The following is a 54,821-nucleotide window of genomic DNA, read 5'->3' as shown; positions in this document are numbered from 1 at the left end:
TGTTCCTCGCCGGGATGGTCGCCGTCAGCGCGATGATCCTCCCCGGCATCTCGGGATCGCTGTTGCTCGTGATCCTGGGGCAGTACACCCGGCTGTCCGAGACGCTCTCCGTGTTCGTCGACCGACTGGCCGGGCTCGTCAGTGGGGGGTCGCTGGACTCGCTGGTGAGTCCGGGCACCGTCGTCCTGACCTTCGTCGGCGGTGGGCTGGTCGGTCTGTTCACGATCTCCCGGCTCGTGCGGTACGCGCTGGACCGCAACCGCGAGGTGACGCTTTCCTTCCTCGTCGCGCTGGTCGTGGGCGCGCTCCGCGCGCCGGTCGTCGAGGTCCGCACCGAAGTGGGCTTCTCGACCGACGTGTTGCTGACCTTCGCCGGCGTCGCGGTCGTCGGGGCCGTCGTCGTCCTCGCGCTGGACTGGTACGCCGCCGACTTCGAGATCGAGGAGATCTAGGGCTCCGCCTGGTCGGTCGCGAGTCGATCACTCGCCGCCCGCGGAGCCGTACTGTTCGCGGAGGTACTCGTCGATCCGGTCGCTCTCGTACAGCGTCTTCCGCTTCGTGTGGTCGACCAGGAACGGGATCTGGTCCTCGCCGCCGATGGCCTGGAGCTCGGTGTGGCTCCCCTCGTTCAGTACCTCGGGGTCGTCGCCGATGCGGCGGGGGTTGTGGGCGACGTACGAGAGGCCGAGGTCGGTCAACGTCTCGCGGACGGCAGCCGAGTGGGGGCACTCCTCGGCCTGGTAGAGTTCGAGCACGGGACGGGATTCGGTCGCCTGGCGGGTCAGTGTATCTGCGGCGTGGTGTCCGGTCGCTTCGCCGGGCGCGGTTCGGGCGGGCGACGGCATCACGACCCTTATGGGGCGACCGGCTCCTAATACAGGTATGAACGTCGTACCGGACACCAGCGTCGTCATCGACGGCCGCGTGTCCGAACACGTCGCCGCCGGCGAGTTCGCCGGCGCGACCATCTACGTGCCGGAAGCGGTCGTGGGCGAACTGGAGTCACAGGCCAACGAGGGCCGGGACAGCGGCTGGGACGGCCTCTCGGAACTCCAGGCGCTCGCGGACCTCGCCGACGAGGGCGAGATCGACCTCGAGTACGTCGGGCGCCGGCCCGACGCGGTCGAGAAGCGCGACGCCGGCGAGGGCGAGATCGACGCCCTGATCCGGGACACCGCGGCCGACCGCGACGCGACCCTGTTTACCTCCGACATCGTCCAGAGCGAGGTCGCCACGGCGAAAGGGATCGACGTGGAGTACGTCGAGCCGGTCGTCGAGGAGACCGCCGTCGAGAACCTCTCGATCGAGCGGTTCCTCGACGACACGACCATGAGTCTCCACCTGAAGACGGGCGTGGCGCCGATGGCCAAACGGGGCGAACTCGGCGAGATGCACTACGAGGAGATCCGCGAGGAGGCCTCGACCGAGTCCCAGCTCAAGGAGTGGAGCCAGGAGATCGTCAACAGCGCTCGTGCAAGCCCGGACGGGTTCATCGAACTCGACGAACCCGGGATGACCATCGTCCAGTTCCGGGACATGCGGATCGCCATCGCCAGCCCGCCCTTCGCCGACGGTCACGAGATCACCGTCGTCCGGCCCATCGTCAAGACGGACCTCGACGACTACGAGTTCGCCGACGAACTCCGCGACCGACTCACCGATCACCAGCGCGGCGTGCTGATCTCCGGTGCGCCCGGCGCCGGGAAGTCGACCTTCGCGCAGGCCGTCGCCGAGTTCCTGGCCGACGCCGACTTCGCGGTCAAGACGATGGAGAAACCGCGGGACCTGCAGGTCGGGCCGAACATCACCCAGTACACGGAACTGGGCGGCGAGATGGCCAAGACCGCCGACTCGCTGCTGATGGTCCGCCCGGACTACACCATCTACGACGAGGTCCGGAAGACCGACGACTTCGAGGTGTTCGCGGACATGCGCCTGGCGGGCGTGGGCATGATCGGCGTCGTCCACGCCAACCGGGCGATCGACTCGCTCCAGCGGCTGGTCGGCCGCGTGGAGCTGGGAATGATCCCCCAGGTCGTCGACACCGTCGTGTACATCGAGGAAGGTCGGGTCGAGACGGTCTACGACGTGACGACGGAGGTCAAGGTTCCCGAGGGGCTGATGGAGGAGGACCTCGCCCGGCCGGTCATCGTGATCCGGGACTTCGAGACCGGCGAGGCCGAGTTCGAGATCTACACCTTCAACCGGCAGGTCGTCACGGTCGAACTCGGCGAGGACGGCGACGGCGCGGGCCGCGACTCGGGCGTGGACCGCATCGCCAAACAGGAGGTCGAACGCGAGATCCGGTCGATCGCCCACGGCCACGTCGAGGTCGAGTTGCGCGGGCCCAACACCGCCGTCGTCTGGGTCGAGGACGACGACATCTCGCAGGTCATCGGGAAGGGCGGCGGACGCATCTCCGAGGTCGAGAACCGCCTGGGCATCGACATCGACGTGCGGACCCTCTCGGAGAAACCCGGCGGTGGAAGCGGCGGCGGCGCGGCCGCCGGCGGTGCCAGCGGCGGGCAGGCCGGCCAGATCGTCACGCCGGAAGTCACCTCCCGGCACGTCGTCGTCCCGATGGAGGGCCACGCCGGCGAGACCGTCGAGGTCCAGGCCGACGGGGAGTATCTGTTCACCGCGACGGTCTCGCGGGGCGGGGAGATTCAGGTGTCCCGTGGCAGTGCGATCGCGGAGGAACTCGAGCAGGCGATCGACCGCGGGAAGACGATCACAGTAGTCCCTTCCTGATTCGGTAGCCCAACCCTGATCCGGTAGCCCTCGGGCGATCTCCGGCGTGGAACGATCGCTCGAGGCGACTGTTCGCCGCCCTATCGTTTCAAATCTGATAATCGGCCGCAAGGTATTTTACCCATCCGCGCCAAACCGGTAGTAGGCACCAACACGGTGCCACCCCCACCCCCCACCGATCCCCCACCCCCCTTTCTACTTCGACGCCACACCCCCGAGCGACGGCCGTGTGTCTCGGTCCGATGATCAATTCGACGAGCCGTGGCGCTTCCGGATTCCCGTGCTAGAGAACCACAATCCCTTATATCGGTTAGTTCGCTCTAGGTCACGGAAGGCGATTAAAGAGTTTTAACATTATAGAACATAACATTTTTCTGCTGATGTATCCTCGTGTGGAGTGCGTACGAACAGACACCGCGACTCGCGGGTGGAGTTCCATATGTTCCCGGACACGAACCGTCGCAGCAATAGATCGGCAGTCGGCCTCGGCACGTGGGGTCAGCGGTCGAATCGTTCGACCGCGGGCCCCGGGAGTGGGCACATTCGGTCGCGTCTGCGACGGCACCGGACCGGTCTCGCGACTCACCCGCACGATCACCGGACGGCGCTCGGGTCCCGTCGTCCGCGGATCGATTCGACAGAGATAAACCGATTCTTCCGGAGGACCTACACGCAATAACCATGGCACACGATTCAGACGGGGAGGACCCCGTTGCGAGCAGCGTTCGAAGTACAGAACCGTTCCTCCGCGACGTCGACAACGAGTCGGCCCGCGAACTGCGCGACCAGCTGAACAACCAGGACTACGTCTTCGCGCCCGGTATCTACCACGCGCTCGACGCCCGCCTCGCCGAGATGGCCGGCCTCGACGCCGCGTACATGTCGGGTTACTCGACGGTCCTCGGCCAGTTCGGCTTCCCGGACCTCGAGATGGTCGACATGCGCGAGATGGTCGAGAACGCAAAGCGCATCGTCGAAGCGACGGAGCTGCCCGTCATCGCGGACTGTGACACCGGCTACGGTGGCATCCACAACGTCCGCCGCGCCGTCCGCGAGTACGAGAAGGTCGGCGTCGCCGCGGTCCACATCGAGGACCAGACGACGCCCAAGCGCTGCGGTCACATCGCCGGCAAGAAGATCGTCTCCCGCGAAGACGCCAAGGCCCGCTTCGAGGCCGCCGTCGACGCGAAGCAGGACGAGGACACGATCATCATCGCCCGGACCGACGCCTACGGTTCCTCCAACGGTGACTGGGAGGAGCACCTCGAGCGCGGTCGGATGTACGCCGACGCCGGCGTCGACCTGGTCTGGCCCGAGATGCCCGACCCGTCCCGCGAGGACGCCGTCAACTACGCCGAGACCATCCACGAGACCCACCCCGACCTGAAGCTGGCCTTCAACTACTCCAGCTCCTTCGCGTGGAGCGAGGAAGAAGACCCGCTCACGTTCCAGGAACTGGGCGATCTGGGCTACAAGTACCAGTTCATCACCCTGTACGCCCTGCACTCGGGCGCACACGCGGTCTACGAGGACATGGTCAACATCGCGGAGAACGACGAGGAAGCCCAGTGGGACCTCGAAGGTCGCTACCTGGGCCACGAGACCGAGAGCCACCACCAGCTCTCCTTCGTCCCGCGCTTCCAGAACATCGAGGCGCAGTTCGACCCCGAGGCCGCTCAGCGTCAGGAGGAGTCCGCCGGCTTCACCGACGAAGGCGACGCGGTCCTCTCCAGCGAGAACGACGACGACTGATCGGCCCGTCGAACGACGCGCCTCGCGCGTCTACGGGTGACTACCGACCATTTCTTTCGCCGGCGACGTCTCACAGCGACGGCGCCGTCGCTCGCCGTCGAGTTCGGGTCACCGCGTCGAGAAGCGTTCGCTAGTCGTCGCTGGCGCGCTCCACGACCGTCACCACGACGTCCCAGTCGGGGTGGCCGTCCGCGCCGTCGACGTCCCACCCGCCGGTCACGTCCACGTCGTTCTCGTGTGCCGCGTGCAGCAACTGCCCGAGTACCGTCTCGAACGTCTCGTCGTCGGTTACGTCCAGATCGATGTCTTCCATTGTGGTCTCACGGGTATGCAGTGACTTCCGCAGAACCGGTGCCCCCGGCCGTCCCGCGTGAGGTCCCTGGCAGTGTACTCTCTCCGTGCCCAATCATATGGGGCCCCGACTTAATAACCCACCTATTACCTTGGTATACCAGGTGTTGCACGCCAATCCGGCCGCCGTCTACGCATTCGTATCGGATAAATTAAAAAAAAACCGCAATTGCTTACGTCTGGGGCGTGTAGCCTCGCATACCAAGGCAGCCACATTTGACCCCCGAACAAGAATCACAGGACACTGACCGGTTCATGAGTGTCATCGTGGAGATAGAAGTCGTTGCGAGTGATTTCGAGCTCGGTCGTATCCTCGATCTCGTCCCGGGTACGCGGATCGAGGTGGAAACGATGGTACCGGCAGGTGAACGCGCCGTCCCGCTGTTCTGGGTGTTCAACTCTGACCGCGAGTCGTTCGAGACCAGCATTCAGGAGCACGGCTCGGTCGAGGAGATCACCGAGATCGACGTCTTCGAGGACCGGATCCTCTACGCGATCGACTGGGACGTCGGCACCGACCGCTTTTTCGGCGCCATCACCGACAACGGCGGCCACGTCCTGGCCGCGACGGGCCACACCGACGCCTGGCAGTTCGAGTTGCGCTTTCCCAGCCACGAACAGCTGTCCGCGTTCCAGACGGCACTCGAGGACGCGAGAATCCACCACCAGGTAGCCCGGGTGTACAACCCGACCAAACCCGATGCCGGCCCGTGGTTCGGGCTGACGCCGACCCAGCGCGAGGCGCTGACGCTCGCCGTCGAGACGGGGTACTACGACATCCCGCGCAATTGCACGACCGTCGAACTCGCCGACAAGCTCGGCATCTCCGATCAGGCCGTGACCGAGCGGCTCCGGCGGGCCATCGTGAACCTCGTCGATCACTCCCTCCTCGTGAAAGACGAAGAGTCCTGATCGGGGTCGCGCCGCCACCTGGTTACGCCGACCATGGTATACGAGGCATGAGATACATCTGCAAGACTGTCGTGTATCACTATAGCTCAGCCATGACTCCCTCAGGTTCGGATCGCGACGTCGCCTCGGCCGACGCGCTCGGTGACTCGACGCTCGACGCGTGTTTCGAGCTGTTGGCCCATCGGAATCGACGACTGCTCCTGTCGACCCTGGCCGAGACCGGGGACGACAGGCTCCCGCTGGGCGTGCTGACGGATCAGATCGTGTCTAAGCGAGTGGGCGCGGTCGATCACGAGTCGATCGTCACGGAACTCCACCACGTCCACCTGCCGAAGCTCGAGGCCGAGGGGGTCCTCGAGTACGACGCGGATCGGTCGATGGTCCTGTACCGCGGGGACGAACGGATCGAACGGTTTCTGCACGCAGTCGAGCAGGCCGGGGCGGACTGACGGCCTGCCTGCTTCCACCGCCGAGTAGCCCGAAAACAACTCGCGGCCGCGCGTTCGGAACCGCCCGGGCAGACCCGCTCTCGACTCGATTCGGCCAGCTTTAAGAGTCGCGGAGTAGACTCCACGAGTGACAGAGATGACTGCAATCGACAAGCGTACACACGAGCGGAAGTTCGTGCGGACGTTCTTCACCACGCCGACGGCGGTCGAGGGCGAGGACGACTCCGCGAAGATGCTGAAAAAGTCCATCCAGCTCCGCGGGATGCAGGCCCCCGACGTCTGGGTGCCCGACAACGAGGACGCCACCGCGCCGAACATGCGCGACGAGGGCGCCCAGAACATCATCGACGTGGTCTCGGCGGACGGCGCCGACTTCCCCGGCGAGATCCACCCCCGCGTCGTCTGGCACCGCGACAGCCCCACCACGCGCTACCAGGGCTTCCAGCGCATGCTCGAGATGGCCGACCCCGACAACGGAGCCATCGAGAACATCGACGGCTTCGTCATCCCCGAGGTCGGCGACGTCGACGACTGGAAGAAGGCCGACGAGTTCTTCACCATCATCGAGAACGAGCACGGGCTCGAGGAAGGCAGCCTCAAGATGTCCGTCATCATCGAGAGCGGCGCCGCAGAGCTCGCGATGAGCAAGCTCCGCGACGAGATGGGCAAGCCGACCAACAACCTCCAGCGGATGTTCCTGCTGGTCGACGGCGAGGTCGACTACACCAAGGACATGCGCGCGATCACGCCGACCGGCGGCCTGCCCGCCTGGCCCGAACTGCGCCACAACACCTCCCGCGGCGCCAGCGCCAACGGCCTCATCGCGGTCGACGGCCCCTACGACGACATCCGCGACGTCGAGGGCTACCACGAGCGCATGACCGAAAACCAGGCCAAGGGCCAGCTCGGCATCTGGTCGCTGACCCCCGGCCAGGTCGTCGAGGCCAACAAGAGCCCGCTCCCGCCCGAGGAGGGCTACTGGATCATCGACGCCGACGGCCGGACCGTCGAACTCGAGAGCCAGGACGGCGTCGAGGTCTACAGCGGCGAGCGCATCGAACTCGAGGAAGAGGGCGACGGCTACGAACTCGAGGTCGGCGGTGACGAGTACGAGCTCACCGAGGACGAACTCACCGAGGAACTGCTCGACCTGCTCGACTACGTCCCGAGCCTCAACGACATCGTCGACTCCATGGAGGAGTTCGAGGCCGCCAAGGAAGCCGGCAAGGGCGCCATCGCGATGACCCAGTCGGCCACCGTCAGCATCGACGGCGTCGAGGTCGACGTCGCCAAGGACCGCATGTGGGACGAGGCGACCTACCAGGCCCTCCAGACCCCCATCACGCTGTTCCAGGACGTCTACGAGAACCGTCCGGACCAGCACGACGACCTGGCCGACCTCTACGGCGAGGACGTCGTCGACCGCGCGATGGACGTCGGGAACTGAGGCCGCACGCACACGCTTTTCTTTTCGCCCCGTCCCGCCCAGCCGCGGCACCCGCGACCGACAGTGGGGGTAGCGTTTTTACCCGTGGTGGCATACCACACACCCATGAAGTTCGTCATCGTCGGGTTCGGTCGCGTCGGGATGCGCACCGCACGGAACCTCCAGTCGGAGGGCCACGACGTCGTCATCGTCGAGAACGACCACGACAAGATTGCGCGCGCCGAGAAAGAGGAGTTCGCCGCGGTCGAGGGCGACGGGGCCCAGGAGGACGTGCTGGAGGCGGCCGGGATCGACGAGGCCGACGCCGTCGCCGCCCTGACGGGCGATCTCAATACGAACTTCGCGGCCTGCATGGTCGGGAAACACCACGGCTGTCGAACAGTATTGAGAATCGACGAGGACTACCGCGAGGAGATCTACGAGAAGTACGCCGAGGACGTCGACGAGATAATCTATCCCGAGCGACTCGGCGCCGCCGGCGCGAAGACCGCGCTGCTGGGCGGTGACTTCAACGTCCTCGCCGACATCACCGAACAGTTGTCCGCGGCCACCATCCAGATTCCGTCAGATTCGCCCGCCATCGGCGAGCGCGTCGTGGCGATCGAACTCCCCGCCGACGCGCGCCTCTACGCCCACGGCCGCGCGAACGAACCCATGACGATCCCGCTTCCGCAGACGGAGGTCCAGGCCGGCGACAGCATCTCGATTATCTCTCACCCGGACTCGCTGGCCGCCGTTCGCCAGCAACTGCGCGGAGAGAGTGCCTGAGCCGTCGCTTCTCGAGTTCGGCCCGAAAGGAGTGGGGTGGGGTCAACGGTGTCCGGGCGCGCGATAGGATGGGAGACTGTGACCGCCTCGTCGCGCCCGTATTTTTCACGTCGGGAGGGAAGTACTTAAAATCGCGTCAGACATCCGTCACACTCCAAAGAAATCGACGGAGGGCGAGGCGATCGACGTCCATCGTGGCCGTCGCCGAGTCCCCCCGTCAGCCCGGGCGCTAGCCACCTGCCGTGACGGAGAGGCCCCCAACGAAACCGAGAGGGGTTTCAGGCAACGTTGATACGGTGGCGGGTCGGAAATCACGTGTGGCCGTCTCCAACCTGGAACGCGTCGACGAGCGCCTTCCCTTCGCGGTCGGTGACCTGACGGGTGCGTTAGGGGATTCGGTTACGGTGCTACCCCTCGTGGTCGCCCTGGGCGCGCTGACGCCCGCGTCGCTGGCGCACGTCCTCGTCGGCTTCGGCGGCTTCCAGATCCTGTGGGGCCTTCGCTACGACCTGCCGCTGTCGGTCGAGCCGATGAAGGCCCTCGCGGGGCTGGCCATCGCCGGCGCGCTCTCCTACGCCGAACTCGTCGCCGCCGGCCTGCTCGCCGGCGGCGTCCTGCTGGTCATGGGTGCGACGGGTGCCCTTGGCCGCCTCCAGCGCGTGATCGGCCGGCCGGTCGTCCGCGGCGTCCAGTTCGCCGTCGCCCTGTTGCTCGTCGAGGCGGGCCTCGACCTCGCGCTGGGTGACCCCCAAATCGCCGTCCTCGGCGTCTGCGTCGCCGGTGGCGTCGCCCTCGCCGGCTTCCCGCGGGCCGCCGCCCTGGTCGTCCTCGCGCTGGGGACGCTGTGGACCGCCCTGCTCTCGGGCGTCCCCGCCCCAGCACTGCCCGCCCTCGCGGCGTTCCCGAGCGGCGGTCCTACCCTCTCCGGTGCTGCCCTCGAAGGCACCCTGGCCCAGCTGGCGATGACGGTCGGCAACGCCGCCGTCGCCACCTCGCTGCTCTGCGACGACCTGTTCGACCGAGAGGTTTCGCCCGACCGCCTCGCCCGGAGCATGGGCGGGATGTCCCTCGCCGCGGTCCCGCTGGGCGGCCTGCCGATGTGTCACGGCAGCGGCGGCCTCGCCGGGAAGTACGCCTTCGGGGCGCGGACGGGGACCGCCAACGTCGTGCTCGGCGTCCTGTACCTCGCCGGCGCGCTGGTGGCCGGCCTCTGGCTCGCCTTCCCATTGGCGTTGCTGGGCGTGTTACTCGCCGCCGTGGCGGCCCAGCTCGGCCGCGTCGCGCTGGACACCGACCACCTCCCCCTCGTCGGCGCCATGGGCCTGCTCGCGCTCGTCGCGAACGTCGGCGTCGCCTTCCTCCTCGGCCTCACGTACTGGCTCGTCCGCGAGCGCCGCGCCGACGGCAACTCCCGGACCGCGTGAACGCAGGCTTTTCGACCCTCCCGCACCCACTCGGGCTATGACCTGGGCGGAGCTGTTCGCGCGCGCCGACGAGTACGAGGTCGACCTGTCGACCATCCGCGAGCGCCTGGCACGCAGGCGAGAGGAGCATGACTGACGCGCCCGATCCCGCTCGCTTCGTCGCCGACGCGGACGTCCTGGCCGCCGACCTGCTCGTCGGGGGGCCCGCCCGCGAGGCCCTCGACATCGCCCGCGCGCACGACTGGGTGACGCTGGTCGCCAGCGACGCGCTGCTCGACGACGCCGAGGCCGTGATTACCGACTGCGCCGACGCCGACCTCGCGGCAGACTGGCGCGAGAAGATCGAGGATCTACGCGCCCCCGTCGAACATCCCGCGGGCGACCACCCAGCGCTCGCCTCGGCGTACAACGGCGACGCCCCGCACCTGCTCACCTTCGACGAGGACCTCCAGTCAGCACGGGCCGGGGCCGCCCTCCGAAAACACGTCGACGTGAGCGTCCGCGAGCCCCGCGCGTTCGTCTCGCTGTTCGACCCCGAATCGATGTACGAGGTCGTCGTCGGCGGCGAGTACCACGGACCGGACCGGGACCCGCGGGCGTAGTGTCCGTTCCCGATTCGCTCGGTACAGCGGATGAGTGTCGCAAGGAGTACGTTCGACTCGGCATGGACGAGCGAAACAGGCGATAGGCACGGTATGCCGTATTAGTCTGTTCGCGCTTCACTATCGCCACGAGTGTGGAGCCAGAGTGTTAGCGTCCCGGTTATCACGACCATGCCTGCATTTACGACGAGTAAGAGGAGGCCCCCACTGGCCGCGGCAGGCGCTCGTGACAGTAACGTTATTCCCCCAGCAGCTGCGGCCGGGACGAGAGCGAGGGCAGCGACGACGCCGACGAGCGTGTCCGTCCGTTCTTCGTCGGTCGCTATCCCCGCCGCGATACCCGCCGCGGCAGCAGCAATGACGCTGTACCAGCCGGCCGTAATGCGTTCCTCGAGTAGTGGTTTCTCGATGAGGTTCTCCGCAGCTGGGAGAACTCCCGTCACGTTCAGTATCACCGTCGTTACCATCGCCCCGACAGTCGCAGCCAACAGACCGCCGAACGCGACCATGGCCCCGAATCTGGCTCGATCCAACCGCTTGGCAGCAATTCCAGCGGAAACGAGTTCCAACGGCGTCAATGCCGGGGCAACGACCATCGCGCCGATGAGGATCGGAATCGAGTTTGTGAGGAGAGCCACGCCAGCGAGCACACCGGACATCGACATCAAAACGAGATACGACGTATCGAGGCCGACCTGTTCGTAGAGATTCTCGCACTTGTCGCTGAGGGAGATTCGGGGACACACATCGAACAACTACGGCCGTGTCGGTTGAAACAATTGCGAGGATGCGGGGTATTGGGCTGTCGAAACACCCGGTCGGTGCGTCTTTCGACGTTTGCCTCGCTAGCGCTCGGCAAACTTCCGGGAGAACGGAGTTCTCCCGATGTCCCAGCTACTAACGTTCCTGGTACCACGCCCAGACGGTTCGGGGTGCTCGCTGTCGCTGCGCTCCCGGACTGCGACTGGTCTGCTATACCTCGCTATCGCTCGGTATACCACTCCCCAAACTTCGCCAGCGCCCGCCCGCGGTGGGAGACCGCGTTCTTCTCCGCGGCGCTCATCTCCGCGAACGTCCGGTCGTCGTGCTCGAAGATCGGGTCGTACCCGAACCCGCCGTCGCCCCGCGGCGCGACGATCTCGCCGGGGACGTACCCTTCGAAGATCTTCACCGGGAGGTCGCCCGCCGCGACCTGGTCGTCCGTCGTGGCTGCCCCGCGCTCGTCGGCGGCCTGGTCCTGCCCGCGACGCTCGTCGCCGGTATCGACCGGGTCGGGCGAGGCGTCGAACCCCTCGCCGTCGCAGTAGGCCAGCACCGTCCTGAACGCGGCCGAGCGGTCGTCCTCTTCGCTGGTGAGTCGCCAGACCCGCTCGACGCCGACCGTGTCCTCGACGTACGAGGAGTAGGGGCCGGGAAAGCCGTCGAAGGCGTCGACGAACAGGCCGGCGTCGTCGACCAGCACTGGCTCGTTCGCGTGCCGATAGGCCTCACGCGCGCCGTGGGCGGCGACGGTTGCGAGGTCGTCGGCCTGAATCTCCGTGTAGTCGAAATTCAGCTGTTCGACCGCGTCCGCGCCGAGATACTCGCGGGCTTCTCGCACCTTCCCCTCGTTGGTCGTCACGAACCGGAGCATACCCGCCGGTCGGCGGCGGGTGACAAAAGGGCCGTCGGTCGTCAGTCGACGATGACCTCGACCGGTTCGTCGTCGTCCGCGCCGGTCTCCTCGTCGTCGGCGTTGCGGCTCTGGTAGAATAGGAGGCCGGCGACGGCCAGCACGACCCACGAGCGCCAGTTGGCGAGGTTCAGCGTGTAGCCGATGCCGAAGGGCTTCTCGACGAGCATCCCCTCGTCCGGACGCCAGTACGAGGAGAGAAGCCGCTTGATGCTCGGCCGCTCGAAGTTGTACGGTACCCCGAAGATCTCACCTGACTCGGGCTTGTCAGCCATACACGGTGTTTCGACAGGCCGCGTTAAGACGTTTGTCCTGCCGACCGGGCCCCTCCGCGTTTATGCCCGCCCCACCCCTCGTTCCTGCATGACCGATCGATCCAGCCTCGCCGCGCTCCGGGCGGCCGTCTGGGAGCGCCACGCCAACCCGAAGAGCGGGTGGTCGCGCCTCGCCACGCTCCCGCTCCTCATGGTGGCGATCTACCGCCGCGACCGCCGGCTACTGGTCGCGACGCTGGCCTTCGTCGCGATCAATCCCGTCCTGTTCTCGCCCCCGGAGTCCGACGACGCCTGGATGACCCGCGTCGTCTACGGCGAACGGCTCTGGCTCGACCGCGGGACCTGGCGCCACCCGATCCAGTTGCTCAACGTCGCCAACGCCCTCCTCACGCTGTACGCGCTCCGCGCGGCCGTCCGCCGCCAGCCCGTCCGGACGACGCTGGCGACCGCCGGCGCGATGACTGCGAAGCTCGCCTTCGTCGCGTTCGTGGCGGACTATTACGACCGGCACACGGAGGCGGAGACAGCACGATAGCTACTGGTACCGCCCGCGCCCCTCGATCTCCCGCAGGTGATCGAGCACCCGCTCGTCGCCCTCCGAAGCGTAAGCCGTCTCGGCGGCCGATAGGAGGGCCGCTGCGTCGTCGCTCGTCCCCGCCAGCGACTGGGAGAGGACGTGCAGGTCCATCGCGTGGTCCTCGCGATCGTCCGTGTAGTAGCCCAGGCCGAAGTCGATGAGGTAGGTGCGGCCCTCGCCACTCTTTCCTTCGACGGAAACTCGAACGTTTCGGGTCGTCGGATCGCCGTGGACGAACCCCGCCTCGTGGATCGTCGCCAGGTGCCGGCCCACGTCCCGCACGTTCGACTCGGTCAGGCGCTCGCGCAGGTCGGCGTCGCCGACGTATTCGAAGACCAGCCGGGTGTCCCACGGATCCACGTCCAGCAGAACCGGCGTGGGAACGCCGTGACGGCGCGCCTCGACGGTGAGCCGGGCCTCCTCGCGGGTGCGCTCGACCCGCAACCGCTCGTCGAGGTCCGGATGGCGATAGCTGCGCGGCACCCGGTGTTTGATCACGCGGTCGCCGTCGATCTCGACCGTCGCTTCCGCGCCCTTGAGCCGGTCGTCGTCGTCCGTGACGGCCCCCGCGTCCGACGCCCGCCCGCGCCAGGTGACATCGACCTGATCCGGCCGGAAGTCGGCGTCGATGCCCGACTCCGCGATCGGGATCGTGTCGCCGGCCGCGTACATCTTCGCGCCGAGGACGGCGATCATGCCGGCGTTGTCGCGCAGGAAGCGCGGTTCGGGCGCGAAAAAGGTCGCCCCGCGCTGCTCGCACATTGCCCCGAGCATCTCCCGGAGGCGGGCGTTCTGGCCGACGCCCCCGCCCAGCACGAGTTCGTCGCTCCCGGTCAGGGAAAGCGCCCGCTCGCTGACCTCCGTCAGCATCGCGAAGACGTGCTCCTGCAGGCCGTGACAGACGTCCTCGACGTGGACGCCCTCGTCCACGGCCGCCTTGGCCGCGCTCATGATCCCCGAGAAGGAGAAGTCCATCCCCTTGACGACGTAGGACAGTTCGTGGTACGCGCCGTCTCTGGCCGCCTCCTCGACCTTCGGGCCACCCGGGTGGGACCAGTCCAGGTGGCGCGTGAACTTGTCGATGGCGTTGCCCACGCCCGTATCCATCGTCTCGCCGAGCACGCGGTAGCGACCGTTCCGGTAGGCCAGGACGTGCGCGTTCGCGCCGCTGGCGTTGAGACAGATCGGCGAGTCCAGGCCCGAGCGGTGGCGGCCGATCTCCAGGTGAGCCACCATGTGGTTGACGCCCACCAGGGGCACGTCGAGTCGCTGGGCGACCGCGCGGGCCGCCGTCGCGACGATGCGCAGGCACGGCCCCAGTCCCGGGCCGCGGGAGAACGCGACGCAGTCGACCGGCGGGTCCCCACCGTCGAGGTCCGTGTCTGGGTCCTCACGCGCCCACTCGCGGGCCGTCGAGAGTGCCGACTCGACGACCTGGGGGACGTGCTCGCCCATGTGCTCGGCGGCCTCGCGCGGGTGAATGCCGCCGCTGTCGGGCTGGTAGGCCTCGGTCTCGATGGCGACCGCGTCGGACGCGACGTCGTAGACGGCCGCACTGGCCGCCCAGGCGGTGCCCTCGATGCCGAGAACGCGGGTTCGATCGCTCACGGCTCCCTGCGAGCCGCGTTGGCACTCGCGGTCTCCGAACGCGTGGGCTGGATCCACTGCCGGACTGCGCTCACGGCACCGTGCCGTTCGCCCGGTGTCCGGCCCATCGCCCTACTGCCACTCGGTGTAGCTACACCGACCGCAGTGGAGCCGGTCGCCGTGGTCCGCGAGGAAGGAGTCGCCACAGCGCGGGCACGTCTCCTTGTCGGTCGTGCCGTCGTCGTTGTAGAGCTCGTTGCGGGCCATTATGCCTCCTCGGCCTCCTCTTCGGCCTCGGCCTCGCCGTCGGCGGCGATCTTGTTCCGGGAGAGCATGTGGTCCTGCTCGACGTCCGCGGCGAACTCGGGGCTCTCGTAGACCTTCGCGTAGCCGACGGTCTTGCGCATCCCGTACTTGGTGTCGAGTTCGTGGACGACGACCTCTTCGGCGTCCTTGTTCAGTTTGGCGGCGAGACTGTCTCGCACGGACAGTCGCGACGGTGTCGCGTCCTCGTGGACGACCTGAAACCGGACGTCGGTCCGGTGTAACATCGGGTTCTCGGTCTCCTCGATGATGTCGATCTCCATGGTTCGTTGGTCGTACGTCCCCGCGAAGCGAGTAAAAGGATTTCGAAGGGCGTACCGCGTCCCGGCACGCGCCCGCCGCGCCCGATCCGCCGGTGGCCGTCGCCCTCAGCGCTCGAGCAACGCCCGCAGCCGGTCCGCGTCGCCGTCCATCCGGTCGAACAGGTCCGAAACTCGCGCTTTGATCTCCTCGTCGCAGTCGACCAGCACCATCCCCTCGTCTGGCTGGCCGTAGACGACGCTCGCGCCCGTCGGTGCGGCCGCGACGGCCGGCAGCGTCGCCAGGTCCTCCTCGCCGTCGACGACGAGCACCGTCGTCTCGCCCTCCGCCGCGGCGTCGAGGGCGTCTGCGAGCGCCGAGAGCAGCGCCGCGCTCAGCCCCGCCGCGGGGTTCGAGACCGTGACTTCGCGGTCGAACACGCCCGATTCGATGGCCTCTCGGACGTGGTCGTCGATGGCGGATCGCTTCGTCAGGCCGTCGATCAGCGCCACGTCGGGGGTACGCCCGGCCTCGATCAGGTGGTAGGTGACCATGTCGCCGACCGCCACGATCGGCGGCTCGGCGGCCGACAGCAGGGCGTCGGTCTCGGTGTAGACCGCGCCCATCGGCTCTTTGAGTTCGCCGCGCAGTTCCTGCTGCAGGCTGACGACCACGTCGGTGGAGTCTGTGTCGTCTGGCACGTCAGCGGACCTTCAGCGCGTATTTGCCAGGCTCTTCGACCTGCATCTCCGCCGCGATCTCGCTGTCCTCCGGGTGAGATATGATCACGTAGCCCGCCCAGTCCTCGGTCAGGGAACTGGAGCCGCAGGCGACGCAGGCCTCCTCCTCGCCCGATTGCTGGACGCGGTGACACTCGCGGCAGACGAGTCTATCGGCCATGGCTATTCACCCGTCGTCGCCTCGCTCTTGCGCTCCTGGCGCTTGGCTTCGAGCCAGCCGTGCTTTCCGAGGCCGACCTGCTTGGCCGTCAGGCCGATCTTCGAGTCCCGGGGGTTGCGCTCGTCGATGCTCTTGGTGACGATGCGGGCCCGCACCGCGTCGCCGACCGTCAGCGTGTCGTTCGAGTCCCTGGAGGCGAGCTGCTGGTTGTCCTCGTCGTAGGCCAGGTACTCGTCGGAGATCTGCGAGACGTGGAGCAGCCCGTCGACCGGACCGATGCCGACGAAGGCACCGAAGTTGACGACCTCGACGATCTCCCCGTCGACGACCTCCTGCATCTGGGGATCGAAGGTCAGGGCGTCGAATTCGGCCTCGTAGTAGACGCCCGGTTCGTTCGGGAGGACCGCCCCCTCCCCGATGTCGTGAACCTCGACGACGGAGACGACGCTGCCGACGTCCTCGTCCATGCGTCCTTCCAGTTTGTCCTGCAACAGCCGCTTGATGCGTCCCGGAGTTACGTCAGCGAGGTGCTCCGGGGGCACCTCTACCGTGTCGCGAAGTCGAACCCGTTTGTACATGTTATGGTTGAGTGATGGCGAGTTTGTGCTGGCCCCTTAAACCAATTACTGGAACGCCACGGTCCAGTACGCGGTCCCGCAGGGGCCGGTCGTTCGTGACGACGCAGTCGCACTCGCCCGCGTCGGCGAGTTCGACGATGGCGTCGTCGGCGTACGATTCTCCGTGATCGAGGACGCGAGCGCGGTCGGCGAGGTCCCGTCCGACGCTGGCGGCCGTCCCCTCCTCGCCGTTGCCCTGCGACAGCGAGTCGAGTTCCGTGACGACCGCCTCCGGCACCGCCAGATCCGGGTCGCCGACGACGCGGTCGAGTTCCTCGAACAGCCGCACGTCGCATTCGACCGGCATCATCAGCGCGCTCGTGTCCAGACAGACCGTCATTCCCGCAACGTCCCGACGCCGATCAGCCGCCAGCGCGCGCCCACGCGACGGTTGATCGCGATCTTCGAGCCCGGCTCGGCGCAGACCGGTCGCTTCAGCGCGACCTCGCACTCGCCGCCCCGGGCGCTCGTGACCGACCCGACGGTCGTGGCCGTCCCGAGGGTGAGCATCAGCGGCTCGCCGGTCGAGATCTCCTCGACCTCCTCGTTCTCGCCGACGATCCGCTCGAGGAGTTCGACGTCCATCTCGAACTGCTCGAAGGTCGGCGGGAGCGTCCCCGGCGGCCCGGCGACCTGTCCCGCCAGCGCGTCACCTTTCGTCAGCGACGGGTCCAGTCCGGTCCCGACGCCGAGCAATCCACCTGGGGTGGCCTCCTCGACGTCCTCGCCGCCGGCCTGCAGCGACCTGATCGTCGTCTCGACGGGCCGCCACTCGGTCTGGCCGCCCTCCTCGATCTCGCGACCGGGTCGGAGCTCGATGTCCTCGTCGGCGTGGAGCTGCCCCTGGACGAGACTGCCGCCGAGGACGCCGCCGAGTAGGGAGTCCCAGGTCGTCCCCGGACGGTTGATGTCGAAGCTGCGCGCGACGAGCATCTGGGCGTCCTCGGTCGGGTCCCGGTCGGGCGTCGGAATCTCCTCTTCGATGGCCTGGATCAGCACGTCCACGTTGACGCCCTGCTGGGCGGAGACGGGGACGATGGGTGCGCCCTCGGCCACGGTGCCGGACACGAACTCCTGGATCTGTTCGTAGTTCTCGGCGGCCTGCTCGCGGTCGACGAGGTCGACCTTGTTCTGGGCGATGACGATGTTGTCGATGCCGATGATGTCCAGGGCCATCAGGTGCTCTTCGGTCTGGGCCTGCGGGACGGGCTCGCTGGCGCTGATCACCAGCACCGCGCCGTCCATGATCGAGGCCCCTGAGAGCATCGTCGCCATCAGCGTCTCGTGGCCGGGCGCGTCGACGAACGAGACGGTCCGGAGCGGCTCGCTGGGCGAGCCGTCGGGACACTCCTCCTCGACGGTGTACTTCTCGGGTTCGTCTTCGTCCGGACACTGCCGGAACGTCGCGTCGGCGTACCCCAGGCGGATGGAGATCCCGCGTTTCATCTCCTCGGAGTGTTGATCGGTCCACTCCCCGCTCAGCGCCTGGACCAGCGTGGTCTTCCCGTGGTCCACGTGGCCGACGAGCCCGATGTTCACCTCCGGTTGTCGGTGTTCGTCTGTCATTTCGGAAGTAATCTTACGATATCTTCGCCCCGTGCGCGTGATAAAGTTGCTGTTCTCGCCCGCGACGCCGTCCCGCCTCCGGGATGCGCTCTCGCTACTCCGCGAGCAGCGATCGGATCGAGTCCTCGACCGACGCGGCCGGCTCCCAGCCGAGTCGGTCGGCCGCAGCGGTCGTGTCCACGGCGAAGTCCTCCACCATCGTCTCCCCGCTCCGGGGGTTCTCGACCAGTTCCACGTCCACCTCGATGCCCCGCTCCTCGCGGGCGATCGACTGGACCAGTTCCGCCACGTCCATCACGCCCGGGTCCTCGTCGCTCGCGATCTCGTACTTCTCGACGCCCGTCGCGTCGGCCTCGCGTTGCTCGACCAGCCGCTCGGCGCTCTTGACGAAGGCGTTCGCCACGTCCGTGACGTGGACGAAGTTCCGCGACTGCGTCCCGGGCTCGTAGACCGTCAGCGATTCGCCCGCCAGCGCCCGGTTGACGAAGAAGTTGATCACCGTGCCCTTCGAGACCTCCTGGTCCCCGATCTCGTGGCGGCCGTAGAGGTTCGAGATCATGAACTGGTGGGCCGGGAAGGCGCCGTCGGCCAGCGAGTCGATGGCCTGCTCGCCGAGCACCTTCGTCCGGCCGTACCAGTTCAGCGGGTCCCGCTCCTGGTCGACGGTGATCGGGAACGCCTCGGGATCGCCGATGACGGCCATCGAGAAGGGGAAACACAGCGCCGCGCCGGTCTTGCGACAGAACCAGGCGACGTTGTTGGTGCCGACCACGTTGCCCTCGTAGGCCAGGTCGGGCTTGTCGTCGCAGTCGTCGACGCCGGAGATCGCCGCGAGGTGGAGGACGACGTCCGCGCCGTCCAGGGCGTCCTCGAGCCGGTCCCGGTTGCGGATGTCGACGTGCTCGACCGCGACGTCGTCGATCTCGCGGAGGTCGCCCAGGTAGAAGTTGTCGAGTGCCGTGAGTTCCCACTCCGGGTGATCGCGCTGTAGCTGTGCGACGACGCGGCTGCCGATGTAGCCCGCAGCGCCGGTGACGGCGACGTGGACCGGATCGGAGGACTCGCTCATAATCCCTCCGTCCACGCGAGGGGTTACAAAGTTTCGTGGTTGGCCCTCGCTGACAAGAGCCGACACCTTCTGTCGGGAACGGCGGATTTATCCGTCCGCAACCGCTTTACCTGTGCGGTCATGGACGAACCGCGAACGGGACTGAGCTACGGAGACGTGTTACTGGTGCCGAAGCGTTCGCCGGTCGATAGCCGGAGCGACGTGGACCTCACCGCCCGGCTCACCCCCGACCTGGAACTCGATAACCCGCTGGTCTCGGCGGCGATGGACACCGTCACCGAGGCCGACCTGGCCATCGCACTGGGCGAAGCGGGCGGTATCGGGACGATCCATCGCTTTCTCACCGTCGACGAGCAGGCCAGCGAGGTCGCGACCGTCGCTGACGCTGGCCTGCCCGTCGCCGCCGCGGTGGGCATCGACGAGGACCACGTCGCCCGCACAGCGGCGCTCGCCACCGCCGGCGTCGACGCCGTCGTCGTCGACGTCGCGCACGGGCACATGGAGCGCACCCTGGACGCCGTGGCGGAGATCCGCGAGGCCTACCCCGACCTCGAACTCGTGGCGGGCAACGTCGCCACGCCCGCTGGCGTCGAGGACCTCGCCGCGGCCGGCGCCGACTGCGTGAAGGTCGGCATCGGCCCCGGCTCGCACTGCACCACCCGGAAGGTCGCGGGCGCGGGCGTCCCCCAGCTAACGGCCGTCGACGACTGCGCCGAGGCCGCAGCCGACCTCGACGTGACGATCTGCGCCGACGGCGGGATCCGGACTTCCGGCGACGCCGTGAAGGCTCTCATGGCGGGCGCGGACACGGTCATGCTCGGGAGTCTCTTCGCCGGGACGGCCGAGTCACCCGGCGACACCGTCGAGATCGACGGGACGCGCTACAAGCGCTCGCGCGGGATGGCAACCACGGCCGCCGCCGAGGACCGCTCTGACAAGGAAGAGGACGTGACCGCCGACGAGGGCGTCGAGGGCCTGACCCCGTTCAAGGGCCCCGTCGCCGACGTGGCCGGGGAGTTCTGCGCCGGTATCAAGTCCGGCCTCTCCTACTGCGGCGGCCACACGATCCCCGACGCGCGGGAGAAAGCCGAGTTCATCCAGGTCGCGGCGAGCGCTCGCGAACGCGAGGGCGCCCACACCGATCAGGAGTGGGAGACCATCAGCGTCGACAGCACGAAACACGCGAAAGTCGATGGCGACGACTGACTGCTGACTGACTCCTAATCGTCCTTCGAGACGAGGCCGATCGACTCCGCGGGCGTCTCGTCGGGTGCGGAATCGAACAGCGGGCTCTGCTCGCCGGGCACGAACGTGTTGAGCACCAGCGCCGACAGCGCCGTCAGGATGACCGGTTCGCCGAAGAACGTCTCGGCGGCCGCGGGCAGGCCCTGCAGCGCCTCCGGGCGGGTCGCCACGCCGAGACCGAGGCCGAGCGAGACGGCCATGATGACCATGTTCCGGCGGTCGAGGTCGGTGTGGAGGAAGATCAAGCGCGCCCCGGAGGCGGCGACCATGCCCACCATCAGGAGGACCGCGCCGCCGAACACCGGCTGGGGGATGGTCGTCACGACCGCGCCGACCTTCGGGCTGAACCCGAGCACCGCGAGGATGACGCCGCCGACGCCGACGACGTGGCGGCTCATCACGCCGGTGAAGTTGACGATGCCGACGTTCTGCGAGAAGGAGGTGACGGGGAAGGCCGCGAAGACCGAGCCGATCGAACTCAGCAGGCCGTCGGTCAGGAGCCCGCCCCGGAACTCCTCGTGGGACGGCGTGCGGCCCTCCGCGGCCGTGATGCCCGACATGTCGCCGACGGTCTCCATCGCCGAGACCAGAAAGAGGAAGGCGAAGGTGACGATGGCGATGGGTTCGAACTCGAAGCCGAAGGCGCCGGGGCGCGGGATCGCGACCCAGCTCGCCTGCCCGATCGCACTGAAGTCGACGACGCCCAGCGCCACGGCGACGGCGTAGCCGACGACGATGCCGACGAGCACGCTCAGCAGGCGCATCACCCCGCTCGTGAACATGTTGAGCAACACGGCGATACCGAGGACGAGCGCGGCGAGCCCCAGGTTGGTCATCGATCCGTAGTCCGCGGCGCCGACGCCCCCGGCCGCGTAGTCCATCCCGACCGGGATCAGGTAGAGACCGATGATGACGACGACCAGTCCCGTCACCAGCGGCGGGAAGTAGGGCTTGATCCGCTTGAACTGCCAGCCGACCAGCCCCTCGACCCAGAAGCCGGTCACGAGGATCGCGCCGAAGACCGCCGCCAGCCCGAACTCGGCGCCGATGGTCGTCGCCGCCCCGACGAAGGTGAAACTCGTCCCCATCACGATGGGCAGGCGCGACCCGACCGGCCCGAGCGCGTAGGCCTGGACGATCGTCGCCAGCCCCGAGAACAAAAGCACCATCTGCACGAGATAGGCCGTGTCGGCGGCGCCGATCCCCGTCGCGTCCGCGACGATGAACGCGACCGCCGTCGCCGGCACGATCATCACCGCGACGTGCTGCAGCCCCAGCAGCAGCGACTTCGGCCACGGCGGCCGGTCGTCGCGCTCGTAGTCCAGGTCGATCTCCCCGTCTGTTGCTGATGGCATCTATAGCCCTATCCAGCAGACATCATGTCATAGTACTTTCGTCATCGGGCGCGCAGGCGGGTTTCGTCCCGGAAGGGACGGCTCGCTCGCCGGTACGAACATGACGAAATCGTAACGGGACGGCGGGCTCTGCGCCTCAGTGAATCGTGACCTCGCCATCGGCGACGGTGATGTCGACGAGGCTCTCGACCTCGTGGTCGACGTCGTCCATCGCGGAGTCGCCGACCTTGCGCATGACGACGACGATGTCCGTGATCTCAGCGCCGATGCCGTCGAGGGCGTTGCAGATGGCCGCGAGCGTCCCCCCGGTCGACAGCAGGTCGTCGACGATCAGCACGCGGTCGTCGGGTTCGATGTCGTTGATGTACATCTCCGACTCGGAGTAGCCCGTCGACTTGTGCAGCGCCACCTCGTCTGGCAGGCCGTAGGCCCGCTTGCGGATGACGACCAGCGGGATGTCCGTCTGCAGGGAGAGGGCGGTCGCCAGGTGGATGCCCATGGCCTCGGGGGCGACGATCTTGTCCACGTCCAGGTCGGCCCGCTGCATGACCTCGACGACCACCTCCCGGAGGAGCGCCGGATCGAGCATCGGCACCCCGTTGCTGATCGGGTGGACGAGGTACTCGTAGCCGTCCTTGTCGACGATGGGGGCCTCGTGCAGCGACGCGAGAAGTCGGTCCATGGCCCGGCTATCGCGGGCGTCGGCAAAAGCGAATCGTTCTGGGGGCTGGTCACTCCTCGCCGGTGAACCGATCGGCCAGATCCCGCACGCCCTCACGGATCGACCACTCGGGCTCGAACCCGGTCTCGCCCAGTCTATCGAAGTTGACGTGGTAGGAGGGGCCGGGGTGTTCGTCCTCCAGGTAGGTCACGTCGACGGGGCCCACTTCGTCACGGACGAGGTCGGCGATCTCCGAGATGCGGAAGTTGCTCTCGTTGGTGCCGACGTTGTACACCTCCTTCTCCCAGTCGTCGGGGTTGCAGGCGGCGTGTTTGTACGCCGCGGCGGCGTCCTCGACGTGGATGAACGGGCGCCAGTTCGATCCGTCGCCGTAGACGGTCAGCGACCGGCCGGTGAGCGCGCGGAAGACGAAGTGGTTCACGACGAGGTTGAACCGGATCCCCGGCGAGTAGCCGTAGTTCGTGCTCATCCGGAGGGCGGTCCCGCGCATGTCGTGGTTCTCGCAGTACTCCGCGAGGAGGGACTCGGCCTCGTACTTGGCCTCGGCGTAGGGGTTGATCGGGTCGGGTTCGACCGACTCGTCGATGTCCCGGCTCATCGCCCGGCCGTAGATGTTACAGGAGGAGGCCGAAACCACGTTCTCGACGCCCAGTTTCCCCGCGGCCTTCAGGACGTTCTCGGTGCCGTCGTAGTTGACCGCCAGGGTCTCCTCGCGCCGGTCGTGCGTGCTGGCCGCGCCGGTGATGGCTGCGAGGTGGATCACCGTATCGACGCCGCGGGCGGCGTTCTCCACGTCGCCGTACTCGCGGACGTCGCCGCGTTTGAAGTCGACGTCGGCGCGGTCGCCGTTCCCGAGGGTCCCCAGCAGCGCGCGCGGGGAACCGTTCGACAGCGAGTCGAGGACGACGACCCGGTCGACGGCGTCGTCGGCCCGCAACTGCGGGAGGAGGGCGCTGCCGATGTACCCGCAGCCGCCGGTGACCAGGACGTCCATCCTACTCCTCCAGGACGCCCGGGAGGAAGCGGTCCTCGTGGGCCTCGATCGTGTCGGTGTAGCGGGTCAGCGTCTCGAAGATGTCGCGGACGCCGCCCTCGAAGTCCTGGGCCTGCTCGCCGATGAGCGCCTCGTAGTTTCCGTTCTCGATCTCCATCTTGTGGGTCTCGTCCTCGTCGCGGGGGTTCTCGAAGTGCTCGACGGCCACGTCGAGGTCGAACTCGCTGCCCACGTCGGCGATGGTCTCGGCGATCTCGACGATGCTGATTGCGCGGGTGACCTGGTTGTAGACGGTCAGGTCCTCGGGCCGGTCGTCGGGGTCGGCCAGCGCCAGCTGCGCCAGCCCCTCGACCGTGTCCTCCAGACTGATGAAGGGCTTGCGCTGTTCGCCCTTGCCGTAGACCGTGACGGGGTAGCCCGCGACGGCCTGCGCGCAGAAGCGGTGGCCGACGGTGCCGAAGTAGTAGTCGAAGTCGAAGCGGGTCTTCAGCCGGTCGTCGGACCGGGTCTCGTCGGTCTCGGTGCCGTAGACGATGGCCGTCCGGACGTCGGAGACCGGAATCCCGAACTGCTTGTTCGCCAGCCGCAGGTTCGCCGCGTCGTGGCTCTTGGTGAGGTGGTACCAGGAACCCGCCATCGCCGGGAAGGGAACCTCGTCGCGCTCGCCCTGGTTCTCCATGACCGCGCCGCCCTCGGGGATGGGGAACTCAGGTGCGCCGTAGACGCCCGTCGTCGTCGTCTCGACGAAGTGGGTGTCGGTGAGGTCGTGTTCCTCGAGCCCCCACAGCAGGTTCCGCGTGGCCTGCATGTTGTTGTGCTGGGTGTAGTTGGCCCGCTCGCCGTTGATCTGGGAGTACGGCGCGGAGGGCTGGGCCGCGGCGTGGACCACGACGTTCGGTTCGTGGACGGTCAGCAGTTCGTCGACGAACTCCTTCTCGACGAGGTCGCCCTGGACGAAAGAGAGGTTGTCGACGTCGTGGACCTCCCGGGCCGCGGCGAGGCGCTCGTCCATCCAGGCCACCGGCACGGCGCTCGTGGAGCCGACCTCCTCGACCCAGTCCCGGCGCTCGAAACTGTCCACTGCCAGCACCCGTTCGTCCGTGCGCGTCGCGATTCGCAGAGCGGTCGGCCACCCGACGTAGCCGTCACCGCCGGTCACGAGGATCGTCATTAGTTACTCGGTTCGTGAGTAACTGCCGGCGAATAAATAGCTTGCGCTCCGCCCGACGCCTCGCCGGCCCGCGAACGGCCCCGTCGGCGGGCCACCTCGTCGAAACCACTATACCCGCAGCATTCGACGCGGCGGACAGAGAATGACGTTGATCGACGAGGAGGGGCGGTTGTTCGGACGCGTCAACGTCGTCGACGCGCTCGTCGTGCTGGTCGTGCTGGCGGTGGTCGCGGCCGGAATCGCGCTGGTGACCGGGGGCAGCGAACCCCCGAGCTCCGGAACGGACACCGACGCCGAACCCGAGACCCGCTACGCGACGGTCGCGCTCGGCCCACAGCCGACCTGGCTCGCGTCGGCAGTTCAGACCGGGGAGAACGTCTCCCTCGGCGGGGCCGACGGGACGGCGACGGTGACCGACGTCCACCTCACGGGCGCACCCGACGGGCAGGTCGGTGTCTTCGCCCGCGTCGAGTACGTGGCGGGGACGCCAGCCCTCCGGACCGGTGCGACGGTCCCGATGGCCGGCGACGGCTACCGTGCCGAGGGCCAGGTCCGAGCCGTCGAGGCCAACCGGTCGACGCTCCGGACCGAATCGACGGCGGTCGTGGTCACAACGACGCTCGATCCGACAGCGGCCGCCGCGGTCGAAGCCGGCGACCGGTACACCGTTGGCAACCACACGCTGGCGACGGTCGAGTCCGTCACGTCGCGGCCCGCCCGTCGGAACGGCGAGCGTCGGCTCCGCATGTCCCTCACGCTTCGGACGCTGACGGTCGACGGGGAGCCACACTTCGCCGACCGGGGGCTCCGCGTCGGGTCTCGGATCCCGTTCCACACGAGCGACGTGGCCGACCTGAACGGGACGGTAGAACAGGTGGGCTCGCTCGACCCCGCCGGCGAGCCTGCGCCCGTCACGATGACCCTCTCCTGGGAGAACGTCCGCCCGGAAGTCGCGGACGCGATCGCGGCCGGACAGGTCGAGACGCACCGCGGCGCCACGGCCCGGGTCACCGACGTCTCCACCGAACCCGCGACGTTCGTCCGGTCGAACGAGGCGGGCGAGCTCTTCGTCCGGGAACACCCGCGCAACCTCGACGTGACGCTGACGGTCCGGGCGACCGCCAGACGTCACGGCTCCGAACTCCGCTTCCACGGCCGGCCACTCACCGACGGCGAGACCGTCGCACTGGAGTTCGACAGCATTACGCTTCGCGGGACCGTCCTCGACGTCGAGACCGATGCCTGACCACCCGCCCGCCGACGCCGACGAGCGGGGCCGCCTCCGTGACGTCGTCGGTGACTGGCTCGCCGGGTCACGCGTCGGTCGCGCCTGGGGCAGGCTCTCGGCTCGGCTCGCGACCGCCGCCGACGCGTCTGTCGTCGGGCGACTAGCCGACACCGCCGGCCGGTGGACTCGCGGCTCGTTCTGCTACCGGTGGCTCACCGCCGAACCGGAGCCGGACGTGATCGTGATCGACCTGCGGGAGACCTACACCGTCGGCCCGATGATCCGGCTGCTCGAGCGCGTCACCGAACCGCTCGCGACGGCCTGGGATCGGTCCAGCACCGAGGCGACGGGGCGGGCGATCGGCGACGCCCCCGTCCGGGCGCTCGGGATCGTCGTCGGCGTCGCCGTGCTCGTCGAGGTCGCGCTCTCGCTCGCCCTGGGCGGAATCTCGCAGGCGGGCGTTGGCTGGCGACTGATCCTGCTCGGCCTGGCCGCCCTGGCGGTACAGATCCCGCTCTCGGCGAGCGAACTCGCGGCGACGCGCGGCGGCCGGCTCCTTTGGGCTGTACTCGAACCGCCGGAGCCGTCCGAACAGCGGGATTCGCAAGAGGAGACGGCGATTGACAAGTCGGCGACGGAAGACGGCGACTGATTACTCGACGGTGACGCTCTTCGCGAGGTTGCGGGGCTTGTCGATGGAGCGGCCGAGCCGGTTCGCCGTGTGGTAGGCCACCAGCTGGAGCTGTACGTTGGCGACGACGGCCGCCACCCGGCGGTGGGTGTCGGGCACCTCGAGGACGTGGTCGGCGTAGCGCTCGACGTCGCTCGCGCCGTCGGTGACCGCCACCACCGGCGCGTCGCGGGCCTCGACTTCCTTGACGTTGCCGACGGTCTTGGTCGCCTGCTCGTCGTCGCCGGTGACGACGGCGAAGACGGGCGTCTCGCTGGTCACGAGCGCGAGCGGCCCGTGTTTGAGCTCCCCGGCGGCGAACCCCTCGGCGTGTTTGTAGGTGATCTCCTTCATCTTCAGCGCGCCCTCGAGCGCGACGGGGTAGTGGAGGCCGCGGCCGATGAAGAAATAGGACTCGGCGTCGCGGTAGGCCTCGGCGATCTCGGCGGCGGTGGAGGTGTCGAGGATCTCCTGGACGGCCCCGGGCAGGTCGCGCATCCCGCTGATGACCTCGCGGTCGTCGTCGACGCTCGTGATCGCCAGCGCGAGCAGATTGAGGGCCGCGATCTGGCTGGAGAAGGTCTTGGTCGCGGCGACGCCGATCTCCGGGCCGGCCCGGATGTACAGCGCGTGGTCGCACTCGCGGGCGGCCGTCGAGCCGACCGTGTTCGTCACCGCGAGGGTGCGTGCGCCGCGCTTGCGGGCCTCCCGCAGCGCGCTCAGCGTGTCGGCGGTCTCCCCGCTCTGGGTGACGCCGACGACGAGGGCGTCGCCGATCGGCGGCGTGGCGGAGGCGTACTCGCTGGCCAGGAACGCCTGCGCGGGGACGCCGGCCTGCTGGAACAACTGGGCGGCGTAGACCGCGGCGTGGTAGCTCGTCCCGCAGGCGACCAGCTGGATGCCCCGCGGCGAGAGGTCGCCCAGGTCCGCGAGGTCGACCTCGCCGGCGAGTTCGTCCACCCGGCCCCGGAGACACTGCCGGAGCGCCCGGGGCTGCTCGTGGATCTCCTTGAGCATGTAGTGGTCGTAGCCGCTCTTGCCCGTCTCCTCGGGGTCCCAGTCGACGGTGTCCTCCGTCTTCTCGACGGGGTCGCCGGAGAGCGTGGTCACCCGGTAGCCGTCGGCGTCGACGACCGCGAACTCGCCGTCCGCGAGGTAGACCACTCTGTCTGTGTGGTCGCGGAAGGCCGGCACGTCGCTGGCGATGTAGTAGGCGTCGTCGTCCACGCCGAGGACCAGCGGCGAGTCGTTGCGCGCGACGAAGATCCGGTCGACGCCGTCGAGGACGACGGCGACGGCGTAGCTCCCTTCCAGGCGGGCGATGGCCGACCGGACGGCGTCCTCGGGGTCGGCGCCGTCGGCGAGTTCGTCCTCGATCAGGTGCGGGACGACCTCGGTGTCGGTGTCGCTGCGGAACTCGTGGCCGGCCGTCGAGAGCTCGTCTCTGAGCTCCTGGTAGTTCTCGATGATGCCGTTGTGGACGACCGCGATCTCGCGATTGCAGTCGAGATGCGGGTGGGCGTTTTCGTCGGTCGGCGGCCCGTGCGTGCTCCAGCGGGTGTGGCCGATCCCCACTGATCCGGAGAGGGACTGGTCCTCGAGCGCCGCCCGGAGTTCGTCGATCTCGCCGGCGGTCTTGCAGACGCCGAGGTCGCTGCCGGCCAGTGCGACGCCCGCGGAGTCGTAGCCGCGGTACTCCAGCTTCGAGAGGCCGTGGACCAGCACGTCCAGCGTCTCGCCGTCGCGGCCGGCGCAGCCGATGATCCCGCACATCAGCGCACCACCTCCGCGCCGTCGGGGACGCGGCCCTGGACGTGGGCGCCCGTGTGAATGTGCGCGGAGGGGCCCACCAGCGTCCCGGGGGCGACGCTCACGTCCCCCTCTGCGGTGACGCGGTCGGCGAGCACCGCGCCCAGGCGCTGGTCCTCGAAGACCTCGTTGCCGACCCGCACGTCCGCGCGGCCGCCGGGGACGATGCTCCCGGCGCCGAGGTCGACGTCCTGACCGGTCACGGTGTCGACGAGGACGCTCCCGGCGTCGACCCGGGCGTCGGCGTCTAACACTGTGCGCTCGACGGTCGCGTTCGCGCCGACGGTGACGTTGTATCCCAGCGCGGCGTCGGGCCCGACGACGGCGCCTGGTGCGATCTCAGAGTCCGCGCCGACGACGACCGGCGCGCGTAGCGTCGCGTCCTCGTGGACGCGAGCGTCGTCGTGGACCCAGACGCCCTCCGAGCGCTCGGCGACGTCGACCCGGCCGCGGGCGAGTACCTCGCGGGCGACCGTCAGCAGGTCCCAGGGATAGGTGGCGTCGACCCACATCCCCTCACAGCGGACGCCGTGGACGCGGTCGTTCTCGGCGAGGCGGGCGATGGTGTCGGTCAGCCCGAGTTCGCCGGCCGAGCGGGGCGTGTCCGCGATCTCGTCGAAGATCGTCGCGTCGAAGGCGTAGATCCCGGCGTTGATCAGCCGGTAGTCGTCCGTCGTGGGCTTCTCGACGATCTCCGTGAGTTCGTCGTTGCGGAGGACGACCGCCCCGTACTGGTTCGCGTCGGGGTGTTCCATGACGGCGAGGGCGGCGGCGGGGTCGTTGCGGGAAAAGCCCTCGGCGACGGCCTCGACCATCGAGGCCTCGATGAGCCGGTCGCCGTTGACGACCAGCGGCGGGCCGTCGACGGCCGCACGGGCCTGCAGGAGGGCGTGCCCGCTGCCCAGTTGCTTGTGCTGGCGGACGTACTGCACCGGAACGTCCCGGTAACTCGGGCCGAAGTGGTCCTGCACCCGGTCGTGCTTGTAGCCGACGACGCAGACCAGCTGGTCCATGCCGGCGTCGACCAGGGCGTCGAATACGTGTTCGAGGATCGGGCGGTCGGCGGCGGGGAGCATCGGCTTCGGGCGGTTGCGCGTCAGCGGACGCAACCGAGTCCCCTCCCCCGCAGCGAGAACGACCGCCGTGCTGACGCTCATATCAGATGGTTGCCGGCGGCCCGTTTCAACCTTCCGGCTGCCGTACCGATATTTCGGACGCTTCACCCTATTAGTCGCCGTATTACCGGACGAACCGTCGCGGTAGCGGCCGACTACTCTTCACTCATGGCGTCGCTCGCCAGATTTCTGCCACGCGCGTTCAGCGCCACTTCCGTCCGGGTGCGCACCTCGTCGACGGCCCCCATCTCCAGCAGGCGCTGGTAGATCTCCTCGACCTCGTCCGGCGGGATGCCGACGAAGTCGGACATCTCGAACGGCGAGACGCCCGAATAGAGGGCCATCAGGACCTGGCTCTCCGTGTCGTCGAGTTCGCCCGCGTCCCCCTCGTTGCGCGCGACGGCGCTCGCGAACAGCGTCGAGAGCGCCTGCGTGTGCCGTTCTGTCCCCGTGAGGTGGGTCTCGACGCTGATGTCGTCTTCTGTGTGTTCGACGGCGACCACCGTGCGCTCGCTGTCCCGGACCGTCGACTCCGTCGTGTCGATCGTCCCCACGTCGTCGACGTCGATCGCGACTCGCCCCTCCGAGAGCGCCATCTCGATGCGCTCGTCGACGTACCGGAACTTCGCCTTCTCCCACTCGGCGTCCGAGACGACGCCGCCCTCGACCGCGGGGTGTTTGACGAGGACGACCTCGTCGTGGAGCAGCGCCTGCGTGAGCGTCTCCGACAGGTCGCCGTCGGCCAGCGTGAGGAAGATCACGGCGCTGCCGACCCTGATCGCGGTAACGGACGGCACGTGTTCGGTCGCCTCGATCTCGGGCGGGTCCGCGACCAGCGACACCTTCGACAGCGGGACGGTCTGCTTGTTCCCGCTCGTCGCCAGCACGAGCCGCTTCGTCGTCACCACGAGCCGACAGCTCTGCCAGTCCGCCCCCGCCTGGACCTCGCCGCCCCGGACGGCGTAGAGGAAGTCGCCCTGCGCGTCCAGCAGCTTCCGTTCGCCGTCGCTCATGGGTGACTGCTGCAATGCGTGGCGTTCGGTGTGCGGGACATGCGTGCGTGTGCCGACGGCGCCCGGCGAACCGCTCCACGGCCGGGGCGGGCGACCGTTTCCACGGTCCGCCGGTCGAACTCGCCGCTAGCTAACCGGGTCGGAAAGATAAACGTTGTCGGACCGTTCTCAGAACTTGTACGCGAGCACCGTCGATTCCCGGACGGCTCAGACCAGCAGTGCGACGCCGCCGACGACCGCCAGGCCGCCGAAGCCGACGCAGACCGCCCAGAAGGCCACGCGGCGGACCAGCGCCACCAGCGCGCCGACGGTGAGGTAGCCGACGACGGCGCTGACCGCGAGCGCCGTCACCGCGGCCGTCGCCGAGATCCCGAGTCCGTCGAAGCTCAGCAGGCCCGCCCCGAGCGACGCCGGAATGGCGAGCAGGAAGGAGAGTCGGAGCGAGTCCACGCCCTCGTGACCCCGTAGCAGGAGCGCGCTGACGGTCGTCCCCGACCGCGAGACGCCGGGGAGGATCGCCAGCCCCTGGAGGACGCCCACCGCCACCCCGTCGAACAGGTCCGGCGACCTGGGCTCTCCTTCGCCGTCGCCGCCGCGGTTCTCCGCGACCCGCTGGACGACGCCCGTGACGATCAGCAACCCGCCGATCAGCGCCACGAACGCGCCGCCGGCCAGTTCCGAGACGAGCGTCTCCAGTGCCAGGTAGGCGATCCCGCCGACGAGCATCGAGGACAGCGTCGCCACGATCAGGAAGGCGAGGTCCGCGGTCTCGGTGGCGAACGGATCGCGCAGCGAGAGGTCGGGGAGCGTCCGGAGGACGCCGTCGATCTCGCCGCGGTAGTAGACCGTCGCCGCCATGGCCGTCCCGGCGTGGAGGAACAGGGCGTACCCGACCGCGGCCTCGGGGTCGGCGCTGCCCAGGAGCGTCAACACGAGCGCGACGGTCCCCTCGCTGGAGACTGGCAACCACTCCAGCACGCCCTGTACCAGCCCGACGATCACGGCGACGACCTGCTCGTCCATACTCCGAGAGGGCCCGGCCCGGGCTAATGAGCGTTCGGGTACGGAAATCGCCCGTCGTGGCCAGCGAGAAAAGAACGTGTGGGGAACGGGGGAAGGGCGTGGGGGGACGGGGAAATAGCGTGTGGGGACGTCCGTGGTGTCGGGGGAGCAGCGGGAGCGAGTCCGGCGGTCAGTCGGCGTCTGCACGAGCGAAGCGAGTGCAGGCTCGGGTGACGCGTTCATCGCGTCAGCCGGTGTCCCTGTCGAGCGAAGCGAGACAGGGCTCGACTGAGGAACGAAGTGAGTCAGTCGGCGGCGGTCGCGCTCTCGTCCATGTCGACGAGTTCGTGGACGCCCGGCACTTCGGCGTCGGCGTCGGTGATGATCTCGATCCGCCGAGTCAGTTTGTCGCGGGAGTAAGCCACGAGCGGCCCGGGGTTCAGGCTCTCGGTCAGATCGCTGAAGGTGCCCGCGACGTGGGGCATCAGGCTCTGGAGCGTCTCCTGCACCACGTCCTCGCTGACCTCGCCGGACTGCACGTAGCCACGGACCTTGTTCATCCCGAAGCCGACGTGGCGACCCTCGTCGGAGCGGACCTTGGCGATGCCCTCGACGAGCCCCTCGGAGTTGGGGAAGTCCTCGTCGGTGACCTCGTCCGAACCCTGCTCGGAGAAGGCCGACTGGAAGCCGTAGTACCCGGTCTGGGCCAGCACCGACTCGACGACGAGGTGGTAGTGACAGTACGCCCGGACGCGGTTCTCGGGCGTGTCGTCGGTCAGCAGTCGTTCCATGGCCGCCTCGGTCTTGTCGAACAGCGCGACGTAGTCGTCGTTGAAGTAGCGCTGGTCGGTCGGGTTCGTGACCTCGTAGCCCAGTTCCTCGGCGACCGGGTTGATGACCTCCCGCCAGTGGCGGTCGAAGAACTGCGTGTGTTTGGCCTCCTCGTAGATCTGGCTGGAGAGGAACATCTGGTCGTTGATGTCCTCGAGCACCATCGCCAGCGGCATCAGATCCTCCGTGACGGCCTCCTCGCCCGCGCCGAAGCGGGCGATGGCGGTCCGGAGTTCGTCGAACTCGGCCTCGGTCGGCTCGTAGTCGATCATCTTCCGCTTGTCGGCCTCCAGCCCCTCGATCTCGTAGGGATCCCAGTGGCGGTAGACGGCGTTTTTGAAATAGCCCTGGGCGAACGAGTCCGGATCGAGCCGCATCTCGCGGCTGTCGTCCTCTACCTGTGTCATCGTACACACGACTGTTCGGGACGATCCCCCTATCCGTGGTGCAAATCATCGACGGGTCGTTTATATGCCCCCAGTAGCACGGGTCCGGATTCGGACGCCGGACGGCGAAACCAGCGGGCGGTCGGCAGTCGAGCCAACCGCCGCACACATATGGGATCGGCCGGTATCGAGGGGCATGCGGTACGTGGAGATGGTGTTGCGGCCCGACCGGGAGGGGTTCCACCCCGCCGAGCAGGCGATCGTGGACGACCCGGCGCTCCAGCGGGTCGCGATCCACCACCTCAACCAGCTCGACGACGGGACCATCGTCTTCCTCTACGAGGCCCGCGGGGACCCCGAGCGGGCGCAGGCGCTGCTCGCCGAGCACGACGACGTGATCGACTTCAGCGTCTCCCGCGACGAGGCGAACCTCCACGCCTACATCCACTTCGAGCCGAACGAGCTGGTCGACGCCCTCTTCCGGACCATGCAGGAGTACAGCATCGTGGTCGATACCCCTGTGGAGTGCCTCCCCGACGGCGGCCTCCGGATCACCGGCATGGGCGATCAGGAGACGATCACCGAGGCGCTCGCCGTCGTCCCCGACAGCATCGACGTGGAACTGGAGGCGATGCGGGAGTACCACCCCGACGACCGCCAGCTGTTCTCGCTGCTCACCGACCGCCAGCAGGAGATCCTCCTCACGGCGGCCGAACTGGGGTACTACGACGTGCCCCGCGACGCGACGTACGAGGACATCGCCGCCGAACTGGATCTCGCTCCCGTTACCGTGGGCGAACATCTGCGGAAGATCGAGTCCAGCGTGCTCACGGAAATTCTGCCGGGGTAATCACATGTCCGGCAAGCCGCCGAAGTTCATCGTCACCGACTTGGTCTGCGTGTAGTCCGAAAGCGTCGACTCGTCGAGTTCCCGCCCGATGCCCGACTGCTTGTAGCCGCCGTAGGGGCTGGGCTCGAACATGTCGTTGTAGGTGTTGACCCAGACGGTGCCGGCTTCGAGGTCGTCGGCGGCCCGTTTAGCGTTCTCCAGGTCGGTCGTCCAGACGCCAGAGGCCAGGCCGTAGATGGTGTCGTTGGCCTCGGCCATCATCTCGTCGTAGTCGGACCACTCCAGTACTGAGAGGACGGGCCCGAACACCTCCTCGCAGGCGATGGTGTCTCCGTTGTCCACGTCGGTGAGGATCGTCGGCTCGTAGAACGGTGCGCCGTCGAGGTCGGCGTCGGCGGGTTGCTGGCCGCCGTACTCCAGGGTCGCGCCCTCCGCGAGCGCGGTCTCGACGTAGGACTGCACGTCTTCGAGGTGGTCGTGGTCGACGAGCGGGCCCACGTCGGTCCGCGGATCGAGGGGGTCGCCGACCTGCAGATCGGCCGTGGCCTCCACGAAGGCATCGAGGAACTCGTCGTAGACGTCCTCGTGGAGGAACATGCGCGAGCCCATGGTGCACTGCTGGCCGACGTTGAACCAGGAGGCGATGATGGAGCCCTGGACGGCCTTCTCGAGGTCCGCGTCGGGGAAGACGATGTTCGGGCTCTTCCCGCCCAGTTCCAGCGATACAGGGGTGATGTTCTCCGCCGCGTTCTGCATGGTGTACTGGCCGGCTGCGGTCGAGCCAGTCAGTGCGACCTTCCCCACGCCCGAATGGCCGGTGAGGGCGTCGCCCACCTCGCTGCCCGCGCCCGTCACGACGTTGACGGTCCCCTTCGGGAGGACGTCCTGGATGGTGCGGGCCATCTCCAGCGTCGAGAGGGAGGCCCGCGAAGAGGGTTTGAAGACGACGGCGTTGCCCGCCGCCAGTGCGGGGGCCATCTTCCAGGCGACGAACATCGCCGGGAAGTTCCACGCGCTGATGAGGCCGACGACGCCGTAGGGCTCCTTCTGGGTGTAGGTCAGCCGGTCGGGGCTGGCCGGCGGGCGCCGCCCCTCGTCCGCGGTGCGGGCGAGGCTGGCGAAGTACCGGAACTGCTCGATGGCGACCTCGAGGTCGACGAACATCGAGTGCTGGTTGGCCTTCCCGATCTCGAGGCTGTCCAGCCGCGCGATCGCCGACCGGCGGTCCTCGAGTCGGTCGGCGACGTCCAGCAACTTGTTCGAGCGCTGCTGTGGCGACATCACGGACCACTTCTCGAAGCCTTCCTGGGCGGCCTCGACGGCCCGATCGACGTCCGCCGGCGTCCCGGTCTGGAACCGTGCCAGTCGCTGCCCGGTCGTGGCGTCGACCGCGTCGGCCGTGTCACCGCCGTCCGATTCGACCCACTCGCCGCCGATCAGGTGGCCGTACTCCGCCTGGCCGACCGCTTCGTCGGCGACCTGTTCGTGTTTCTCTCGCACGGCCTCCCCCACGTTCACCCGTTCGGAATCGAAGTACTCGCGCTGCATTCCCGTCCGAGTTCACCGGTTCGGCAAAAGGGAGTACTGCCTCGGATATCCGTCGCTTTATCCCATCGACGCGTGCCAGCACACGTCACGAGGCGATCTGTCACGACAGCACGGCTATATATTCACGCGGCGTACGGACCGCATGCAATCGACGGCGTTCCGGCCGGCGGTCGAGGCGATGGTGGTGGGGCTCCCGCCCTGGGCGGTCGTGTTCCTGATTCTGGGTGGCTCGGTGGCCGTCGCCTGGCTCGTCCGGGTCGGCGGCGACGCGCTCATCCGCCGGGTGACGGTCCGCATCGACGGCGACGTCGACGACGTCGTGTTCGCGACGATCCACCCGCCGCTGTACGTCTCGGTCCTGATCGGGGGCACCTACCTCGCCGCGACGGTCGTCTGGGACGTGGCCGCCCTCGGCTACCCGGTGCGTGCGGGGACGCTATCGCTGCTCGTGCTGGTCTGGGCGTGGACGCTGACCCGGCTGGGCCGGCGCGTGGCCAGGGCGGCGACCGACGAGGTCTCCTTCGACCGGAAGATCCTCCCGATCTTCCAGAACGTCTGGACGGCGCTGGTGCTCGGCGCCTCGACCTTCTTCCTGCTCTCGCTGTGGCAGGTCGACGTCACCCCCCTGCTGGCCTCGGCGGGGATCATCGGGATCGTGGTGGGCTTTGCCGCCAAGGACACCATCGCGAACTTCTTCGGCTCCATCGCGCTGTACGCCGACGGCACCTACGCCGTCGGGGACTTCGTCGTCCTGGATAGCGGCGAGCGGGGGCAGGTAGAGGACATCTCGATCCGCTCGACCGTGATCCGGACCCGCGACGACATGCTCGTCACAGTGCCGAACAGCGTCCTCAACTCCGCGCTGATCGTCAACGAGTCCACGCCGCACACCGAGCGCCGGGTCCGGGTCCCGGTCGGCGTCGCCTACGACTCGGACCTCGATCACGTCGAGACCGTCCTGCAGGACGTGGCCGCGGCCGAGGAGTTGATCGAAGCGCGACCGACTCCGCGAGTCAGGTTCCGCTCGTTCGGCGACTCGGCCGTCGAAGTCGAACTGCTCGGCTGGATCGACGACCCGATCCTGCGGGGCCGCGCCACCCACCGGCTGGTCAAGGCCGTCCACGCGGCCTTTCGGGCCGACGGCGTGGAGATCCCGTTCCCCCAGCGCGAACTCACCATCGCCGGCAGCGACGCCGCCGACGCCGCGGCCGGATTCGAACCCGATGCCGACGGAATCTCCGACGGCACCGCCGACTGATCGGCCTCGAACCGTCGTCGGGACCGCGACCCCGGGTCGGGCGCCGACGCTTACCGCCCCCGTTAAGTTAATATCGGAGTTCCGCAAGGGGCGTTCAACCCAACGAATGCACAGTTACCAGTCAGACGTTCGTTTCATCTGGACCGCACCGTTGTAAGGAGATAGATATATATGGTACACGTTCACACTACTCGAGTATGTCAGTCGATCGGGGCCCGGGACGGAGTCGGCCCCTCTTCCAGCAGTTGACGTCGAACCTCGTCGGCCTGCGACGCTGCCGCCGCAACGGCGGCTGTCGACTCGACTGTCAGCACGACCGCACGGCGACCGACCGATTACCGTGGGACGCCCCGGCGTACGGCGGCTGGGGCGGCCACGAGCACCACGACACCGAGGCCGGGTCGAGCGAGACCCCCGTCGTGTTCGTCCACGGCAACCAGCGCGACGCCTGCGACTGGGAGCCCTACGCCGAGTTCTTCCTGAACCGCGCCCACGAGGGCGACGACCTCTGGGCGATCACCTTCGGCGACGGGAGCCCGAGCCACGAGGCGATGGCCGACCAGCTCGACGACTTCGTCGGCCGCGTACGCGAGTACACCGGCAGCGACCGCGTGGCCGTCGTCGCGCACAGTCTCGGCGTGACCGGCACGCGCTACTGGCTCCACCGCGAGGACCGCTACGACTGGGTCGACGCCTGCGTGTTCATGGCCGGCGCGAACCACGGGACGGTCCTCAGTTCCTACGCCGCCTCCGCCGGCCTCACCGGCGGGACCTACAAGATGAGCGAGTTCCTCCGCCGGGATCACGCCCAGCTCGACGACCACCCGCTCGCCGTCCTGAACCAAGACGAGACGCCGGGTGACGTCGACTACTACACGCTGCGAGGGACCGACGACCCGCTGTTCTGGAACTGCGAGGAGAGCCCGACGCTCGAGGGCGCGACGAACGTCCTCTTGCGGACCGACCACGACGGCGTCCGCGCGAACCTCACGAGCATCGAGAACACCTACGAGTGGCTCACCGGCCAGAAGCCCTACAACCTCAGGACGACGCTCGCCGATCGGTCCTGACCGACACCGGTGACTCGCTGGGCGGTCACACTCGCTTGCGATACCTGACGACCTCTGCGTCCGGGCCGTAGGACGCTCGATCCACCATCGTCCAGCCCCGGCGCTCGAAGAGCCGCCGGCCGCCCGTCTGGCGCGCGTCCGCGTAGTGAAAGAGCAGTCGATACCCCCGTCCTTGCGCCCCCGCTTCGAGCGCGCCCAGGATCGCCGCGCCGTAGCCCCGGCCCTGGTGGTCGGGGTGGACGCGGAGCGCGGTGACGACTCCGCTCTCTCTGTCGCGGCGGACGAGCCCGCCGAGCGCCACGATGGCCCCGCCGACGGCCCCGACGAGCAGTTGCCCGTCGCCGCGCATGGCCGCCTCGACCGCCGTGTCGAACTCGCTGTCGGCCGGACCGCCGGGGGTGTATGGTGCCGGGCTGGCCTGGAGCGCGGCGACGTGGACGGCCCTGGCGCTCTCGTAGTCCCGCGGCTCGTACGCGCGGATCGAGAGCTCCCCCGGCATCCCCAAGAAGAGGCTACCGCTACGGCAATAACCCTGTCGCCGCCTGTCGCTCCGGAATCGCTCGCCCGGTGGCAAAGGAAAGGGAGTTAGGCGCCCCACCCCAGGAGACGACAATGACTGTGCTGGAGACCGCCCGCCGGGCCCTCGACACCGGCCCGCTCTGTGACGCCTGTCTCGGGCGGCTCGTCGCCGACCGGAGCTTCGGGCTGACCAACGACGAGCGCGGCCGCTCGCTCCGGGTCGCCGTCGCCCTCGAGGACGACGCCGACGTGAGCGACCTCGAACCCGACGGCCCCTGCTGGGTCTGCGAGGGCGAGAGCGACCGCTACGAGGAGTGGGCCGAACGCGCCGCCCACGCCGTCGCCCCCTACGAGTTCGCCACCTACCAGACCGGGACGAAGGTGCCGCCGCTGCTCGAGGAGAACGACCGACTGCTCCGCGAGGAGATCGGCCTCGACCCCGAGGCCGGCGAAGCGCTCAAGACCGAACTCAACAGGGAAGTGGGCAAGCGCCTGGGCGCGAAGGCCGACGCCGAGGTCGACTTCGAGCGCCCTGACGTGCTGGTCCTGCTCGACCTGGCGACCGACGAACTCGAGGTGCAGGTCAACTCCGCGTTCGTCTACGGGCGCTACCGCAAGCTCGAGCGAGACATTCCCCAGACGAAGTGGCCCTGCAACGACTGCGGCGGGACCGGGCGGAAACGCGGCGACACCTGCGACGGCTGCGGCGGCTCGGGCTTCCGGTACGACGAGAGCGTCGAGCAACTCACCGCCCCGGTCGTGCTGGAAGCGATGGACGGCGAGGAAGCCGTCTTCCACGGCGCCGGTCGGGAGGACGTCGACGCGAAGATGGTCGGCTCCGGCCGCCCGTTCGTGATCGAGGTCAAAGAGCCCCGGACCCGCGACGTCGAGCCCGCCGAACTGGAAGCCGAGATCGACGACTTCGCCGACGGGAAGGTCGCGGTCGACGACCTGCGCCTGGCGGCCCACGACATGGTCGAGCGCGTCAAGGAACTCGACGCGAACAAGACCTACCGGATGGACGTGGCCCTCGACGAACCCGTGAGCGAGGACGCCTTCGCGGCGGCACTCGACGAACTCGACGGCGCGACGATCCACCAGGACACGCCCCAGCGCGTCACGCACCGCCGCGCGGACGTCACCCGGACTCGCCAGGTGTACGAGATCGAGGGCGAACTCACGGGCGAGACCGAAGCCGAACTCGAGATTCGCGGCGAGGGAGGCCTCTACGTGAAGGAACTCGTCAGCGGCGACGAGGGCCGGACCGAGCCGAGTCTCGCCGGCCTGCTCGGCACGGGCGCGGTCGTCACTGCGCTGGACGTGACCGACGTCGAAGGTGAGGACGAACCGTTCGCCCGCCCGGAGTACTTCCGGTCGGCCGACGGCGACGGGAGCTGAGCGACCCGCAACAACCCTTACGCCGGTCCGGATCCTCCGTCCGACGAGGTGTGTCACAATGTGTCATCATCTACACGACTACGCGGACTGGCGCGAGGCGGTTCGCGAGATCGAACGCGAGGCGGCTTCTGACGAGGAACCCGAGCCTGAGATCGGGGACCACGAGATCGAGGAGCCCGACCTCGAAGTTCCCGAACTCGGTGAGTACGAGATCGAACAGGTCGAGCTGGACTGAGCCGCGCTCGATCGAGGCGGACGCCCCGCGCGACCCGCGTCTTTTTTGAGCCGACCGGTCCACTCGTGAGCCATGCAGTTCGGCGTCGACGAGGCAGGCAAGGGACCCGTGCTGGGGTCGATGTTCGCCGCCGCGGTCAGGGCCGACCCCGCCGCGCTCCCGGACGGGATCGACGACTCGAAGAATCTCACGCCGACTCGTCGCGAGGACCTGGCGGCGCAACTACGAGCCGACGAGCGCGTCGAGAGCGCGGTCGCCGAGATCACGACGGCGCGGATCGACGACCCGGAGACGGACATGAACGCGCTGACCGTCGCCGCGCAGGCCGAGGCGCTCGACGCGGTCGCACGCGACGGCGACGCGGGCGTGGTCGACGCGGGGGACACCGACGCCGCGCGCTTCGGCCGCCGCGTGGGCGACCGGATCGGGGCCGACGTCGCGATCACCGCCGAACACGGGGCCGACGGCGCCCACGCCCTCGTCGGGGCCGCGAGCGTCCTCGCGAAGGTCGCACGGGACGCCCACGTCGACGCGCTCGCGGCCGACTACCCCGCGTACGACGACCTCGGCAGCGGCTACCCGAGCGATCCGGCGACTCGCGAGTTCCTCCGGGCGTACGTCGCCGACCACGGCGACCTCCCGCCCTGTGCCCGGCGCTCCTGGTCGACCTGCGACGACGTCCTCGCGGCCGCCGAACAGGCCGCTCTCTCGGAGTTCTGAGTGGCCCGTCTCGACCCGTCGCTATCGGTCGTGAAAACGAAAGGTGGGTGGTGTTGGGAACGAGGGTGGGGGTGGTGTCGGGACGGAGTGTGGGGGAGTGTTCCGGCACCGTGGCAGTGTGGGGTGGCTGCAGCTGAACGTAGGACCCGTCTCACTACAAAAGGTCGGGAGCGTTTTCAACGACTGAGAATACCGGCGGGGCCGCGGTGGCGGCCGGTGGTCACTCCTCGCGGAACCGTTCGCGCTCTTCGGCGCTGAGCATCAGGTTGCGGAGGATGTCACCGTAGGCCGGGCGGGTGACGAGCACGCCCAGGAGGACGCCGACGATGGTGACGATGGCGAACCCGGTGAGGTCGCCCAGGCTCAACAGCGTCAGCGGACTCATGGCGATGATGGTCGTCGCCGCCGCGGCGCCGATGACCCAGAACGCCTTGCGGAAGCGGCTCTGGAACACCTTGCCGGTGGCGACTTTCCCCTCCTGGAGGATCTCGTCGGCGATGATGATCAGGTCGTCCACCCCCGTCCCGATCACGGCGATGAACCCGGCGATGTGCGAGAGGTCGAGCGCCAGGCCGATGGTCGAGGCAAAGCCAAGCAGCAGGAACACCTCGGCGGCGGCCGTTCCGAGCATCGGCACCGCGACCCGGGGGCTCCCGTACCGGACGAAGACGACCCCGCTGACCGCCAGCCAGGCCATCAGCCCCGCCAACAGCGAGAACAGCTTGAACCGGTCTGCGACCGAGGGCAACAGGGTGTAGGTGGTCCCGTTGTCCAGGTCCAGTTCGGCCGGCACCGTGCCGGCGCGCAGGTTGACCGAGAGCTGCTGTGCTTCACTGTAGTTCCCCGTCGTCATGACGAACGATGGGTTGGAAGCGAACTCGCCGTTGTTCATCGTGGTGGCGAGGTCCTGGCTCATCGAGGCCGCGTAGACGACCTCGCCGTTCTGGACCGTGTACAGACAGTGCCCGGTGGCGTTGTCGGGGTCCTGATCGGCGTTGGGCGGACAGCTCCCGACGCCTTCGGCGGTGAAGCCGAACTCCTGGAGCGCCTGGGAGTACCGCGGCGCCGCCTCCTCGGTCAGCGACACCGAGACGTGGGGCTGGTTGGTGCCCTGATCGGCCTGCTCGGCCGCGCCGACGTTCGTGAAGTCCTCGTTGGTGAGCAGCGTCTCGCGCTGGTAGGTGGTCGTGCCGTTCTCACGGACCGGGTAGTGGGCGTCGATGCTCACCTGGCCGGACCCGGAGATCAGGTTCACGACCTCGCTCCGATCAGCGTTGGGCACTTCGACGATGACGAAGTAGTTGTTGCCGGCGGCGGCGGTCTTGACGGTCCCGCCCGTGATGCCGCCCTCGTTGATCTTGTCGTTGAGGACGTTCACGACCGTCTCTCTGGTCTGGGCGGTGACGCCGTCCCTGATCTGGTCTTCGGAGACGTCGAACCCGTTGTTCTGCAGGGCGCTGGCGAACTCGGCCCGCGTGACGTTCTTCGAGAACACCTCGGCGGTCCCCAGGGCCTGGGTCTGCTGTTGCTGGCCCTGTTGCTGTGGGAGTCGCAACTGCACGTCGCTCTGTGGGACGCCGAGGTCCTCGGCGATGCCCTGCTGGGCCTCGGTGAGGTCCGTCTCCTGGGTGTACTCGACTTCCTCCGCGGTCATCCCGATCAGCGGTGCGCGGATCTGGGTCCCTCCGGAGAGGTCCAGGCCGTAGTTCAGGTTGACCGGCTTCACCTCGTCGCCCCCGGTCGCCGTCGCGGCGACGAACGGGCCAAACAGTACAGCGGCGCTCGCGATCGTGAAGATCACGAGCAGGGCGATCCGCCAGTTCTCGCGAACGTTCATCGGTTCACCTCCGTCATCGTGTGACCCCCTCGTACTTGTACCAGCGCAGGAGGCTCAGGTTGAGCAGATACGTGTTCATCAGGTCGGCCGACAGCCCCAGCACCAGGATGAACCCGATCTGGGGGAGCAGCGGAATCGCCAGTAGTGACGCGGTGATCGTCATTACGGTCATCGCCGCGATCGAGGTCAGCGTCATCGTCACACCGGTCCGCATCGCCCGGTAGGCCGACTCGTAGAAGTCCCCGCGCCGCCGCAGGATGTGGTTGTTCAACAGCACGTCGGAGTCGACGCTGTAACCGATCAGCATCAACAGGGCGGCGACGGTCCCCAGCGAGAGCTTGATCCCGAGGACGTTCATCAGCGCGAGCGGGATCACGATGTCGGAAAACGCCGAGATGACGATGGCGATCGACGGGACGAACGTGCGAAAGAGCAGGAAGATCAGCAGGCTCATCCCGACGAAGGCGATCCCGAGACCGATCAGCGTCAGCCGGACCGAGTCGCCGCCGAAGCTCGGCGATGTCTCGCTGAAGGATGCGATCTCGTACCCGTTGTTCGTCATCGCGCCCCTGACCCCGTCGGTCTGCTGGGTCGTCACGATGTACTCGTTGGTCCCGGCGACGGGCTGGATCGTCGGGTCCAGCCCCTGGAGGTTGCTCTCGACCTGGGCCTGCGAGTCGCTCGTCTGGATCTGTACCTCGGTCCCGCCGGTAAACTCGATCCCCAGCGCCACCGGGACGCCAGTCGTGACGTACCAGACCGCGAGGATCGCCAGCGCGACGGCGAGGACGGCGAGCGGAATCGCCGCGAGTTGTCGGTTCGTGTACCGCGTGTAGTCGACGTCGGGGAACCGGTCCGGGAGGTCGGTAATAGCGCTCATCCGGATCCGCCCCCGTCTCCGACTCCCGGTACCTCGAACTCCACCATACGCCACCGTGTGCAACAGCCCTGAATAAGCCTTCTTATCTCGTCGCTCACACGGGCGGGACCGAACGCGACTCGCCGATCAGTCCGCGTCGATCGGCGATCGATCGGGCGAGGAGTGCATCGTCGGCCCGGATCGGGGGATCGAGATGGTGACGACGCTGCCGCGTACGTCCTCGTCTTCGCCGAACCGGACGCGGTCGCGGAACTCGATCTCGCCGCCGAGCATCGACACGCCCCAGTTGACGAGCCAGAGGCCGAGTCCGCTCCCGTGTTCGAGCGGCGTCTCGGTCCCCTTCACGAGGACGTCCCGTTCCTGACGCGGGATGCCGGGCCCGTCGTCGGCCACGGCGACGTCGACGGTGTCGTCGTCGGCGTCGACGGTGACCCAGACGTGCGGGCGCTCGCTGTCGTTGTGGACGATCGCGTTTTCGAGGACGTTCTCCAGCACGGATTCGAGGATGCCAGTCGAGCGAATCTCCAGCGACTCGGGCAGGTCGGCCTCGATCTCGGCCTCGGGGTACTCGTGGCGCAGCGTGTCGAGCTGGCGGGTCATCAGCGAGGGCAGGTCGATGGGCTGGGGGTCGTTGTGCCGCCGGGACATGATCTGCTCGATCTCGCGGGCCTTGGTCCCCGTCTCGGTCAGGTCGCGGGCGACCGTCCGGACGCGGCTGGCCAGTTCCGCTTCCTCCCCCTCGAGACGCTCGACGAGTTGGGTCGCGCAGACGTCGATGACGTTCATGTCGTTGCGGAAGTTGTGCCGGAGGACGCGGTTGAGGACCTGCAGTTGCTGGCGGCGGTTCGTCCGGTCGGTGATGTCACGCAGGACGAGCACGCGCCCGAGCTGGTGGCCGTGCTGGTCGGAGAGCTCGGAGACCTTCACCTCGTACTCGAAGGGGCCGGGCGCCGACCAGACCACGGTGCCCTCCTCGGCGGGGAGGTCGAAGCTCGGGTCGTCGAACACCTCGCGGACGGGCCGCCCGACCGATTCCTCGTTCGTCAGGCCGAACTGCTTCTCGGCGAGCGGGTTGACGTCCACGACCACGTCGCTCCCGTCGACGACGATGACGCCGTCGCGCATGTTCCGGACGACCGCGGTGCGACCGATCTGTCTGGTCGCCGGCACGAGTTCGAGCAGGTCGGAGCGGTAGAAGGCGTAGCCGTACGTGATGCCGCTGACGGTGAAGGCGTACGGCGTCAGGTCCACCAGCCCCTGGACGGGCGACAGGCCGCTCACGGTGGCCATGTTGGCGACCAGGGGGACACAGACTCCGAGCAGGAGCGCGAACCCCTGATCTACGAACAGGTGGTCGGCCGTGAACACGAGTCGCAACAGGAGGACGACGCCGGCCAGGACCAGGGTGTAGGCGTAGGCCAGGAACGCCCAGAAGACGGGCCCGTTGGCCTGGCGGGCCACCGTGATCCCCTGGGTCCGGACGAGTTCGGTCCCCGACCAGACGAGTTCGTGGAGCGGGTTCGTCCAGACCAGCGCGAGCATCAGGACCGCTGGCAGCGACAGCAGTGCGACCGACCGCCGGGTCACGCTGTCGCCGTATCCCGTGTACTGGAGCGCGAACACGACCCAGGTCAGCGGGACGCCGATCATCCCCGTCCAGGCGACCCGCTCGAAGAACGACCACGTCGCTTCGTCGCCGGCGGTAAAGGCGAGCGCGACGCCGCCGGCCCACAGGACGATCGAGACGAGAAGCAGCCGCAGGGCTCTCGTCCCCGGCTCGCTACAGCGTCGCCACGTCTCCGCGACGAACGCCGAAGCGAGCGCCACTGGCACGCCGAGCGCTACCACGTACGGTGAGAGAGACACGTTTCGTCGACCCCCTACGCCCCCTCCTCGGGCTCATCGTACACTGGCGTATCATACTGCATAAGAGTACAGCCGTCAGAATCCGGCAATATTTAAGGGGCGGTAGGAAGCGCCTACGGCCGCTTCCCGTCTGCGCCCTCGCCGGGCGTCGGTTCGGCGCGCCCCTCAGGGGAGGTAGCGGACGCTGACCGTCTCGTCGGCCGCGCGGACCTCGACGCGGTCGACGCCGAGCCGCGCTGCCCGGGCGAGGGTCTCCTCGTCCTCGAGCACGTCGGCGGCCGCGTCCTCGGCCTCCCCGTCGGGCACCGTGATCACGTGCAGTTCGCCGATCCCGGCGCGCTCCTGTCGCGTGACCTCGCCCACGGACTGGTCGGCGGCGATCTCGCGCTCCTGGCGGGTCGGCGGCTCCGGACTCCGTTCGACCGGGACGGTCCGCTGATCGGTGAGTTCCACCACCTGCCAGGCGACCTCCAGCGGCGGTTCCGGCTCGATGCTGGCGTCGAGGATCTCGCCGGCCTCGACCCCCGGGTTCGTCGCCAGGGTGTGGACCTGCCCGTCCGCGACGTCTCGCAGGACCGCCGACCCGTCGTCTGCGGCCGTGACGAGGAACGTGGCGTCTTTCATGCGTCCAGCTGGGGGCTCGCGCGGTTTCCGCGTTTCGAGTGCGATTAGCGGAACAGTCGGTCGACGGCGACGATGGCGAGACCCGCCAGCGTCGGGGGTACCAGTCCCGTGATCGAGGGTAGTGCATAGAGCACCCGAATAACTGGGGCAAAGAGGCCACTCGCCGGGTCGCGACAGGTAACCTCATCGCCGAAGTTGTAACACTCGGGGATGGAGATGACGAGCCCGACGTACAGCGCGAAAATGAACGCGTAGCCCGCGATGCCCATCGCCAGGTCGTACCGGCCGTCGAGGCCGGCACCCTGTATCCGGCGGCGACGGGCGAAATACAGTACGGGGGCGACTAGCGGTGCGAACACGAGGGCGCCCACGAAGATGATGAACGCCCTGGAGAAGGTGAACACGCCACCGGGTGTTCCGACGGAGTTGCCCAGCTGGACCATCACCGACACCGCAAAGGCGAGCGCGGTCAGAGTCGCCAGCAGTCCCCCGATCACGACGTACGAGCGGTACAACCGCGAGTCGCTCACCCGGAAGGCGTAGGGGAACGCGCCGAACAGTCCCCGATATGCCCGCTCGTCGTCGCTCGCGTCCTGCTCGCCGGCCATTGGCAGCCGGTAGGCGACCGGCCCCGAAAAGCCACGCGATTCCACCGCGAGAACAGCAGCGTTTTGCGCGCCCGGCGAGCACAGACGCGTATGCACGTGGACATCGGCAACGCGCTCGCCTCCGAGGCCGACCCGGGGATCGGCCGCGACGCGCTGGAGCGCCTCGACGAGGACGTGGCACGGGCACACGAACGCATCGCCGCCGGTCGAGCGGACAGCGAGTTCGGCTACGCCTCGCTGAACCTGCCCGAGCGGACCGACGCCGCCGCCATCGAGAGCGCCGTCGAACCCGTCGCCGACGCCGAGGCGATCCTGACGGTGGGCATCGGCGGCAGCGCGCTCGGCGCGGCGACCGTCTCCCAGGCGCTGGGGGGATTGAACGCCGACGGGAACCGGGCCGACGCCCCGCCGCTGTACGTTCTCGACAACGTCGACCCCGCCGCCGTCCGGGAGACGCTGGCCGACCTCCCGCTCGACAACACGGCCGTCAACGTCGTCTCGCGGTCGGGGACCACCGCCGAGACGCTCTCGAACTTCCTCGTCGTCCGCGACGCGATGGAGTCGGCCGGCGTCGACTGGACCGAGCGGACCGTCGTCACCACGGGCGAGGAGGGACCGCTCCGGGATCTGGCCGACCGCCACGACATGCCCGCGCTGGACGTGCCCGAGGGGGTCCCCGGCCGCTTCTCCGCCCTGTCGCCCGTGGGTCTGGTCCCGGCGGCGATCCAGGGCCACGATATCGAGGGGCTGCTCGCCGGCGGACAGGTGGCCGCCGACTCCCTGTCTGATTCCCTCTTTTCCTGTCCGGCCTACGCCTACGGCGCGGTGAGTTACGCGCTCGCCCAGCGCGGGGCGTCGATCAACGCCGTCCTCCCCTACGCCGAGCGCCTGGAGTACTTCGCCGAGTGGTTCGCGCAACTGTGGGCCGAGAGCCTCGGCAAGGAGGGGGTGGGCCAGACCCCGGCGCGGGCGCTCGGGGCGACCGACCAGCACTCCCAGCTCCAGCTCTATCGTGCCGGTCCGCGGGACAAACTGGTGACGATGGTACGCCCGCGCGAGCGCGCGGACCGAGAGATCCCCGAGACCGACGTCGAGGGACTGTCCTACCTCGGCGGCTCGACGCTGGGCGAGTTGCTCGACGCGGAGTTCGAAGCCACGGAGGCCAGCCTCGCGGCGGCGGGACGGCCGTCGGTGCGGATCGAGATCGACCGCCTCGACGCCCGCGGGGTCGGCGAGTTGCTGTACGCGATGGAGGCGGCCTGTATCCTCTACGGCGAACTCGCGAACGTCGAGACGTTCACCCAGCCCGCCGTCGAGTGGGGAAAGAAGGCGGCTCGCGGCCTGCTGGGCGGCGGCGAGTTCGCGGAGGCCGACGCGGTCGCCGAGAAGACCGAACTCGTGATCGACTGAACGCTCGTCCGCTGGGACCGCGAAACGCAGTCCCTAAACCGCCAGCCGTCGTCACGTCAGGCAATGGCAACAGCTGAGTCGGTCGGCGAACCGACGCCGCAGACGACCGCGACACCGGCGACCGGGCTGGTACTGGCTGGGTTCGCCCTCGCGGGCTGTCTGCTCCCCTGGACCGGCGACCCACCGCTCGTCGCGGTCCCGGGCGTCGAGGGCAGCGTCGTCGGTGCGGTCTTCGGGGTGGCCACCGCATTCGCCTTCTTCCTGCGTCGACACGGCGCGCTGGATCGGGAGGTCGGGGCGCCGCTGGCCGCCTTCTCGTCGGCCGCGCTCGTGGCTTTCGCGTTGTTCCGGCTGATGGAACCTGCCATCGGCACGGACGTGGTCCCCGAGGTGGGCATCGGCCTGCCGATCACGGCGATCGCTGGGCTGGGCAGTATCGCCGTCGCGTACGCCGACTACCGGGCCGTGCCCGACGACGCCTTCTGGGAGAAGTCGAAGGCACTCGTCGTCGCGCTCGCGATCGGTGCGGGCGCCTTCGTCGGGCTGTTCGCCGGACAGTTGCTCGCGCTCCCGCTCTACCCGCCGGAGACGGCCTTCGAGTTCAGCATCGTGACGACGCTCGGCTATCTCGGTTCCGTCGCGTTCGTCGCCCTCTATCTCTCCGTCCGCGATCTGGGACTCGACTACCTCGACCTCGAGATTCCGTCGGGTCGCGATGTCCTCGTGACGGTCGGCGGCCTGCTGGCGCTGCTCTTCCTGCTCGGGGCCGTCAGCGCGCTCGTCGAACAGCTCGGCCTCCCCTCCTCGGAGTCCCAGATCCAGCAGCGAGCCATGGAGAATCCGACGCTGGCCCTGTACTTCGTCGCGCTCTCGATCCTGGTCATCGCCCCCGTCGAGGAACTGGCCTACCGGAACGTGCTCCAGAAGTACCTCTACGAGTCGTTCTCGGGTCACGCGGCCATCGTCCTCGGGGCCGTCGTCTTCGCTGCGGTCCACTTCAGCCAGTACGCCAGCGCGAACCCGCTGGGGACGCTGACGACCCTCGTGGTCATCTTCGTCCTCTCCCTGCTGCTGGGGTACGTCTACTACCGGACCGAGAACCTGGTGGTCCCCATCCTCGTCCACGGGGCGTTCAACGCCGTCCAGTTCCTCGCGGTCTACCTCCAGGCGACGGGGCAGATTCCGGCGGCCTGACCCGTCCCGCGCCACGTTCCACCGCCAACTGGGCGGAACCAGGCCGAGCGGGCGTGAGACGTTTGTCTGACGGGTTTTTATGCGAACCGGCCGCGAACTGCGAGGTATGCCAGCCCAATACACGGTCGTGTGCGACGACGACCTCGCACGCGAGGTCGAGTCCCTGGCCCGGGAGTACGACCTCACCGAAGAGGAGGTCGTCCGGCAGTTGATCGATCTGGGGCTGGACCAGACCGAGCGAACACACCGGGCCTAGGCCGGGCTTCCAGACAAAGCGTTCACAACTTCTCTCCTCTGAGCGCGCATCTCTCTCATGCCTAACGACGACTTTAAGAAACGGGTCGCCGAAATCCTCAGCAGCATACAGGGGCCGGATTCTATCTACCCACGTAACAAGCAACTCATTGCCGACTACAAGTGCGACAAGATTCTCGACGTACTAAAAAACTCCACGCTATCGAAAATCTCAGACGATTGAAAGATCCTCGCTGAGCGTGTCGGCGACCGCCCGTTTGACGAAATGGTGAAATCGGATGTGAAAGACCTCGTGGAGTGGCTTCACTCGTAATACGACAACTAGAACACCCTCTACACCTACAAGAGCGTCGTTAAATCGTTCTGGACGTGGATGGACGGCGGCGACGAGTATCCCGAGACGGTGGAGTGGGTGAAACTGAACAAGCCGACACGCAGGGCAAAAATCGATACAATCCACGCACTCCTCGAACGGATGGGTATTGAAGAAAGTGGATGAGTAAGGAAGGAAAGATACAGTCCAGCACGTACGAATCACAGTGGTTCAATCGAACCTCAGGAACCCTGGTCAAAACATCCAGATGGCGAGATACGCCTCGTTTCCATGTCTATCCGACCGGATCTCGGCTACCAGCACAAAATCTACTGAGCCATAAAGATATATTTGGCCGGGTCTATGAGTTAGAACCCACGAGGCTGTCTCGACAGACTATGTCACCTGAAATTACGTTCGGTCCCAGCGCGGCCGAGACAGTGCTAGAGCAGTTCGGTAAGACGTTAGACGAAGATAATTACATTATCGACCAAGAATCTGAGGAACGTGTCACGTCACTTTACAAGGAGGAAGAAATACACATCGATGAGTTTGGTGGCGTAGTAGAAGGTTCTACAGAGTTTATTAAAGACGACTATGCTGAGATTCATGAGTACGTGAAGTCGCAGAAAGAAGAACAGTAACCTCTTGAGAATTAATGTGGAATAAAGCCAAACGTATCGTCCGGGACAATGTACCCTCTTCTGAAGTTGACTTATCTGAGATAGAAGAGTTAAGGCTAGTTGAACGAGGTCGCGAACATTCACTCATAGATATTGATGATTCTGAAAGCCGACTTGAGCTGAATCTGGATGCGCTAGGGGGCGAGGAACGTCAGGAGTTCGTTGGAGAAATCGTTGAAACCTTCGAAACCCAACATCGCCTCTTTAGTGGAGACCCAAACAAGATTCGAGAAGCCACCAGTTTAGTACTTTCTGAGGATGAGATAGAAGAGACAGTAGAATTCTTTAGCCAGTATCTTAGTAGCACATACATCAAACTCCTTGAAAGAAGTCTATCTATCGACCGAGCATGGCATATTCGGAAGTTCTCTCGGGATGAGATGAAGGATTATAAAAAAGATATTGCCGAAGATTATGTTGAGAATGCTGTAGGTGGGGACCACAACGACGCTTACACTTCCATCCATATGGCAAGCTCTGGATACTACAATGAAGACGGTTACTTGAGGGCTGTCTTCCTGAATCTTGATGATGAATATTCCGACGAATCTGTAGATTATTCGAGAATATATGCTACCATATTAGACGAGAGTCCCTTCCTCGTTACTGTTGGCGACGATGATGAGGTACAAGATACGGTATCTGATTTCGTAGAGAGAATAGAAGACGCTGACACCTATAGATTTGATGTAGAATTTATTGATGGACGCGCTCAGGCGGGCTGGAACCGTGAAACGCTGGAAGAAGCTGTTCTCGTAATTCAGCGTGATGCTGACACTCTGAACTATGACTGTACTGTGAAACCTGGCGAAACCATCTACAGGCTATTCCCCGGGAGTCTGAGCGGACTGACTCTCGACCCATGATTGTTCGGGAGCTAAACGCTCTGATTCGGGAGGCCAATTATCTGTTAGTTTTTGTGCCAGTCATTAATTACGTCTATTTGTCCACGCTGGCATCATCAAAGCTGATTTTAGTTCTAGCAGCAGTTTCCTGTGCCATTTCTGCATTTGTTCTCAATTTCACGAGAGGGTATCCAGAAGAAAACGATGAGTCAAGTTCCGATGATCTACCGGGAATAGCAGTTGGAATTTATTTCTTGGCCCTCGGTTTTTGGGTCGTTTTGTGGGGGTACAGCATCCTTCAGCTCTATGGGTTTATAGGAAGCCTTGGGCCGAACGTGTTATTCTTTGGTTCACTAGCCTGGGCAGCTATGCTCATAACCCATGTAGCGCTTGACCGAATTGAGGCATATGAAAATGCTATGTACGACTTTTAGATTGTTCGGTAGCTCATACGCCAAATTTTCGCATACTAATCGCTGTCTGGGAGATCATTACCTTCGTCGGTGATGGGGAGATATTCCTCGGTTTCCGTCTGTTCGTGAGCGACTGTCGCCTCCATATCAAGTTCGCGGTGTTCGGGAGTACGAGTGGGCTCGCCCACGTCGGCGAGCCAGTTCGTACCACTTCTCAGCGGCTTTGAAGGCTTTGTAGTGGTCCGTCGTACATTTCCGCCGGTGTTCCCCACCATTGACCGCTTCCCCCGACACCACAGCAGCGGGTGTCGTCAGGGAGTTAATCGTAGGAAAGACACGGTCGGCTATATATTTCGGCATCGAACTATATTGTACTTCGACACGGTACGACACTAAACGGGCTAAGAATGGTTCTGAACTCTTATTCCAGAAGCCTAGGCCGGGTTCTTCCGCGAGAGGTCGCTCCCGCAGATCGGACAGCGGTCGTGGTTGTCGTCGAACTCGCGCCCGCAGCCGCTGCACTGGAACAGCCAGTCGCGCTGTTCGGAGATGCCCTCGCGGGCGATGACCTCGACGGCCACGTCGAGTTTCTCCGCCACGTTCTGCATGGCGTAGTCGTCGGTCACCAGTCGCGAATCGAGTTCGAAGGCCGCGGCGATCAGCCGCACGTCCGTCCGGGAGAGTTCGGCGAGGTCGCCGGTCTCGCGGGCGGCGCGTTCGATCCGTTCCACCGTCTCCTCTTCGGGGATGTGGAGGTGCATGCCGGAGCCCTCGAGCGCGTCGAAGCGGTAGGCGCTCTCGTCTTCGAGTTCTTCGCGGACGAGCGGGATCGACGCGATGGGCTCTTCGGTGTGGTACTCGTTGATAAACGCCGACGAATCGAGAACGTACATCGAGAAGAGTCGTCTAGTGCTGAACGATCATGTGGTCCTTGACGGCCTGGACGCGGGTGACGGGGACCAGCAGGCGGCCGCGTTCGTCGGTGGGGAACGACGACTCGCGAAGCATCTCGTCGGGTTCGACCACGAGGTTCTCGAGTCGCCCGGATTTGGCGTCCATCGTGATGTTGTACAGCATTCCCAGGTCCTTGCCGTCGGAGCCCATGACGGCCTTCCCCGAGAGGTTCTCCGCCAGTATCTCTGCCATACACGGGGTAGTGTATTCCACTCACATAAACGCCACGGGGCGTGTGACGCGGGTCTGACGCTGGCGCGACGCGGGACGGCCAGCGGCTGTCCCGTCCGCGACCGGGGGACGGAAATAGAAGCATTAAATGGCGCGCAGGGTTGATATCGGGTACGAATTCTCGAGGGTGATGCGCCAATGTCTGACTCTACAGAAGCCGACGCCGACGCGACGGGCGACGCGACCCTCAGGACGCCCATCGTCGCGGTGCTCGGCCACGTCGATCACGGAAAGACCACGCTTTTGGACAAGATTCGCGGCTCCGCGGTGAGCGAGGGTGAGGCGGGGGCGATCACCCAGCACATCGGCGCGACGGCCGTGCCGCTCTCGACCATCTCCGAGATGGCCGGCGAACTCGTCGACCCCACCGACTTCGACCTGCCCGGCCTGCTGTACATCGACACGCCCGGCCACCACTCCTTCTCGACGCTGCGCTCGCGTGGCGGCGCGCTCGCCGACATCGCCGTCCTCGTCGTCGACGTCAACGACGGCTTCCAGCCCCAGACCGAGGAGGCCGTCGACATCCTCAAGCGGACCCAGACGCCCTTCATCGTCGCCGCTAACAAGGTGGACACCGTCCCCGGCTGGAACCCCAACGAGGGCGTCCCGATCCAGGAGAGCATGGAGCAACAGTCCGAGCGGGTCCAGGGCGACCTGAACGAGCGCCTCTACGGCATCATCGGCGAACTCGCCGATCACGACTTCGCCGCCGACATGTACTGGCGCGTCCAGAACTTCCAGAACAACGTCGGCGTCGTCCCCGTCTCGGCGATGACCGGCGAGGGCGTCCCCGACCTCCTCACCGTCCTGATGGGCCTGTCCCAGCGGTACATGAAAGACGAGATGCAGATCGACGTGGACGGGCCCGGCGCCGGCACAGTGCTGGAGGTCAAGGAGGCCCAGGGGTTCGGGACGACCGTCGACGCCGTGCTCTACGACGGGACGATCAGCGAGGACGACGAGATCGTCGTCGGCGGCCTCGAGGCGCCGATCACGACCGACGTGCGCGCGCTGCTCCAGCCCAAACCCCTCTCGGAGATCCGCACCGAGAAGGCCTTCGAGAAGGTCCCCTCCGTCTCGGCCGCCGCGGGGGTCAAGATCGCCGCGCCGGACCTCGACGACGCGATGGCCGGCGCCCCCATCCGGGTGATCCGCGACCGCGACCGGAGCGGCGTCATCGCCGAGGTCGAGCAGGAACTGGCCGAGATCGAGGTCACGACCCAGGAACAGGGCGTCGTCGTCAAGGCCGACACCCTCGGGAGCCTGGAAGCGATCGCCAGCACCCTCGACGAGGTCGAGATCCCCATCGTGCGCGCCGAGGTCGGCGACGTGGCCCCCCGGGACGTCCGGGTCGCCGAGACCGCCGACGAGGAGAAACACGAGGTCATCCTCGCCTTCTCCGTCGACGTGCTCGACGACGCCCGCAAACTCGCAGAGCAGGAGGACGTCCGCCTCTTCGAACACGACGTCATCTACCGGCTCGTCGAGGAGTACGAGGAGTACGTCGAGGAGATGGAGCGGGCCCAGCAGACCCAGGTCCTCGAGAACATCACGCGACCCGCCCGCTTCCAGATCCTGCAGGACCACACCTTCCGCCAGAACGACCCCGCCGTCGTCGGCGTCGAGGTGCTGACCGGCACCGTCGCCCGCAACTCCAACGTCGCGACGTTCGAGAACGGCCAGTTCGAGCGGGTCGGCCGCCTGAAGTCCATCCAGGACGCTGGCGAGGACATCGACGAGGCCCGCATGGGCGATCAGGTCGCCGTCTCCATCGACGGCCCCACGGTGGGCCGCGACATCGAGGAGGGCGACGAACTCTGGATCTACCTGCCCGAGAAACACGCCAAGATCCTCGAACAGGAACTGATAGAGGAGATCCCCGGCGACGAACGCGAGGCGCTCAACCAGTACCTCGAGAAACAGCGCAACCGCGACCCCTTCTGGGGCAAGTAGGCCAGGCGACACCCCGTCTCCGGGAGTAATAATATTTAATTAGCCGGACGTGGACAGTGTCGGCCGGAGGCAACTATCTCGGATCACCCACTGGGATCGGTCTCTCGTCCCGATCTCGTGCTGTCGGCGATTCCGGGCCCCGTCGTGCTGGCGGCGGTGCTCGGCGTCGCGCTAGGGGTGCCACTGCCTATCGCGCTGGCCCTCGGCAGCCTGCCGGCCGGCGTCGTGATGGGGTACGCCCTGTTCTGGGAACCGCCGGTCGGGGGACTGCGGAGTTCGGACGAGAACCGCGAGAACCGAGAGCCGCGCGATCGGGCGTAGTTACTGCGCGGTCGGCGAGTGCTCCGAGCCCATCGCCTGTTTCATCTGGAGA

Annotated in this window: 61 protein-coding genes (2 of these 61 cut by a window edge); 28 read left to right on the top strand and 33 right to left on the bottom strand. The window is 67.2% G+C overall.

Going from position 1 to position 54,821, the window contains the following annotated elements:
* Window positions 1–452, top strand: the final stretch of a protein-coding gene (locus U5918_RS07720) for a DUF368 domain-containing protein (protein ID WP_336000663.1). 556 nt of this gene lie to the left of the window's left edge; 452 of the gene's 1,008 nt are visible here — the last part of the coding sequence; its start codon lies off the left edge, out of view; its stop codon occupies window positions 450–452.
* A gap of 27 nt (window positions 453–479) precedes the next feature.
* Here the strand turns inward: U5918_RS07720 and U5918_RS07715 are convergent, their stop codons facing one another.
* Window positions 480–755, bottom strand: a complete 276-nt coding sequence (locus U5918_RS07715; RefSeq protein WP_336000661.1) for a glutathione S-transferase N-terminal domain-containing protein — start codon at window positions 753–755, stop codon at window positions 480–482.
* Between the two features lie 127 nt (window positions 756–882).
* Here U5918_RS07715 and U5918_RS07710 point away from each other — a divergent pair, with 127 nt between their 5' ends.
* Both U5918_RS07710 and aceA read left to right on the top strand, forming a co-directional pair.
* On the top strand, window positions 883–2,751 hold the full coding sequence (locus U5918_RS07710; RefSeq protein WP_336000660.1) for a PINc/VapC family ATPase: 1,869 nt from the start codon (window positions 883–885) through the stop codon (window positions 2,749–2,751).
* Window positions 2,752–3,432: 681 nt separating this feature from the next.
* Window positions 3,433–4,503: an isocitrate lyase gene (aceA, locus tag U5918_RS07705; RefSeq protein ID WP_336000659.1), complete on the top strand. Its 1,071-nt coding sequence runs from the start codon at window positions 3,433–3,435 to the stop codon at window positions 4,501–4,503.
* A 130-nt stretch (window positions 4,504–4,633) separates the two neighbouring features.
* Here the strand turns inward: aceA and U5918_RS07700 are convergent, their stop codons facing one another.
* Entirely contained in the window at window positions 4,634–4,816 is a 183-nt protein-coding gene (locus tag U5918_RS07700) for a hypothetical protein (protein WP_336000657.1), read from the bottom strand.
* Between the two features lie 293 nt (window positions 4,817–5,109).
* On the opposite strand from U5918_RS07700, the gene U5918_RS07695 reads away from it, so the two are divergent.
* The 6 genes from U5918_RS07695 (at window position 5,110) to U5918_RS07670 (ending at window position 10,456) form a co-directional block, all read left to right on the top strand.
* Window positions 5,110–5,766, top strand: a complete 657-nt coding sequence (locus U5918_RS07695) for a helix-turn-helix domain-containing protein (protein WP_336000656.1) — start codon at window positions 5,110–5,112, stop codon at window positions 5,764–5,766.
* A gap of 92 nt (window positions 5,767–5,858) precedes the next feature.
* Window positions 5,859–6,215 (top strand): DUF7344 domain-containing protein, encoded by a 357-nt coding sequence (locus U5918_RS07690; protein ID WP_336000655.1) that lies wholly within the window; start codon window positions 5,859–5,861, stop codon window positions 6,213–6,215.
* Between the two features lie 136 nt (window positions 6,216–6,351).
* Window positions 6,352–7,662: a malate synthase AceB gene (gene aceB, locus U5918_RS07685; RefSeq protein WP_336000653.1), complete on the top strand. Its 1,311-nt coding sequence runs from the start codon at window positions 6,352–6,354 to the stop codon at window positions 7,660–7,662.
* A 105-nt stretch (window positions 7,663–7,767) separates the two neighbouring features.
* On the top strand, window positions 7,768–8,430 hold the full coding sequence (locus U5918_RS07680) for a potassium channel family protein (RefSeq protein WP_336000651.1): 663 nt from the start codon (window positions 7,768–7,770) through the stop codon (window positions 8,428–8,430).
* 317 nt (window positions 8,431–8,747) lie between these two features.
* Window positions 8,748–9,854: a putative sulfate/molybdate transporter gene (locus U5918_RS07675; protein ID WP_336000649.1), complete on the top strand. Its 1,107-nt coding sequence runs from the start codon at window positions 8,748–8,750 to the stop codon at window positions 9,852–9,854.
* A gap of 128 nt (window positions 9,855–9,982) precedes the next feature.
* The gene (locus U5918_RS07670; protein WP_336000647.1) at window positions 9,983–10,456 is read left to right on the top strand and encodes a DUF7384 family protein; all 474 of its coding nucleotides are present in this window, start codon (window positions 9,983–9,985) and stop codon (window positions 10,454–10,456) included.
* 101 nt (window positions 10,457–10,557) lie between these two features.
* On the opposite strand, the gene U5918_RS07665 is transcribed toward U5918_RS07670, so the two are convergent.
* The 3 genes from U5918_RS07665 to U5918_RS07655 form a co-directional block, all read right to left on the bottom strand.
* Window positions 10,558–11,202: a DUF389 domain-containing protein gene (locus U5918_RS07665; RefSeq protein WP_336000646.1), complete on the bottom strand. Its 645-nt coding sequence runs from the start codon at window positions 11,200–11,202 to the stop codon at window positions 10,558–10,560.
* 236 nt (window positions 11,203–11,438) lie between these two features.
* A complete protein-coding gene (locus U5918_RS07660; RefSeq protein ID WP_336000645.1) occupies window positions 11,439–12,089 on the bottom strand; it encodes a non-canonical purine NTP pyrophosphatase in 651 nt (216 codons plus the stop codon).
* A gap of 41 nt (window positions 12,090–12,130) precedes the next feature.
* The gene (locus U5918_RS07655) at window positions 12,131–12,403 is read right to left on the bottom strand and encodes a DUF5808 domain-containing protein (protein WP_336000644.1); all 273 of its coding nucleotides are present in this window, start codon (window positions 12,401–12,403) and stop codon (window positions 12,131–12,133) included.
* 88 nt (window positions 12,404–12,491) lie between these two features.
* On the opposite strand from U5918_RS07655, the gene U5918_RS07650 reads away from it, so the two are divergent.
* Window positions 12,492–12,938: a DUF6653 family protein gene (locus U5918_RS07650; RefSeq protein WP_336000643.1), complete on the top strand. Its 447-nt coding sequence runs from the start codon at window positions 12,492–12,494 to the stop codon at window positions 12,936–12,938.
* On the opposite strand, the gene U5918_RS07645 is transcribed toward U5918_RS07650, so the two are convergent.
* The 9 genes from U5918_RS07645 to U5918_RS07605 form a co-directional block, all read right to left on the bottom strand.
* Window positions 12,939–14,588 (bottom strand): bifunctional N(6)-L-threonylcarbamoyladenine synthase/serine/threonine protein kinase, encoded by a 1,650-nt coding sequence (locus tag U5918_RS07645; protein WP_336000642.1) that lies wholly within the window; start codon window positions 14,586–14,588, stop codon window positions 12,939–12,941.
* Between the two features lie 111 nt (window positions 14,589–14,699).
* Complete coding sequence (locus U5918_RS07640; protein ID WP_336000641.1) at window positions 14,700–14,834, bottom strand: 30S ribosomal protein S27ae; 135 nt, start codon at window positions 14,832–14,834, stop codon at window positions 14,700–14,702.
* Window positions 14,834–15,154, bottom strand: coding sequence for a 30S ribosomal protein S24e (locus tag U5918_RS07635; protein WP_336000639.1), 321 nt, complete (start codon window positions 15,152–15,154; stop codon window positions 14,834–14,836). The genes U5918_RS07640 and U5918_RS07635 overlap by 1 nt, the downstream gene beginning before the upstream one ends.
* 105 nt (window positions 15,155–15,259) lie before the next feature.
* Complete coding sequence (locus U5918_RS07630) at window positions 15,260–15,757, bottom strand: GTP-dependent dephospho-CoA kinase family protein (protein ID WP_336003308.1); 498 nt, start codon at window positions 15,755–15,757, stop codon at window positions 15,260–15,262.
* Window positions 15,758–15,833: 76 nt separating this feature from the next.
* Window positions 15,834–16,031 carry a transcription elongation factor subunit Spt4 gene (gene spt4, locus U5918_RS07625; RefSeq protein WP_336000637.1) on the bottom strand — a complete coding sequence of 66 codons (198 nt, stop codon included), beginning with the start codon at window positions 16,029–16,031 and terminating at the stop codon, window positions 15,834–15,836.
* A gap of 2 nt (window positions 16,032–16,033) precedes the next feature.
* Entirely contained in the window at window positions 16,034–16,609 is a 576-nt protein-coding gene (locus U5918_RS07620; protein WP_336000636.1) for a DNA-directed RNA polymerase, read from the bottom strand.
* 1 nt (window position 16,610) lies between these two features.
* A complete protein-coding gene (locus U5918_RS07615; protein ID WP_336000634.1) occupies window positions 16,611–16,988 on the bottom strand; it encodes a PIN domain-containing protein in 378 nt (125 codons plus the stop codon).
* The gene (locus tag U5918_RS07610) at window positions 16,985–18,214 is read right to left on the bottom strand and encodes a translation initiation factor IF-2 subunit gamma (protein WP_336000632.1); all 1,230 of its coding nucleotides are present in this window, start codon (window positions 18,212–18,214) and stop codon (window positions 16,985–16,987) included. The genes U5918_RS07615 and U5918_RS07610 overlap by 4 nt, the downstream gene beginning before the upstream one ends.
* A gap of 94 nt (window positions 18,215–18,308) precedes the next feature.
* Window positions 18,309–19,283 (bottom strand): NAD-dependent epimerase/dehydratase family protein, encoded by a 975-nt coding sequence (locus U5918_RS07605; RefSeq protein WP_336000631.1) that lies wholly within the window; start codon window positions 19,281–19,283, stop codon window positions 18,309–18,311.
* A 120-nt stretch (window positions 19,284–19,403) separates the two neighbouring features.
* On the opposite strand from U5918_RS07605, the gene U5918_RS07600 reads away from it, so the two are divergent.
* Window positions 19,404–20,489 (top strand): guanosine monophosphate reductase, encoded by a 1,086-nt coding sequence (locus U5918_RS07600; protein ID WP_336000630.1) that lies wholly within the window; start codon window positions 19,404–19,406, stop codon window positions 20,487–20,489.
* A 14-nt stretch (window positions 20,490–20,503) separates the two neighbouring features.
* Here the strand turns inward: U5918_RS07600 and U5918_RS07595 are convergent, their stop codons facing one another.
* The 4 genes from U5918_RS07595 to U5918_RS07580 all read right to left on the bottom strand — a co-directional run bounded on the left by U5918_RS07595 (window position 20,504) and on the right by U5918_RS07580 (window position 24,730).
* A complete protein-coding gene (locus U5918_RS07595; RefSeq protein ID WP_336000629.1) occupies window positions 20,504–21,883 on the bottom strand; it encodes a uracil-xanthine permease family protein in 1,380 nt (459 codons plus the stop codon).
* Window positions 21,884–22,019: 136 nt separating this feature from the next.
* Window positions 22,020–22,565, bottom strand: a complete 546-nt coding sequence (gene hpt / locus U5918_RS07590) for a hypoxanthine/guanine phosphoribosyltransferase (protein WP_336000627.1) — start codon at window positions 22,563–22,565, stop codon at window positions 22,020–22,022.
* Between the two features lie 49 nt (window positions 22,566–22,614).
* Entirely contained in the window at window positions 22,615–23,559 is a 945-nt protein-coding gene (locus tag U5918_RS07585) for an NAD-dependent epimerase/dehydratase family protein (RefSeq protein ID WP_336000626.1), read from the bottom strand.
* Window position 23,560: 1 nt separating this feature from the next.
* A complete protein-coding gene (locus U5918_RS07580; RefSeq protein ID WP_336000625.1) occupies window positions 23,561–24,730 on the bottom strand; it encodes an NAD-dependent epimerase/dehydratase family protein in 1,170 nt (389 codons plus the stop codon).
* A gap of 142 nt (window positions 24,731–24,872) precedes the next feature.
* Here U5918_RS07580 and U5918_RS07575 point away from each other — a divergent pair, with 142 nt between their 5' ends.
* Entirely contained in the window at window positions 24,873–25,976 is a 1,104-nt protein-coding gene (locus U5918_RS07575) for a DUF4330 domain-containing protein (protein WP_336000623.1), read from the top strand.
* Entirely contained in the window at window positions 25,969–26,610 is a 642-nt protein-coding gene (locus U5918_RS07570; protein ID WP_336000622.1) for a hypothetical protein, read from the top strand. The genes U5918_RS07575 and U5918_RS07570 overlap by 8 nt, the downstream gene beginning before the upstream one ends.
* Here the strand turns inward: U5918_RS07570 and glmS are convergent, their stop codons facing one another.
* The 5 genes from glmS to U5918_RS07545 form a co-directional block, all read right to left on the bottom strand.
* The gene (gene glmS / locus U5918_RS07565; RefSeq protein WP_336000620.1) at window positions 26,611–28,401 is read right to left on the bottom strand and encodes a glutamine--fructose-6-phosphate transaminase (isomerizing); all 1,791 of its coding nucleotides are present in this window, start codon (window positions 28,399–28,401) and stop codon (window positions 26,611–26,613) included.
* Window positions 28,401–29,594 carry a bifunctional sugar-1-phosphate nucleotidylyltransferase/acetyltransferase gene (glmU, locus tag U5918_RS07560; RefSeq protein ID WP_336000619.1) on the bottom strand — a complete coding sequence of 398 codons (1,194 nt, stop codon included), beginning with the start codon at window positions 29,592–29,594 and terminating at the stop codon, window positions 28,401–28,403. The genes glmS and glmU overlap by 1 nt, the downstream gene beginning before the upstream one ends.
* Before the next feature lie 113 nt (window positions 29,595–29,707).
* On the bottom strand, window positions 29,708–30,565 hold the full coding sequence (locus U5918_RS07555; RefSeq protein ID WP_336000617.1) for a CheF family chemotaxis protein: 858 nt from the start codon (window positions 30,563–30,565) through the stop codon (window positions 29,708–29,710).
* Between the two features lie 207 nt (window positions 30,566–30,772).
* Window positions 30,773–31,588, bottom strand: coding sequence for an undecaprenyl-diphosphate phosphatase (locus U5918_RS07550; RefSeq protein WP_336000616.1), 816 nt, complete (start codon window positions 31,586–31,588; stop codon window positions 30,773–30,775).
* A gap of 284 nt (window positions 31,589–31,872) precedes the next feature.
* A complete protein-coding gene (locus U5918_RS07545; protein WP_336000615.1) occupies window positions 31,873–32,805 on the bottom strand; it encodes a ferritin family protein in 933 nt (310 codons plus the stop codon).
* A gap of 175 nt (window positions 32,806–32,980) precedes the next feature.
* Here U5918_RS07545 and U5918_RS07540 point away from each other — a divergent pair, with 175 nt between their 5' ends.
* On the top strand, window positions 32,981–33,634 hold the full coding sequence (locus U5918_RS07540; RefSeq protein WP_336000614.1) for a helix-turn-helix domain-containing protein: 654 nt from the start codon (window positions 32,981–32,983) through the stop codon (window positions 33,632–33,634).
* Here U5918_RS07540 and U5918_RS07535 read toward each other — a convergent pair whose 3' ends face one another.
* A complete protein-coding gene (locus U5918_RS07535) occupies window positions 33,635–35,182 on the bottom strand; it encodes an aldehyde dehydrogenase family protein (RefSeq protein WP_336000612.1) in 1,548 nt (515 codons plus the stop codon). It abuts the gene before it with no gap.
* A 142-nt stretch (window positions 35,183–35,324) separates the two neighbouring features.
* Between U5918_RS07535 and U5918_RS07530 the strand changes: the two genes are divergently transcribed.
* Together U5918_RS07530 and U5918_RS07525 are read left to right on the top strand one after the other, a co-directional pair.
* On the top strand, window positions 35,325–36,440 hold the full coding sequence (locus U5918_RS07530) for a mechanosensitive ion channel family protein (protein ID WP_336000611.1): 1,116 nt from the start codon (window positions 35,325–35,327) through the stop codon (window positions 36,438–36,440).
* A 197-nt stretch (window positions 36,441–36,637) separates the two neighbouring features.
* On the top strand, window positions 36,638–37,510 hold the full coding sequence (locus U5918_RS07525) for an esterase/lipase family protein (protein ID WP_336000610.1): 873 nt from the start codon (window positions 36,638–36,640) through the stop codon (window positions 37,508–37,510).
* A gap of 25 nt (window positions 37,511–37,535) precedes the next feature.
* Here the strand turns inward: U5918_RS07525 and U5918_RS07520 are convergent, their stop codons facing one another.
* On the bottom strand, window positions 37,536–38,009 hold the full coding sequence (locus U5918_RS07520; RefSeq protein WP_336000609.1) for a GNAT family N-acetyltransferase: 474 nt from the start codon (window positions 38,007–38,009) through the stop codon (window positions 37,536–37,538).
* A gap of 113 nt (window positions 38,010–38,122) precedes the next feature.
* Between U5918_RS07520 and U5918_RS07515 the strand changes: the two genes are divergently transcribed.
* From U5918_RS07515 to rnhB, 3 genes are all read left to right on the top strand, one after another.
* On the top strand, window positions 38,123–39,427 hold the full coding sequence (locus U5918_RS07515) for a tRNA pseudouridine(54/55) synthase Pus10 (protein WP_336000608.1): 1,305 nt from the start codon (window positions 38,123–38,125) through the stop codon (window positions 39,425–39,427).
* A 58-nt stretch (window positions 39,428–39,485) separates the two neighbouring features.
* Complete coding sequence (locus U5918_RS07510) at window positions 39,486–39,662, top strand: hypothetical protein (RefSeq protein ID WP_336000605.1); 177 nt, start codon at window positions 39,486–39,488, stop codon at window positions 39,660–39,662.
* 72 nt (window positions 39,663–39,734) lie between these two features.
* A complete protein-coding gene (gene rnhB, locus U5918_RS07505) occupies window positions 39,735–40,382 on the top strand; it encodes a ribonuclease HII (RefSeq protein WP_336000604.1) in 648 nt (215 codons plus the stop codon).
* 220 nt (window positions 40,383–40,602) lie between these two features.
* Here rnhB and U5918_RS07500 read toward each other — a convergent pair whose 3' ends face one another.
* The 5 genes from U5918_RS07500 to U5918_RS07480 form a co-directional block, all read right to left on the bottom strand.
* Window positions 40,603–42,219 (bottom strand): preprotein translocase subunit SecD, encoded by a 1,617-nt coding sequence (locus tag U5918_RS07500; protein ID WP_336000603.1) that lies wholly within the window; start codon window positions 42,217–42,219, stop codon window positions 40,603–40,605.
* Between the two features lie 13 nt (window positions 42,220–42,232).
* A complete protein-coding gene (gene secF, locus U5918_RS07495; protein ID WP_336000602.1) occupies window positions 42,233–43,099 on the bottom strand; it encodes a protein translocase subunit SecF in 867 nt (288 codons plus the stop codon).
* A 126-nt stretch (window positions 43,100–43,225) separates the two neighbouring features.
* Window positions 43,226–44,965: a histidine kinase N-terminal 7TM domain-containing protein gene (locus U5918_RS07490; RefSeq protein ID WP_336000601.1), complete on the bottom strand. Its 1,740-nt coding sequence runs from the start codon at window positions 44,963–44,965 to the stop codon at window positions 43,226–43,228.
* A gap of 165 nt (window positions 44,966–45,130) precedes the next feature.
* Complete coding sequence (locus U5918_RS07485; RefSeq protein ID WP_336000600.1) at window positions 45,131–45,589, bottom strand: DUF5812 family protein; 459 nt, start codon at window positions 45,587–45,589, stop codon at window positions 45,131–45,133.
* Between the two features lie 44 nt (window positions 45,590–45,633).
* Window positions 45,634–46,197 (bottom strand): DUF8056 family protein, encoded by a 564-nt coding sequence (locus U5918_RS07480; protein ID WP_336000599.1) that lies wholly within the window; start codon window positions 46,195–46,197, stop codon window positions 45,634–45,636.
* Window positions 46,198–46,287: 90 nt separating this feature from the next.
* Here U5918_RS07480 and U5918_RS07475 point away from each other — a divergent pair, with 90 nt between their 5' ends.
* The 7 genes from U5918_RS07475 (at window position 46,288) to U5918_RS07445 (ending at window position 51,331) form a co-directional block, all read left to right on the top strand.
* Window positions 46,288–47,607 carry a glucose-6-phosphate isomerase gene (locus U5918_RS07475; RefSeq protein WP_336000598.1) on the top strand — a complete coding sequence of 440 codons (1,320 nt, stop codon included), beginning with the start codon at window positions 46,288–46,290 and terminating at the stop codon, window positions 47,605–47,607.
* Window positions 47,608–47,670: 63 nt separating this feature from the next.
* Window positions 47,671–48,801, top strand: a complete 1,131-nt coding sequence (locus U5918_RS07470) for a CPBP family intramembrane glutamic endopeptidase (protein ID WP_336000597.1) — start codon at window positions 47,671–47,673, stop codon at window positions 48,799–48,801.
* 106 nt (window positions 48,802–48,907) lie between these two features.
* A complete protein-coding gene (locus U5918_RS07465; RefSeq protein WP_336000596.1) occupies window positions 48,908–49,057 on the top strand; it encodes a CopG family transcriptional regulator in 150 nt (49 codons plus the stop codon).
* A gap of 372 nt (window positions 49,058–49,429) precedes the next feature.
* The gene (locus U5918_RS07460; protein WP_336000595.1) at window positions 49,430–49,555 is read left to right on the top strand and encodes a hypothetical protein; all 126 of its coding nucleotides are present in this window, start codon (window positions 49,430–49,432) and stop codon (window positions 49,553–49,555) included.
* A gap of 254 nt (window positions 49,556–49,809) precedes the next feature.
* Entirely contained in the window at window positions 49,810–50,013 is a 204-nt protein-coding gene (locus tag U5918_RS07455) for a hypothetical protein (RefSeq protein WP_336000594.1), read from the top strand.
* Window positions 50,014–50,027: 14 nt separating this feature from the next.
* Window positions 50,028–50,918 carry a hypothetical protein gene (locus tag U5918_RS07450; protein ID WP_336000593.1) on the top strand — a complete coding sequence of 297 codons (891 nt, stop codon included), beginning with the start codon at window positions 50,028–50,030 and terminating at the stop codon, window positions 50,916–50,918.
* Window positions 50,919–50,995: 77 nt separating this feature from the next.
* On the top strand, window positions 50,996–51,331 hold the full coding sequence (locus U5918_RS07445) for a hypothetical protein (protein ID WP_336000592.1): 336 nt from the start codon (window positions 50,996–50,998) through the stop codon (window positions 51,329–51,331).
* A gap of 413 nt (window positions 51,332–51,744) precedes the next feature.
* On the opposite strand, the gene U5918_RS07440 is transcribed toward U5918_RS07445, so the two are convergent.
* Window positions 51,745–52,203 carry an NOB1 family endonuclease gene (locus U5918_RS07440; protein ID WP_336000591.1) on the bottom strand — a complete coding sequence of 153 codons (459 nt, stop codon included), beginning with the start codon at window positions 52,201–52,203 and terminating at the stop codon, window positions 51,745–51,747.
* A 13-nt stretch (window positions 52,204–52,216) separates the two neighbouring features.
* Entirely contained in the window at window positions 52,217–52,456 is a 240-nt protein-coding gene (locus tag U5918_RS07435) for a PRC-barrel domain-containing protein (protein WP_336000590.1), read from the bottom strand.
* 177 nt (window positions 52,457–52,633) lie between these two features.
* On the opposite strand from U5918_RS07435, the gene infB reads away from it, so the two are divergent.
* Together infB and U5918_RS07425 are read left to right on the top strand one after the other, a co-directional pair.
* Entirely contained in the window at window positions 52,634–54,448 is a 1,815-nt protein-coding gene (gene infB, locus U5918_RS07430; RefSeq protein ID WP_336000588.1) for a translation initiation factor IF-2, read from the top strand.
* 75 nt (window positions 54,449–54,523) lie between these two features.
* On the top strand, window positions 54,524–54,769 hold the full coding sequence (locus U5918_RS07425; protein ID WP_472779938.1) for a DUF8015 family protein: 246 nt from the start codon (window positions 54,524–54,526) through the stop codon (window positions 54,767–54,769).
* Here the strand turns inward: U5918_RS07425 and U5918_RS07420 are convergent, their stop codons facing one another.
* A protein-coding gene (locus U5918_RS07420; protein WP_336000585.1) for a DUF5811 family protein crosses the window boundary here: on the bottom strand, window positions 54,770–54,821 show its end. It continues 308 nt past the right edge of the window; the window shows 52 of its 360 coding nt (coding positions 309–360); its start codon lies off the right edge, out of view — the gene reads right to left on this strand; the stop codon is at window positions 54,770–54,772.

Origin of the sequence: Halorientalis sp. LT38 (assembly GCF_037031225.1) — an archaeon.
Taxonomy (GTDB): Archaea; Halobacteriota; Halobacteria; order Halobacteriales; family Haloarculaceae; genus Halorientalis; species Halorientalis halophila.
This window is presented reverse-complemented; position numbering and strand designations above follow the sequence as displayed.

Coding starts and splice junctions, on each gene's coding strand:
- U5918_RS07710 (WP_336000660.1), top strand. CDS start 883: ATGAACGTCGTACCGGACACCAGCGTCGTCATCGACGGCCGCGTGTCC.
- aceA (WP_336000659.1), top strand. CDS start 3,433: ATGGCACACGATTCAGACGGGGAGGACCCCGTTGCGAGCAGCGTTCGA.
- U5918_RS07700 (WP_336000657.1), bottom strand. CDS start 4,816: ATGGAAGACATCGATCTGGACGTAACCGACGACGAGACGTTCGAGACG.
- U5918_RS07695 (WP_336000656.1), top strand. CDS start 5,110: ATGAGTGTCATCGTGGAGATAGAAGTCGTTGCGAGTGATTTCGAGCTC.
- U5918_RS07690 (WP_336000655.1), top strand. CDS start 5,859: ATGACTCCCTCAGGTTCGGATCGCGACGTCGCCTCGGCCGACGCGCTC.
- aceB (WP_336000653.1), top strand. CDS start 6,352: ATGACTGCAATCGACAAGCGTACACACGAGCGGAAGTTCGTGCGGACG.
- U5918_RS07680 (WP_336000651.1), top strand. CDS start 7,768: ATGAAGTTCGTCATCGTCGGGTTCGGTCGCGTCGGGATGCGCACCGCA.
- U5918_RS07670 (WP_336000647.1), top strand. CDS start 9,983: ATGACTGACGCGCCCGATCCCGCTCGCTTCGTCGCCGACGCGGACGTC.
- U5918_RS07660 (WP_336000645.1), bottom strand. CDS start 12,089: ATGCTCCGGTTCGTGACGACCAACGAGGGGAAGGTGCGAGAAGCCCGC.
- U5918_RS07655 (WP_336000644.1), bottom strand. CDS start 12,403: ATGGCTGACAAGCCCGAGTCAGGTGAGATCTTCGGGGTACCGTACAAC.
- U5918_RS07650 (WP_336000643.1), top strand. CDS start 12,492: ATGACCGATCGATCCAGCCTCGCCGCGCTCCGGGCGGCCGTCTGGGAG.
- U5918_RS07640 (WP_336000641.1), bottom strand. CDS start 14,834: ATGGCCCGCAACGAGCTCTACAACGACGACGGCACGACCGACAAGGAG.
- U5918_RS07635 (WP_336000639.1), bottom strand. CDS start 15,154: ATGGAGATCGACATCATCGAGGAGACCGAGAACCCGATGTTACACCGG.
- U5918_RS07630 (WP_336003308.1), bottom strand. CDS start 15,757: ATGGGCGCGGTCTACACCGAGACCGACGCCCTGCTGTCGGCCGCCGAG.
- spt4 (WP_336000637.1), bottom strand. CDS start 16,031: ATGGCCGATAGACTCGTCTGCCGCGAGTGTCACCGCGTCCAGCAATCG.
- U5918_RS07620 (WP_336000636.1), bottom strand. CDS start 16,609: ATGTACAAACGGGTTCGACTTCGCGACACGGTAGAGGTGCCCCCGGAG.
- U5918_RS07615 (WP_336000634.1), bottom strand. CDS start 16,988: ATGACGGTCTGTCTGGACACGAGCGCGCTGATGATGCCGGTCGAATGC.
- U5918_RS07610 (WP_336000632.1), bottom strand. CDS start 18,214: ATGACAGACGAACACCGACAACCGGAGGTGAACATCGGGCTCGTCGGC.
- U5918_RS07605 (WP_336000631.1), bottom strand. CDS start 19,283: ATGAGCGAGTCCTCCGATCCGGTCCACGTCGCCGTCACCGGCGCTGCG.
- U5918_RS07600 (WP_336000630.1), top strand. CDS start 19,404: ATGGACGAACCGCGAACGGGACTGAGCTACGGAGACGTGTTACTGGTG.
- U5918_RS07595 (WP_336000629.1), bottom strand. CDS start 21,883: ATGCCATCAGCAACAGACGGGGAGATCGACCTGGACTACGAGCGCGAC.
- hpt (WP_336000627.1), bottom strand. CDS start 22,565: ATGGACCGACTTCTCGCGTCGCTGCACGAGGCCCCCATCGTCGACAAG.
- U5918_RS07585 (WP_336000626.1), bottom strand. CDS start 23,559: ATGGACGTCCTGGTCACCGGCGGCTGCGGGTACATCGGCAGCGCCCTC.
- U5918_RS07580 (WP_336000625.1), bottom strand. CDS start 24,730: ATGACGATCCTCGTGACCGGCGGTGACGGCTACGTCGGGTGGCCGACC.
- U5918_RS07575 (WP_336000623.1), top strand. CDS start 24,873: ATGACGTTGATCGACGAGGAGGGGCGGTTGTTCGGACGCGTCAACGTC.
- U5918_RS07570 (WP_336000622.1), top strand. CDS start 25,969: ATGCCTGACCACCCGCCCGCCGACGCCGACGAGCGGGGCCGCCTCCGT.
- glmS (WP_336000620.1), bottom strand. CDS start 28,401: ATGTGCGGGATCATCGGCTGCGCCGGCCGCGACGGCGAGACGCTGGAC.
- glmU (WP_336000619.1), bottom strand. CDS start 29,594: ATGAGCGTCAGCACGGCGGTCGTTCTCGCTGCGGGGGAGGGGACTCGG.
- U5918_RS07555 (WP_336000617.1), bottom strand. CDS start 30,565: ATGAGCGACGGCGAACGGAAGCTGCTGGACGCGCAGGGCGACTTCCTC.
- U5918_RS07550 (WP_336000616.1), bottom strand. CDS start 31,588: ATGGACGAGCAGGTCGTCGCCGTGATCGTCGGGCTGGTACAGGGCGTG.
- U5918_RS07545 (WP_336000615.1), bottom strand. CDS start 32,805: ATGACACAGGTAGAGGACGACAGCCGCGAGATGCGGCTCGATCCGGAC.
- U5918_RS07540 (WP_336000614.1), top strand. CDS start 32,981: ATGCGGTACGTGGAGATGGTGTTGCGGCCCGACCGGGAGGGGTTCCAC.
- U5918_RS07535 (WP_336000612.1), bottom strand. CDS start 35,182: ATGCAGCGCGAGTACTTCGATTCCGAACGGGTGAACGTGGGGGAGGCC.
- U5918_RS07530 (WP_336000611.1), top strand. CDS start 35,325: ATGCAATCGACGGCGTTCCGGCCGGCGGTCGAGGCGATGGTGGTGGGG.
- U5918_RS07525 (WP_336000610.1), top strand. CDS start 36,638: ATGTCAGTCGATCGGGGCCCGGGACGGAGTCGGCCCCTCTTCCAGCAG.
- U5918_RS07520 (WP_336000609.1), bottom strand. CDS start 38,009: ATGCCGGGGGAGCTCTCGATCCGCGCGTACGAGCCGCGGGACTACGAG.
- U5918_RS07515 (WP_336000608.1), top strand. CDS start 38,123: ATGACTGTGCTGGAGACCGCCCGCCGGGCCCTCGACACCGGCCCGCTC.
- U5918_RS07510 (WP_336000605.1), top strand. CDS start 39,486: ATGTGTCATCATCTACACGACTACGCGGACTGGCGCGAGGCGGTTCGC.
- rnhB (WP_336000604.1), top strand. CDS start 39,735: ATGCAGTTCGGCGTCGACGAGGCAGGCAAGGGACCCGTGCTGGGGTCG.
- U5918_RS07500 (WP_336000603.1), bottom strand. CDS start 42,219: ATGAACGTTCGCGAGAACTGGCGGATCGCCCTGCTCGTGATCTTCACG.
- secF (WP_336000602.1), bottom strand. CDS start 43,099: ATGAGCGCTATTACCGACCTCCCGGACCGGTTCCCCGACGTCGACTAC.
- U5918_RS07485 (WP_336000600.1), bottom strand. CDS start 45,589: ATGAAAGACGCCACGTTCCTCGTCACGGCCGCAGACGACGGGTCGGCG.
- U5918_RS07480 (WP_336000599.1), bottom strand. CDS start 46,197: ATGGCCGGCGAGCAGGACGCGAGCGACGACGAGCGGGCATATCGGGGA.
- U5918_RS07475 (WP_336000598.1), top strand. CDS start 46,288: ATGCACGTGGACATCGGCAACGCGCTCGCCTCCGAGGCCGACCCGGGG.
- U5918_RS07470 (WP_336000597.1), top strand. CDS start 47,671: ATGGCAACAGCTGAGTCGGTCGGCGAACCGACGCCGCAGACGACCGCG.
- U5918_RS07465 (WP_336000596.1), top strand. CDS start 48,908: ATGCCAGCCCAATACACGGTCGTGTGCGACGACGACCTCGCACGCGAG.
- U5918_RS07460 (WP_336000595.1), top strand. CDS start 49,430: ATGGACGGCGGCGACGAGTATCCCGAGACGGTGGAGTGGGTGAAACTG.
- U5918_RS07450 (WP_336000593.1), top strand. CDS start 50,028: ATGTGGAATAAAGCCAAACGTATCGTCCGGGACAATGTACCCTCTTCT.
- U5918_RS07440 (WP_336000591.1), bottom strand. CDS start 52,203: ATGTACGTTCTCGATTCGTCGGCGTTTATCAACGAGTACCACACCGAA.
- U5918_RS07435 (WP_336000590.1), bottom strand. CDS start 52,456: ATGGCAGAGATACTGGCGGAGAACCTCTCGGGGAAGGCCGTCATGGGC.
- infB (WP_336000588.1), top strand. CDS start 52,634: ATGTCTGACTCTACAGAAGCCGACGCCGACGCGACGGGCGACGCGACC.